Annotated in this window: 54 protein-coding genes (1 of these 54 running past the window's edge); 37 read left to right on the top strand and 17 right to left on the bottom strand. The window is 69.9% G+C overall.

The genetic code is table 11. From position 1 onward, the window contains the following. The 3 genes in view from ACFV15_RS15900 to ACFV15_RS15890 are tightly spaced (each overlapping or abutting the next) and all read left to right on the top strand, a layout consistent with a single transcriptional unit that may run on beyond the window. On the top strand, positions 1–458 hold the 3' portion of the coding sequence (locus tag ACFV15_RS15900) for a hypothetical protein (RefSeq protein WP_378351181.1). 349 nt of this gene lie to the left of the window's left edge; the window shows 458 of its 807 coding nt (coding positions 350–807); its start codon lies off the left edge, out of view; the stop codon is at positions 456–458. After that, on the top strand, positions 455–1,543 hold the full coding sequence (locus ACFV15_RS15895; RefSeq protein ID WP_378351180.1) for an NAD(P)-dependent alcohol dehydrogenase: 1,089 nt from the start codon (positions 455–457) through the stop codon (positions 1,541–1,543). The genes ACFV15_RS15900 and ACFV15_RS15895 overlap by 4 nt, the downstream gene beginning before the upstream one ends. Further along, complete coding sequence (locus tag ACFV15_RS15890; RefSeq protein WP_378351179.1) at positions 1,540–2,955, top strand: M14 family zinc carboxypeptidase; 1,416 nt, start codon at positions 1,540–1,542, stop codon at positions 2,953–2,955. Before ACFV15_RS15895 ends, ACFV15_RS15890 begins: the two co-directional genes overlap by 4 nt. A 54-nt stretch (positions 2,956–3,009) precedes the next feature. Here the strand turns inward: ACFV15_RS15890 and hpaB are convergent, their stop codons facing one another. Both hpaB and ACFV15_RS15880 read right to left on the bottom strand, forming a co-directional pair. Beyond that, positions 3,010–4,470 (bottom strand): 4-hydroxyphenylacetate 3-monooxygenase, oxygenase component, encoded by a 1,461-nt coding sequence (gene hpaB, locus ACFV15_RS15885; RefSeq protein ID WP_378351178.1) that lies wholly within the window; start codon positions 4,468–4,470, stop codon positions 3,010–3,012. 18 nt (positions 4,471–4,488) lie between these two features. After that, complete coding sequence (locus tag ACFV15_RS15880; protein ID WP_378351177.1) at positions 4,489–5,037, bottom strand: flavin reductase family protein; 549 nt, start codon at positions 5,035–5,037, stop codon at positions 4,489–4,491. A gap of 115 nt (positions 5,038–5,152) precedes the next feature. Between ACFV15_RS15880 and ACFV15_RS15875 the strand changes: the two genes are divergently transcribed. Beyond that, complete coding sequence (locus ACFV15_RS15875) at positions 5,153–5,830, top strand: IclR family transcriptional regulator (RefSeq protein ID WP_378351176.1); 678 nt, start codon at positions 5,153–5,155, stop codon at positions 5,828–5,830. Positions 5,831–5,872: 42 nt separating this feature from the next. Here ACFV15_RS15875 and ACFV15_RS15870 read toward each other — a convergent pair whose 3' ends face one another. Next, entirely contained in the window at positions 5,873–7,222 is a 1,350-nt protein-coding gene (locus ACFV15_RS15870) for an MFS transporter (protein ID WP_378351175.1), read from the bottom strand. A 143-nt stretch (positions 7,223–7,365) separates the two neighbouring features. Here ACFV15_RS15870 and ACFV15_RS15865 point away from each other — a divergent pair, with 143 nt between their 5' ends. From ACFV15_RS15865 to ACFV15_RS15840, 6 genes are read left to right on the top strand one after another with little or no spacing between them, the layout of a single operon-like run. Next, a complete protein-coding gene (locus ACFV15_RS15865; RefSeq protein WP_378351229.1) occupies positions 7,366–8,811 on the top strand; it encodes a fumarylacetoacetate hydrolase family protein in 1,446 nt (481 codons plus the stop codon). Further along, the gene (locus ACFV15_RS15860; RefSeq protein WP_378351174.1) at positions 8,793–9,479 is read left to right on the top strand and encodes a GntR family transcriptional regulator; all 687 of its coding nucleotides are present in this window, start codon (positions 8,793–8,795) and stop codon (positions 9,477–9,479) included. Before ACFV15_RS15865 ends, ACFV15_RS15860 begins: the two co-directional genes overlap by 19 nt. Further along, on the top strand, positions 9,476–10,981 hold the full coding sequence (gene hpaE, locus ACFV15_RS15855; RefSeq protein WP_378351173.1) for a 5-carboxymethyl-2-hydroxymuconate semialdehyde dehydrogenase: 1,506 nt from the start codon (positions 9,476–9,478) through the stop codon (positions 10,979–10,981). Before ACFV15_RS15860 ends, hpaE begins: the two co-directional genes overlap by 4 nt. A gap of 13 nt (positions 10,982–10,994) precedes the next feature. Continuing rightward, the gene (gene hpaD / locus ACFV15_RS15850) at positions 10,995–12,071 is read left to right on the top strand and encodes a 3,4-dihydroxyphenylacetate 2,3-dioxygenase (protein ID WP_378351172.1); all 1,077 of its coding nucleotides are present in this window, start codon (positions 10,995–10,997) and stop codon (positions 12,069–12,071) included. Next, positions 12,071–12,856, top strand: coding sequence for a 2-oxo-hept-4-ene-1,7-dioate hydratase (gene hpaH / locus ACFV15_RS15845; RefSeq protein ID WP_378351171.1), 786 nt, complete (start codon positions 12,071–12,073; stop codon positions 12,854–12,856). The genes hpaD and hpaH overlap by 1 nt, the downstream gene beginning before the upstream one ends. Continuing rightward, positions 12,841–13,617, top strand: a complete 777-nt coding sequence (locus ACFV15_RS15840; RefSeq protein ID WP_378351170.1) for an HpcH/HpaI aldolase/citrate lyase family protein — start codon at positions 12,841–12,843, stop codon at positions 13,615–13,617. The genes hpaH and ACFV15_RS15840 overlap by 16 nt, the downstream gene beginning before the upstream one ends. Positions 13,618–13,624: 7 nt before the next feature. On the opposite strand, the gene ACFV15_RS15835 is transcribed toward ACFV15_RS15840, so the two are convergent. Continuing rightward, positions 13,625–15,313: a BTAD domain-containing putative transcriptional regulator gene (locus tag ACFV15_RS15835; RefSeq protein ID WP_378351169.1), complete on the bottom strand. Its 1,689-nt coding sequence runs from the start codon at positions 15,311–15,313 to the stop codon at positions 13,625–13,627. Beyond that, on the bottom strand, positions 15,306–16,877 hold the full coding sequence (locus ACFV15_RS15830; RefSeq protein ID WP_378351168.1) for a BTAD domain-containing putative transcriptional regulator: 1,572 nt from the start codon (positions 16,875–16,877) through the stop codon (positions 15,306–15,308). The genes ACFV15_RS15835 and ACFV15_RS15830 overlap by 8 nt, the downstream gene beginning before the upstream one ends. Before the next feature lie 213 nt (positions 16,878–17,090). On the opposite strand from ACFV15_RS15830, the gene ACFV15_RS15825 reads away from it, so the two are divergent. The 10 genes from ACFV15_RS15825 to ACFV15_RS15780 all read left to right on the top strand — a co-directional run bounded on the left by ACFV15_RS15825 (position 17,091) and on the right by ACFV15_RS15780 (position 25,141). After that, entirely contained in the window at positions 17,091–17,885 is a 795-nt protein-coding gene (locus ACFV15_RS15825) for a DUF4142 domain-containing protein (RefSeq protein ID WP_378351167.1), read from the top strand. 17 nt (positions 17,886–17,902) lie between these two features. Further along, on the top strand, positions 17,903–18,730 hold the full coding sequence (locus tag ACFV15_RS15820; RefSeq protein WP_378351166.1) for a ferredoxin: 828 nt from the start codon (positions 17,903–17,905) through the stop codon (positions 18,728–18,730). Beyond that, positions 18,727–19,950 carry an NAD(P)/FAD-dependent oxidoreductase gene (locus ACFV15_RS15815; protein ID WP_378351165.1) on the top strand — a complete coding sequence of 408 codons (1,224 nt, stop codon included), beginning with the start codon at positions 18,727–18,729 and terminating at the stop codon, positions 19,948–19,950. Before ACFV15_RS15820 ends, ACFV15_RS15815 begins: the two co-directional genes overlap by 4 nt. 12 nt (positions 19,951–19,962) lie before the next feature. Next, the gene (locus ACFV15_RS15810) at positions 19,963–20,136 is read left to right on the top strand and encodes a hypothetical protein (protein WP_378351164.1); all 174 of its coding nucleotides are present in this window, start codon (positions 19,963–19,965) and stop codon (positions 20,134–20,136) included. A gap of 9 nt (positions 20,137–20,145) precedes the next feature. Continuing rightward, positions 20,146–20,727: a DUF742 domain-containing protein gene (locus ACFV15_RS15805; RefSeq protein ID WP_378351163.1), complete on the top strand. Its 582-nt coding sequence runs from the start codon at positions 20,146–20,148 to the stop codon at positions 20,725–20,727. A 12-nt stretch (positions 20,728–20,739) separates the two neighbouring features. Next, a complete protein-coding gene (locus ACFV15_RS15800) occupies positions 20,740–22,770 on the top strand; it encodes a sensor histidine kinase (protein ID WP_378351162.1) in 2,031 nt (676 codons plus the stop codon). Between the two features lie 2 nt (positions 22,771–22,772). Continuing rightward, complete coding sequence (locus ACFV15_RS15795) at positions 22,773–23,219, top strand: roadblock/LC7 domain-containing protein (RefSeq protein ID WP_378351161.1); 447 nt, start codon at positions 22,773–22,775, stop codon at positions 23,217–23,219. Position 23,220: 1 nt separating this feature from the next. Beyond that, complete coding sequence (locus tag ACFV15_RS15790; RefSeq protein WP_378351228.1) at positions 23,221–23,823, top strand: ATP/GTP-binding protein; 603 nt, start codon at positions 23,221–23,223, stop codon at positions 23,821–23,823. Positions 23,824–23,913: 90 nt separating this feature from the next. Beyond that, complete coding sequence (locus ACFV15_RS15785) at positions 23,914–24,519, top strand: response regulator transcription factor (RefSeq protein WP_378351160.1); 606 nt, start codon at positions 23,914–23,916, stop codon at positions 24,517–24,519. Positions 24,520–24,529: 10 nt separating this feature from the next. Beyond that, on the top strand, positions 24,530–25,141 hold the full coding sequence (locus tag ACFV15_RS15780; RefSeq protein WP_378351159.1) for a response regulator transcription factor: 612 nt from the start codon (positions 24,530–24,532) through the stop codon (positions 25,139–25,141). Here the strand turns inward: ACFV15_RS15780 and ACFV15_RS15775 are convergent. The 4 genes from ACFV15_RS15775 to ACFV15_RS15760 all read right to left on the bottom strand — a co-directional run bounded on the left by ACFV15_RS15775 (position 25,134) and on the right by ACFV15_RS15760 (position 29,913). Beyond that, positions 25,134–26,855 carry a BTAD domain-containing putative transcriptional regulator gene (locus ACFV15_RS15775; protein WP_378351158.1) on the bottom strand — a complete coding sequence of 574 codons (1,722 nt, stop codon included), beginning with the start codon at positions 26,853–26,855 and terminating at the stop codon, positions 25,134–25,136. The genes ACFV15_RS15780 and ACFV15_RS15775 overlap by 8 nt on opposite strands. A gap of 9 nt (positions 26,856–26,864) precedes the next feature. Beyond that, on the bottom strand, positions 26,865–28,295 hold the full coding sequence (locus ACFV15_RS15770) for an MFS transporter (RefSeq protein WP_378351157.1): 1,431 nt from the start codon (positions 28,293–28,295) through the stop codon (positions 26,865–26,867). Then, the gene (locus ACFV15_RS15765) at positions 28,292–29,017 is read right to left on the bottom strand and encodes a response regulator transcription factor (protein ID WP_378351156.1); all 726 of its coding nucleotides are present in this window, start codon (positions 29,015–29,017) and stop codon (positions 28,292–28,294) included. The genes ACFV15_RS15770 and ACFV15_RS15765 overlap by 4 nt, the downstream gene beginning before the upstream one ends. Before the next feature lie 131 nt (positions 29,018–29,148). Next, complete coding sequence (locus ACFV15_RS15760) at positions 29,149–29,913, bottom strand: DUF1932 domain-containing protein (protein WP_378351155.1); 765 nt, start codon at positions 29,911–29,913, stop codon at positions 29,149–29,151. Between the two features lie 75 nt (positions 29,914–29,988). Here ACFV15_RS15760 and ACFV15_RS15755 point away from each other — a divergent pair, with 75 nt between their 5' ends. The 7 genes from ACFV15_RS15755 to ACFV15_RS15725 all read left to right on the top strand — a co-directional run bounded on the left by ACFV15_RS15755 (position 29,989) and on the right by ACFV15_RS15725 (position 36,452). After that, the gene (locus tag ACFV15_RS15755; RefSeq protein WP_378351154.1) at positions 29,989–30,639 is read left to right on the top strand and encodes a GntR family transcriptional regulator; all 651 of its coding nucleotides are present in this window, start codon (positions 29,989–29,991) and stop codon (positions 30,637–30,639) included. A gap of 81 nt (positions 30,640–30,720) precedes the next feature. After that, positions 30,721–31,443, top strand: a complete 723-nt coding sequence (locus ACFV15_RS15750; protein WP_378351153.1) for a PIG-L deacetylase family protein — start codon at positions 30,721–30,723, stop codon at positions 31,441–31,443. Further along, positions 31,440–32,135: a 4-carboxy-4-hydroxy-2-oxoadipate aldolase/oxaloacetate decarboxylase gene (locus ACFV15_RS15745; RefSeq protein ID WP_378351152.1), complete on the top strand. Its 696-nt coding sequence runs from the start codon at positions 31,440–31,442 to the stop codon at positions 32,133–32,135. Before ACFV15_RS15750 ends, ACFV15_RS15745 begins: the two co-directional genes overlap by 4 nt. After that, entirely contained in the window at positions 32,132–33,196 is a 1,065-nt protein-coding gene (locus ACFV15_RS15740) for a 4-oxalomesaconate tautomerase (protein WP_378351151.1), read from the top strand. Before ACFV15_RS15745 ends, ACFV15_RS15740 begins: the two co-directional genes overlap by 4 nt. Before the next feature lie 16 nt (positions 33,197–33,212). After that, the gene (locus ACFV15_RS15735; RefSeq protein WP_378351150.1) at positions 33,213–34,172 is read left to right on the top strand and encodes a catechol 2,3-dioxygenase; all 960 of its coding nucleotides are present in this window, start codon (positions 33,213–33,215) and stop codon (positions 34,170–34,172) included. A 567-nt stretch (positions 34,173–34,739) separates the two neighbouring features. Further along, complete coding sequence (locus tag ACFV15_RS15730) at positions 34,740–35,876, top strand: agmatine/peptidylarginine deiminase (RefSeq protein ID WP_378351149.1); 1,137 nt, start codon at positions 34,740–34,742, stop codon at positions 35,874–35,876. A 9-nt stretch (positions 35,877–35,885) separates the two neighbouring features. Next, entirely contained in the window at positions 35,886–36,452 is a 567-nt protein-coding gene (locus ACFV15_RS15725; RefSeq protein WP_378351148.1) for a TetR/AcrR family transcriptional regulator, read from the top strand. Between the two features lie 5 nt (positions 36,453–36,457). On the opposite strand, the gene ACFV15_RS15720 is transcribed toward ACFV15_RS15725, so the two are convergent. Together ACFV15_RS15720 and ACFV15_RS15715 are read right to left on the bottom strand one after the other, a co-directional pair. Then, complete coding sequence (locus ACFV15_RS15720) at positions 36,458–38,023, bottom strand: PQQ-binding-like beta-propeller repeat protein (protein WP_378351147.1); 1,566 nt, start codon at positions 38,021–38,023, stop codon at positions 36,458–36,460. A 37-nt stretch (positions 38,024–38,060) separates the two neighbouring features. Continuing rightward, positions 38,061–38,225, bottom strand: coding sequence for a hypothetical protein (locus tag ACFV15_RS15715; RefSeq protein ID WP_378351146.1), 165 nt, complete (start codon positions 38,223–38,225; stop codon positions 38,061–38,063). Positions 38,226–38,439: 214 nt separating this feature from the next. Between ACFV15_RS15715 and ACFV15_RS15710 the strand changes: the two genes are divergently transcribed. Continuing rightward, positions 38,440–39,537 (top strand): calcium:proton antiporter, encoded by a 1,098-nt coding sequence (locus ACFV15_RS15710; RefSeq protein WP_378351145.1) that lies wholly within the window; start codon positions 38,440–38,442, stop codon positions 39,535–39,537. On the opposite strand, the gene ACFV15_RS15705 is transcribed toward ACFV15_RS15710, so the two are convergent. Further along, entirely contained in the window at positions 39,527–40,180 is a 654-nt protein-coding gene (locus ACFV15_RS15705) for a DUF998 domain-containing protein (RefSeq protein WP_378351144.1), read from the bottom strand. The genes ACFV15_RS15710 and ACFV15_RS15705 overlap by 11 nt on opposite strands. A 146-nt stretch (positions 40,181–40,326) precedes the next feature. Between ACFV15_RS15705 and ACFV15_RS15700 the strand changes: the two genes are divergently transcribed. Further along, positions 40,327–40,749, top strand: coding sequence for a PPOX class F420-dependent oxidoreductase (locus ACFV15_RS15700; RefSeq protein ID WP_378351143.1), 423 nt, complete (start codon positions 40,327–40,329; stop codon positions 40,747–40,749). Between the two features lie 4 nt (positions 40,750–40,753). On the opposite strand, the gene ligA is transcribed toward ACFV15_RS15700, so the two are convergent. After that, a complete protein-coding gene (gene ligA / locus ACFV15_RS15695) occupies positions 40,754–42,745 on the bottom strand; it encodes an NAD-dependent DNA ligase LigA (protein WP_378351142.1) in 1,992 nt (663 codons plus the stop codon). A gap of 251 nt (positions 42,746–42,996) precedes the next feature. Here ligA and ACFV15_RS15690 point away from each other — a divergent pair, with 251 nt between their 5' ends. Continuing rightward, complete coding sequence (locus tag ACFV15_RS15690) at positions 42,997–43,461, top strand: SgcJ/EcaC family oxidoreductase (protein ID WP_378351141.1); 465 nt, start codon at positions 42,997–42,999, stop codon at positions 43,459–43,461. On the opposite strand, the gene ACFV15_RS15685 is transcribed toward ACFV15_RS15690, so the two are convergent. Together ACFV15_RS15685 and ACFV15_RS15680 are read right to left on the bottom strand one after the other, a co-directional pair. Continuing rightward, positions 43,458–44,819 (bottom strand): ATP-binding protein, encoded by a 1,362-nt coding sequence (locus ACFV15_RS15685; RefSeq protein ID WP_378351140.1) that lies wholly within the window; start codon positions 44,817–44,819, stop codon positions 43,458–43,460. The genes ACFV15_RS15690 and ACFV15_RS15685 overlap by 4 nt on opposite strands. Next, positions 44,819–45,499, bottom strand: coding sequence for a response regulator transcription factor (locus ACFV15_RS15680; RefSeq protein ID WP_378351139.1), 681 nt, complete (start codon positions 45,497–45,499; stop codon positions 44,819–44,821). The genes ACFV15_RS15685 and ACFV15_RS15680 overlap by 1 nt, the downstream gene beginning before the upstream one ends. Positions 45,500–45,642: 143 nt before the next feature. Between ACFV15_RS15680 and ACFV15_RS15675 the strand changes: the two genes are divergently transcribed. Both ACFV15_RS15675 and ACFV15_RS15670 read left to right on the top strand, forming a co-directional pair. Next, a complete protein-coding gene (locus tag ACFV15_RS15675) occupies positions 45,643–46,533 on the top strand; it encodes a hypothetical protein (protein ID WP_378351138.1) in 891 nt (296 codons plus the stop codon). Beyond that, entirely contained in the window at positions 46,530–48,752 is a 2,223-nt protein-coding gene (locus ACFV15_RS15670) for a heavy metal translocating P-type ATPase (protein ID WP_378351137.1), read from the top strand. Before ACFV15_RS15675 ends, ACFV15_RS15670 begins: the two co-directional genes overlap by 4 nt. Positions 48,753–48,759: 7 nt before the next feature. On the opposite strand, the gene ACFV15_RS15665 is transcribed toward ACFV15_RS15670, so the two are convergent. After that, positions 48,760–49,362, bottom strand: a complete 603-nt coding sequence (locus ACFV15_RS15665) for a hypothetical protein (protein ID WP_378351136.1) — start codon at positions 49,360–49,362, stop codon at positions 48,760–48,762. 152 nt (positions 49,363–49,514) lie between these two features. On the opposite strand from ACFV15_RS15665, the gene ACFV15_RS15660 reads away from it, so the two are divergent. The 3 genes from ACFV15_RS15660 to ACFV15_RS15650 are packed head-to-tail and all read left to right on the top strand — an operon-like array spanning position 49,515 to position 51,817. After that, complete coding sequence (locus ACFV15_RS15660) at positions 49,515–50,066, top strand: DUF1453 domain-containing protein (protein ID WP_378351135.1); 552 nt, start codon at positions 49,515–49,517, stop codon at positions 50,064–50,066. 6 nt (positions 50,067–50,072) lie between these two features. Further along, a complete protein-coding gene (locus ACFV15_RS15655; RefSeq protein ID WP_378351134.1) occupies positions 50,073–51,197 on the top strand; it encodes a sensor histidine kinase in 1,125 nt (374 codons plus the stop codon). Beyond that, the gene (locus ACFV15_RS15650; RefSeq protein ID WP_378351133.1) at positions 51,194–51,817 is read left to right on the top strand and encodes a response regulator; all 624 of its coding nucleotides are present in this window, start codon (positions 51,194–51,196) and stop codon (positions 51,815–51,817) included. The genes ACFV15_RS15655 and ACFV15_RS15650 overlap by 4 nt, the downstream gene beginning before the upstream one ends. A gap of 1 nt (position 51,818) precedes the next feature. On the opposite strand, the gene ACFV15_RS15645 is transcribed toward ACFV15_RS15650, so the two are convergent. Continuing rightward, positions 51,819–52,214, bottom strand: a complete 396-nt coding sequence (locus ACFV15_RS15645) for a hypothetical protein (protein WP_378351132.1) — start codon at positions 52,212–52,214, stop codon at positions 51,819–51,821. 249 nt (positions 52,215–52,463) lie between these two features. On the opposite strand from ACFV15_RS15645, the gene ACFV15_RS15640 reads away from it, so the two are divergent. Together ACFV15_RS15640 and ACFV15_RS15635 are read left to right on the top strand one after the other, a co-directional pair. After that, entirely contained in the window at positions 52,464–53,948 is a 1,485-nt protein-coding gene (locus tag ACFV15_RS15640; RefSeq protein ID WP_378351131.1) for a PKD domain-containing protein, read from the top strand. Positions 53,949–53,970: 22 nt separating this feature from the next. Next, positions 53,971–55,395 (top strand): PKD domain-containing protein, encoded by a 1,425-nt coding sequence (locus tag ACFV15_RS15635; protein ID WP_378351130.1) that lies wholly within the window; start codon positions 53,971–53,973, stop codon positions 55,393–55,395. Positions 55,396–55,499 lie beyond the last annotated feature (104 nt).

Genomic DNA, 55,499 nt, shown 5'->3' with positions numbered 1-55,499 from the left:
CGCGGGTCTGGACTCCGCAGGGCGACTACGCCCGGTACCAATGCGAAACACCATGTACCCGGGAAACGTGGCCCAGCAAGCCGATCATCGACGCGGCGCTGTCCACTTACGACCCCGAGCGTGGGACGGTCAGCGCGATCCCGGCCTGCCCGCGCTGCGGCGGTCCGGTGTTCCTCAACGTCCACAAAGGACCTGAATACATCGGCGACCCGTACGAGGAACACGGGCGGCGGATCGCGCGCTGGCGGCGTGACCTGCCGCCGGACGCCCGTTTGGTGGTGCTGGAGATCGGCGCCGGGCTCAGCACGCCGTCGGTGATCAGGTGGCCGGCCGAGAGCGTCACCCGTAGCACACCCGGCGCCCGGCTGGTGCGGGTCAATCCCGCTCATCCCGAAGTGCCCGCCGACTTGGCCGACCGGGCGCTGGCGATCCCCGAGCTGTGGAAGGCGAGCGCATGAAGATCACCGCGGCGGTGGTGGACGAGCTGCACGGCCCGTTCGTCACCCGTGAGGTCGACCTCGCCGAGCCCGCGCCGGGCGAGGTGCTGGTGCGGGTCGTCGCGACCGGGATCTGCCACACCGACTCGATCACCCGGCACGGTGACCTGCCGTTCCCGCTGCCCGGCGTGCTCGGGCACGAGGGCGCCGGTGTCGTCGAGGCGCTCGGGTCCGGTGTGGACACCGTGCGCGAGGGTGATCACGTCGTGCTCGGCTGGCCTTGGTGCGGCACCTGCCGCAACTGCCTCGACGGGCAGCCCCGGTACTGCGCGAAGCTCGCGGAGCTGCTGGTCGGTGGCGGTAGCGCGCTGCGGAACCTGGACGGGACGCCGCTGTCGAGCCACTTCTTCGGGCAGTCGTCGTTCGCGACGCACGCCGTCGTGCCGCATCGCGGGCTGGTCCCGGTGGACCGCGACCTCCCGCTGGACCTGCTCGGCCCGCTCGCGTGCGGGCTGTCGACCGGCGCGGGCGCGGTGCTGAACGTGCTGCGCCCGCACGCCGGGTCCTCGCTCGTGGTCTACGGCGCGGGTTCGGTGGGGCTGGCGGCGGTGATGGCCGCGCGGTGTTCCGGCGCGACGCGGATCATCGCGGTCGACCGGCACGCCTCCAGGCTCGCGCTGGCCGAGCGGTTCGGCGCGACCGACACGATCGACGCCGCCACGACCGATCCCGTCGCCGCGGTGCACGAGATCTGCGGTGGCCCGGCGGACTTCAGCCTGGAGTGCACGGGCATCGTCTCGGTGTGCCGTCAGGCGGCCGACTCCGTCGGCATGCGCGGGGTCTGCGCGTTGATCGGCGGCGCGCCCGCGGACGCGCGCGTCGAGCTGGACCACCTGAGCACGCTGTGGGGCAAGCGGGTGATCGGCATCCTCGGTGGTGAGGGGAGGAGTATTCCCTTGATCACCACACTGATCGAGTTGTACAAGCAGGGCCGGTTCCCGTTCGACGAACTCGTCGAGTACTTCCCGTTGGAAAAGATCGAGGACGCCTTCGCCGCCGCGCACGGTGGCGAAGTGCTCAAGCCAGTGCTGAGGATGCCACGATGATGCGCCGTTGCACGCCGGTCCTGCTCGCCGCTTTGGTGGCGTGTTCCGCTCCGGTGGCTTCACCCCCGCCCCCGCCGCCGCCGCCGACGAGCACGGTCCCGGCCGTCGCCGACCCCGCGGCGGCCGCCGCCGCGTTCGAACGGGTGACGCATCCCGGCGGGGCTTCGAAACTGCCGAGCGGGCGCGCCGGCTACCGGACGTACGCGGAGGTCGGGACGGACCTGGGTTCGCTGGTGACCGCGCGGCCGGACATCGTCAAGCCGGTGAAACTGCCGTTCAAGTCGGTGCTCGGGGCCGAGGTCAACGGCGTGGAGATCACGCACGGGGTCGCCGCCGCCGACGGCAAGCCGGTTTTCCTGCTGCTGGGCGCCCATCACGCGGGGGAGTGGCCGACCGCGGACGTGAGTGTCGAGTTCGCCTACGACCTCGCGCAGCAGGACGCCCGCGACCCGAGGGTGACGGCGTTGCTGGATCGAGTGCGGGTGATCGTCGTGCCGGTGGTCAACCCCGATGGCTACGACATTTCCCGCTCCGGCGACGTCGAAGCCAAACGCCGCAACTGCGCCGGGTTCACCACGCGCGCCGCCTGTGTGGCCGCTCCCGACGGTGGCGTCGACCTCAACCGCAACTACGGCGTCAACTGGGGCGGCGTCGGGTCCGGTTCGGACACTCACGCCGATGATTTCCGAGGCTCTGCCCCGTTTTCCGAGCCGGAGACCCGCAACGTCCGTGATCTGGTCTCGTCGCGTCAGGTCACGGTGCTGGTCAGCCTGCACACCTTCGCCGCGATGAACCTGCGCCCGCCGGGCCAGCGCACGACCCGTGACACACCTGACGAGGCGGTGTACGCGAAGCTGGGGGAGGCGATGGCTTCGGCCAACGGCTACCGCAGTGTCCGCAGCCGCGAGCTGTACGAGACCAGTGGCAGCACGAGCGAGTGGTCGTACTACACGACCGGCGGCCTCGGCTTCGAGACCGAACTCGGCGGCGACGACAACCACGACCCGTTCCAGCGCGCGGTGATCGACCAGTACCTCGGCACCGACCCCTTCCTGCGCGCCGACGGCGGAACCCGCGAATCCCTGCTGCGCGACGCCGAAGCCGCCGGTGACCGCACGCTGCACGCGGTCGTGACCGGCACCGCGCCCGCGGGCGCGGTGCTGACGCTGACCAAGTCGTTCACGGCACCGACGGCGGATCCCTCGGTCTCCTTTCCGTCCTCGCTGACCTCGACGATGACCGCCCCGGGCGCCTTCACGTGGGACGTCAACCCCTCGGTCCGTCCCGGCCGCGACGGCAAGGTCGTGCCCGAGGACTGGACGCTGCGCTGCACCCGCCCCGACGGAACCCTCGCCCTGGAAAAGCCGGTCCGTCTGGCCCGCGGCGAACAGGTCGCGGTCGACTGCGCATGACTTGGTCGTGAGTGTTTTCGCCGGTTAGAACCGGCCGTACCACTCACGACTCCTTTAGTGGGCCTCGCGGGCGAGGAAGTCGCGGACCCGGGCCTGGAGGGGTTCGCGGTCGTAGGCGTTGACGTGGGCGGCGGCCATGCGGACGGGGTCTCCGAAGAAGAAGTACTCGTACAAGGCTTCCCGTCCCGCGAAGCTCGAGACCGAGGCGTCGAGCGCCAGCTTGAACAACCGCGCCCGATCCCGCGCGGGCAGGGTGGCCGACTGCAGGTAGGTGTCGATGTCCGCGCGGCCGTCGGTGTCGAAGTCGGCTTCGCTCGGCAGCGCCATGAGCCCCGATGCCGAGAACTTGCGGATGATCTCCGGCAGGCGCTGGGAAACCTTGGTGGGGTACCAGTTGCGGGCCGCGTTGAGGGTCTCCCATTTCGGCAGGAACACGCCGTCGGCGCTGAGGGAGCCGTCGGCCTCGGCCGCGCGCAGTACCGCTTTTTCCAGCTCCACATAGGAGATCAGCTCGGCCAGGTCCTGCTGGATGTGCTGGAAGCCGCCGATGCCGATGGCCGCGGCGATCTCGCTGGCGAGGCCGAGGTAGAACTCCGTCTTGGCCAGCGTGCGGGTGACGACCTGGTGGGTCATGAGCGCGCCCGCGCCGGTCTCGGCGTACCAGGCGTTGCAGAGTTCGGGGTGGCCCAGCAGGAACACGCGGTCGTTGGGGACGAAGACGTCGTCGAACACGACGACCGCGTCCATCTCCTCGTAGCGGGACGCGAGTGGCTCGTCGAAGTGGGAGTTGCCGTGGTCCAGGCGTGAACGGCAGTAGTACTTGAGGCCGGGTGCGTCGTTCGGGATCGCGAAGGCGTAGGAGTACGGCGCGTCCTCGGGGGTGCCGCGCAGTACCGTCGACGGGAACACCAGCAGCTCGTCCGCGATCGGGGCGATGGTGGCGAGCATGCGGGCGCCGCGGACGACGATGCCGTCGGGGCGCTCCTCGACGATCTTCGCGGCGAGGTTGCCGCCGCCCTGCTGGCTGCCCGAGACCGCGCGGTTGACCTGCGGCGGGATCAGCGTGTGCGTGGCGAGCCAGTCGTTCTCGCGGGCGAGTTCGTAGTAGGCCTCGATGCGCTCGCCGAAAACGGGGTCCGCCTTGGCGAAGAACGTCTTCGCGGTCGCCAGCGCGGTGAGCGAGGAGTTCATGTAGTCCCCGGAGCGGCCGAGGAAGCCGTTCGATTCCTGGGCCCACACGGAGAACGCGGCGCGGCGGCGCTTGAGGTCCTCCTCGCCGCGCGGCACCAGGAACGAGGTGCCGACGCGGTCACCCGTCGTGGGGGACTCATAGGTGAGGATGTCGCGATGCGCCGGGTGGTGCTGCAGGTCGAACAGCTTCGCGTAGGTCAGTGCGTTGTTGCGGAACGCCGGGTGCTCGGCGACCTTCGAGGTCACCTTGTCGCCGTCGACGTACAGCTCGGGCGTCATCGCGTTGAGCTTGTCGAGATACTGCGCTCCGGTGCGTGCTCCCATTGCGGTGGCTCCTAGCGGTCAGAACAGGGATTCGTGGCCCTGGGTGGATTCGTGGATGGTGGAGAACGCCCCGTTGACGAAGCCGAGCGCGTCACCGGTGCGGTAGTCGTAGTCGGCGACCCGGCCGAGGAACAGCGTGTGGTCGCCGCCGTCGTAGCCGGCCCACGGCGTGCATTCGAACCAGCTCAGCACACCGGCGAGCCGGGGCGCGTGCTCGCCTTCTTCCCAGACCGGCGCGCCTTCCGGGGTCGGCTTTCCCGCGAAGTTCATGGCCAGCGCCTGCTGTTCCGCGCCGAGGATGTTCACCGAAAAGGCGCAGTCCTTGAGAAAGTCGTGGCTTTTCACGGTGCGCTGGATGGAAACCAGCACCAGCGGCGGGTCCATGGACACGGCGGTGAACGAGTTCACCGTGAGCCCGTGGCGTTTCACCGACCCGTCCGCGGTGGTCGCGTCGAACGTCACCACGGCGACGCCGGTGACGAACCGGCCGAGGCTGCCGCGGAAGAAGTGCGCGGCGGGCCGGTACAGCTTGGAGCCCGGGGAAAAACCGGTTTCACGGGCGATCATCGTTGATTCCTCCTCGAAGGGGGAGGTGCAGTTCTATAATAGAACACTTAATTCAACTATCGAATCAGATCGTATACGATGGTGTCGCGCCCGCGCAACCACGAGGAGACATGAGATGACCGCATCCCAGACGCTCAGCCGCGGCATCCGCGTGCTCGAAGTGCTTGCGGACGCCCAGGAATCGCTGACCGTCGACCAGATCGCCGAGCGGCTGGCCGTGCATCGCTCGATCGCCTACCGGCTCATCCGCACGCTGGAGGATCACGGCCTGCTCGTCCGTGACGCGTCGGGAAAGTTCGAACTGGGCGCGCGCCTGGCCGCGCTCGCGGCCGGCGTCGCGCATGACTTGCAGGCGGCCGCGCTCCCTGAACTGACAACGGCCGCGAACGAGCTCGGCATGACGTGTTTCGTCGCCGTGCTCGACCACGACGAGTGCGTGACCCTGGTCAGCGTGGAACCCCGGCACGCCATCGCGTCCGTCGCGCAGCGTCCGGGGTCGCGGCATCCGATCACGGCGGGCGCGCCGGGCCGGGCGGTACTCGCGCAACTGCCGCCGGAGGACTGGCCCGTGGCCGCGCGCGCGGCCGTGGGGGAGGTGACCACCCGCGGCTACGCGGACAGTCACGGCGAGGTGATCGAGAACCTGAGCGCGGTCGCGGTGCCACTTCCCTTGCGCGGCAACGGTCCCGCCGCGCTCGCCGCCGTCTACCTGTCGAGCCCGCATGCGCCGTCGGACATCGCGGCCCGGCTCGCCCGGGCGGCCAAGGCCGTCCGCGACGCACTGGGGTCGTGAGTGGTACGGCCGGTTAGAACCGGCCGTACCACTCACGAGCCCTCAAAACCGCAGTGGACTGGCCGCCTGCTCGGCTTCGTTGTCCGGCCCCAGCGGGATGCCCGAACGGTCACGCAGCAGCAGCGTCGCGATCAACCCCACGACCGTCATGCCGGCCAGGTAGATCGCCACCGAAGTCGACGTGCCCGTCGCGCTCACCAGCGCCGTCGCGATGGTGGGCGCGAACGCGCCGCCGATGATCGCGCCCAGCGCGTACGAGATCGACACGCCGGAGAACCGGATCGAGGCGGGGAAAAGCTCCGTGTAGAACGCCGCCTGCGGCCCGTAGGTGAAGCCGGTCCCGGCGCTGAGGATGATCAGGGCGAGCGCGAGCAGCCCGATGCTGCCGGTGTCGACGAGCGGGAACAACGCGAACACGCCCACGAGCTGCGCGCCCCAGCCGATCAGATAGGTGTTCCGGCGGCCGATCCGGTCGGACACCGCGCCGGCGGCCCAGGTCGACAGCAGCCAGGTGGCCGCGGAGGCCGTCACCGCCCACAGCACCGGTCCGCGGTCGAGTGCGAGCCCGCCGGGTTTGGTCGCGTAGTTCTGGATGTAGCCGCCGGTCGTCATGTAGCCCACCGCGCTGTTGCCCGCGAACACGAGCGCGGCGACCAGCACGAGCGGGGTGTGCTTGCGGAACAACCGCACGATCGGCGTCTTCGTCCGCTCACGGCGTTCGGCGATCTCCTTGAACACCGGGCTTTCCTCGACGCGGCGGCGGACCCAGTGTCCAATGAGGATCAGCCCGATGCTGAGCAGGAACGGGATTCGCCAGCCCCAGTCCAAGAACGCCTGGCCTGGCGCGAGCAGGTTGACCAGCGCCAGCACACCCGAAGCGAGCAGAAGACCCAGCGGGACACCGATCTGCGGGGACGCGCCGAAGAGGCCTCGGCGGTTCGCCGGCGCGTGTTCGACGGCCATGAGCACCGCGCCGCCCCACTCGCCGCCCGCCGAAATGCCCTGCAGGATCCTGAGCACTATCAACAGGATCGGCGCCGCGACGCCGATCTGCGCGAACGTGGGCAGCACGCCGATGAGCGCGGTCGCCGCGCCCATCAGTACCAGGGTGAACACCAGCACCCCGCGCCTGCCGTACTTGTCGCCGAAATGCCCGGCCAGGAACGCGCCGAGCGGCCGGAACAGGAAGCTCACGCCGACCGTCGCGAACGCGATGAGCGTGCTGTTCGCGCCGAGACCGGCGAAGAACAGCTTGGTGAAGACGAGCCCGGCCGCGGAGGCGTATACGAAGAAGTCGTACCACTCGACGGTGGTGCCGACGACCGTGGCGAAAGCCACCCGCCGCCGGTCAGGGGGAGCCGCTACCGGCCTGGTCTGCGCTGGATGAGACATGTGGACTCCTTTGTCTTCGGCCGAGCGGCCCGCACGGATCGAATCGATCCCCCAGAGGCGGCAAGCACGACTTGCCACTGTGCCGCAGGATCATATACGTTATGAAATACGATGCAAGGCCGAAGCGAGCGGAACCGGGAGCGATGGAGACCTTCGAAGCACTGGACCGGCCAGGCAAGATCATCGCCGTCCACCTCAGCTACGCCTCGCGTGCCGGGCAGCGTGGACGTCGTCCGCAGGCGCCGTCGTACTTCTTCAAGCCGTCCAGCTCGGTCGCGCCGAGCGGCGGCTCGGTCGAACGCCCGGCAGGCACCGAACTGCTGGCGTTCGAAGGCGAGATCGCGCTGGTCATCGGCGCCCCGGCGCGCTGGGTCCCGCTGGAAAACGCCTGGGACCACGTCGCCGCCGTCACCGCGGCCAACGACTTCGGCCTCTACGATCTGCGCGGCGCCGACAAGGGCTCCAACGTCCGCTCGAAGGGTGGCGACGGGTTCACCCCGCTCGGCCCCGGCCTGATCGACGCCAGGGAAACCGACCCGGCCGGGCTGCGGGTACGCACCTGGGTCAACGGCGACCTGCGGCAGGACGACACCACCGCCGGGCTCATCTTTCCGCTGGCTCAGCTCGTTTCCGATCTCTCACAGCACTTCACCCTCGAAACCGGGGACGTCATCCTCACGGGCACGCCGGCGGGCTCGACCGTGGTCGTGCCGGGTGACGTCGTCGAAGTCGAGGTCGACGTCCCTGGCGGGCCGAGCACCGGGCGCCTGGTCACCACGGTCACCCAGGGCGAGACGCCGTTCTCGGACGTCGGGTCCAGGCCAGCCGTCGACGACGCGCAGCGGGCCGAAGCCTGGGGGTCACGGGCGGAGGCCGGCCTGCCCGACGAGAACCCGTTCACCGACGAGCTGCGCGAGCTGCTGCGGCGCACGCCGGTCGCGGGCCTGTCCGCGCAGCTGCGCAAGCGCGGGCTGAACAACGTGATCATCGACGGGGTGCGCGCCAACCAGCCCGGCGCCAAGATCGTCGGCCGCGCGCGGACACTGCGCTACCTGCCCAACCGCGAAGACCTCTTCAAGTCGCACGGTGGTGGCTACAACGCCCAGAAGCGGCTGTTCGACTCCGTCGAAAGCGGCGAGGTGATCGTCATCGAGGCACGCGGCGAGCGGGACGCGGGCACGCTCGGCGACGTGCTGGCGCTGCGGGCCCGTTCCAGGGGAGTGGCCGGGGTGGTCACCGACGGCGGGGTGCGCGACTTCGACACGGTCGCCGAAACGGGGCTGCCGGTCTTCTCGGCAGGGCCGCACCCGGCCGTGCTCGGCCGCAAGCACGTGCCGTGGGACACCGACGTCGCCATCGCCTGCGGTGGCGCTGCCGTGCTGCCGGGCGACATCATCGTCGGTGACTCGGACGGGGTGATCGTGATCCCGCCACACCTGGCACAAGAGGTCGCCGAGGCCGCGTTCGCCCAGGAGGAAGAGGACGCCTGGATCGCCGAGCAGGTCGCGCAGGGTCAGCCGATCGAGGGCCTCTTCCCGCCGGACGCGGCCTGGCGTGAAAGGTATACGGCATGGCGGAAGACACAGTGAACAGCGTCGTCGGCGAACGGGTCAGCAAGTCCGAGCTCGCCTACGACTGGCTCCGGCGCAAGATCCAGCGGCGCGAGTACGGCCCCGGCTACCGGCTCGTGCTCGCCGAGATCGCCGCGGAGCTCAAGATGAGCGTGGTCCCGGTGCGCGAGGCGATCCGGCGGCTCGAGGCCGAGCGGCTGGTGACCTTCGAGCGCAACGTCGGCGCGCGCGTCGCGATGGTCGACGAGAACGAGTACCTGCACTCGATGCAGACGCTCGGCGTGATCGAGGGCATCGCGACCTCGCTCTCGGCGCCCGCGCTGACCGAGGCGGACCTCGACCGGGCCCGCGCGATCAACGACCGGATGGTGACGCTGCTCGACAGCTTCGACGCGCACACCTTCACCACGCTGAACCAGCAGTTCCACTCGCAGCTGTTCGAATGCTGCCCCAACCCGCAGATCCTGGAGCTCGTCCGGCAGGGCTGGACCCGGCTGTCCGGGCTGCGCGACTCGACGTTCACCTTCGTGCCGGGCCGCGCCAGGGCGTCGGTCGAAGAGCACAAGCACATCCTGAGCCTGATCGCGGACAAGGCCGATCCGCTGGAGATCGAACTCGCCGCGCGCAATCACCGCTGGGCCACCATGCAGGCCTTCTTAGACAAGCGAACCGAGGAGATACCTTGAGTGAGAGCACGCCCCGGCAGGTCCCCGACGGCCTGCCGGACCGGATCCGGCACTACATCGACGGCGAGTTCGCGGACTCGGCGGACGGCGCGACGTTCGGTGTGCTGGACCCGGTCACCAACAAGGACTACCTGCTGGCGGCGGCCGGGAAGAAGGCCGACATCGACCGCGCCGTCGCCGCCGCGCGCCGCGCGTTCACCGAGGGACCTTGGCCGAAGCTGCTGCCGCGTGAGCGTTCCCGCGTGCTGCACCGCGTCGCCGACCTCGTCGAGTCACGCGACGCCCGCCTGGCCGAGCTGGAGAGTTTCGACTCGGGCCTGCCGATCTCGCAGGCGCTCGGCCAGGCGCGCCGCGCCGCCGAGAACTTCCGGTTCTTCGCCGACCTGATCGTCGCGCAGGCCGATGACGTCTACAAGGTGCCCGGCCGCCAGGTCAACTACGTCAACCGCAAGCCGATCGGTGTCGCGGGCCTGATCACGCCGTGGAACACGCCGTTCATGCTGGAGTCGTGGAAGCTCGCGCCCGCGCTCGCGACCGGCAACACCGTGGTTCTCAAGCCCGCCGAGTTCACACCGCTGTCCGCGTCGCTGTGGGCCGGGATCTTCGAAGAAGCCGGTCTGCCGCAAGGGGTTTTCAACCTGGTCAACGGGTTCGGCGAGGACGCGGGCGACGCGCTGGTGAAGCACCCCGACGTCCCGCTGATCTCGTTCACCGGCGAGAGCGGGACCGGCAGCCTGATCTTCGCCAACGCCGCGCCGTTCCTCAAAGGACTGTCGATGGAGCTGGGCGGCAAGTCGCCTGCCATCGTCTTCGCCGACGCCGACCTCGAAGCCGCGATCAACGCGACGATCTTCGGTGTCTTCTCCCTGAACGGGGAGCGCTGCACCGCGGGCAGCCGGATTCTGGTCGAGCGCGCGGTCTACGACGAGTTCGTCGAGCGCTACGCCGCGCAGGCCGAGCGGGTGGTCGTCGGCGACCCGCGTGACCCGAAGACCGAGGTCGGCGCGCTCGTGCACCCCGAGCACTACGCGAAGGTCATGAGTTACGTCGAACTCGGCAAGACCGAGGGCAGGCTCGTCGCGGGCGGTGGCCGTCCCGAAGGCTTCCCGACCGGAAACTACGTCGCGCCGACCGTGTTCGCCGACGTCAAACCGGACGCCAGGATCTTCCAGGAGGAGATCTTCGGCCCGGTCGTCGCGATCACCCCGTTCGACAGCGAGGAAGAGGCGCTGGAACTCGCGAACAACACCAAATACGGGCTCGCCGCGTATGTCTGGACGAACGACCTGAAGCGGGCGCACACGTTCGCGCAGTCGGTCGAGGCAGGCATGGTGTGGCTCAACTCCAACAACGTCCGCGACCTGCGCACCCCGTTCGGCGGAGTGAAGGCCTCCGGGCTGGGGCATGAGGGCGGCTACCGCTCGATCGACTTCTACACCGACCAGCAGGCGGTGCACATCAATCTGGGCGAGGCCCACAACCCGATCTTCGGCGCGCGCTGAGAGGACGTCTGTCATGAGTCTTGACCCGATCCCGACCCCGTCGTGCCCGCCGCCGGACATCCTGCGCTGCGCGTACATGGAACTCGTGGTGACCGATTTGGCGCGCTCGCGTGCTTTCTACGCCGACGTGCTCGGACTGGCGGTGACCGAAGAGGACGACCAGGCTGTTTATTTGCGCAGCATGGACGAGTTCATCCACCACAATCTCGTGCTGCGGCAAGGCCCCGTCGCGGCGGTGGCCGCGTTCTCGTACCGCGTCCGCTCACCTGAAGACCTTGACAAGGCCGTCGCGTTCTATACGGAACTGGGGTGCCGCGTCGAGCGTCGGCCTGAAGGCTTTAACAAGGGCATCGGCGACTCTGTGCGCGTCGAGGACCCGCTCGGGTTCCCGCAGGAGTTCTTCCACGACGTGGAGCATGTCGAACGGCTCGGCTGGCGCTATGACCTGCACGTGCCCGGCGCGCTGGTCCGGCTGGACCACTTCAACCAGGTGACCCCGGACGTGCCGCGCGCGGTCAAGCACATGGAGGACCTCGCTTTCCGTGTCACCGAAGACATCCAGGACGAGCACGGCACGACCTACGCGGCATGGATGCGCCGCAAGCCGACCGTGCACGACACCGCGATGACCGGCGGCGACGGCCCGCGCATGCACCACGTCGCGTTCGCCACGCACGAGAAGCACAACATCCTGTCCATTTGCGACAAACTCGGCGCGCTGCGGCTGTCCGACCAGATCGAACGCGGCCCCGGCCGCCACGGCGTTTCGAACGCGTTCTACCTCTACCTGCGCGACCCCGACGGGCACCGGGTGGAGATCTACACGCAGGACTACTACACCGGCGATCCCGACAACCCGGTGGTGACCTGGGATGTCCACGACAACCAGCGCCGCGACTGGTGGGGCACCCCGGTCGTGCCGTCCTGGTACACCGACGCCTCGCTCGTGCTCGATCTCGACGGCAAGCCCAAGCCGGTCATCGCGCGCACCGACTCCAGCGAAATGGCGGTCACCATCGGCGCCGACGGCTTCTCCTACACCCGCAAGGGCGAGGACATGCCGGAGTACAAGCTCGGGAACCAGCTCTGATGCTCCCCGCGACCACCATCACCGCGATCGCCGACGAACTCGCGGCCGCCGAGCGGGCGCGATCCGTCGTCCCGCTGCTGACCGGCCGGTATCCGGACATGACCATCGAGGACTCGTACGCGGTCCAGAACGAATGGCGACGGCGTGGCATCGAGGCCGGACGGCGTCCGGTCGGCCGCAAGATCGGGCTCACCTCGAAGGTCATGCAGGTCGCCACCGGCATCACCGAGCCGGACTACGGCGCGATCTTCGCCGACATGGTGTTCGAGAACGGCTCGGTCATCGAGCACTCGCGGTTCTCGAACGTGCGCGTCGAAGTCGAGCTGGCGTTCGTGCTGCGCTCTCCGCTGAAAGGCCCGGACGTCACGGTCTTCGACGTGCTCCGCGCGACCGAATACGTGGTGCCCGCGCTGGAGATCCTGTCCTCGCGCATCGAGCTGGCCGGCCGGACCATCGTCGACACGATCAGCGACAACGCGGCCATGGGCGGCATGGTCTACGGCGGCAACCCGATCGCGGCCGACGCGGTCGACCTGCGCTGGGTGTCCGCGTTGCTGTACCGCAACGAGACGATCGAGGAGACCGGCGTCGCCGCGGCGGTGCTGAATCACCCGGCGACCGGGGTGGCCTGGCTGGCGAACAAGCTCGCCCAGCACGGCGACGGCCTCTCGGCGGGCGAGATCGTGCTCGCCGGCTCGTTCACCCGGCCGATGTGGGTGCATCCGGGTGACACCGTGCAGGCCGACTACCGAGACCTGGGAGCGATCACATGCCGGTTCGTGTAGCGCCGACCTTTCGTGCCGACCTCGCCTCGTCGTCGCGGGCGCTGGTCGGGATGTGGGTTTCGTCGGGCAGCCCGCTGGTCGCGGAGATCTGCGCCGGCGCCGGGCTCGACTGGCTGCTGATCGACGGCGAGCATTCGCCGATCGGCCTCGAGTCCGTCGTCTCACTGTTGCAGGCGGTCGCGGGGTATCCGGTGACGCCGATGGTGCGGGCCCCGTCCGACGACAGCGTTGTTTTGAAACAGCTTCTGGACGCCGGTGCGCAGAATCTGCTGATACCCATGGTGGATTCGGCCGAGCAGGCGCTGGCCGCGGTCCGCTCGGTGCGGTATCCGCCGGACGGCATTCGCGGAGTGGGCAGCGCGCTGGCCCGCGCCGCGCGGTGGAACCGGATCGATGGCTATCTCGCGCGTGCCAACGAGTTCGTGTCGTTGTTCGTGCAGATCGAGTCGGCGACGGGCGTCGAAGCGGCGGCCTCGATCGCGGCGGTCGACGGGGTGGACGGCGTCTTCGTCGGCCCGTCGGACCTGGCGGCCTCGATGGGCCTGCTCGGTCAGCAGACCCACCCGGACGTCACGGCCGCCGTCCTGCGTGCCTTCAAGGCGGTCCTGGGCGCGGGGAAACCCGTGGGTGTCAACGCCTTCGACCCCGCCCAAGCCCAGCTCTACCTCGACGCGGGCGCGACCTTCGTGCTGGTCGGGGCTGACGTGGCCATCCTCGCGCGTGGCTCCGAAGCCTTGGCGGACCATTACCTTCAGGGGTAGTTGCCGGTCATTGATCAGGAACGCCAAGGCTTCTTTCGCGGGCTTGGTCACGGAGAGCCTGCCGGAACGCCGGAGGGATCGCGGCATAGCAAGCCTTTCGCAGCAAAGGATGCGCGAAAGCGAGGTACGCGCCGTGGTCAGCCAAGACGCAGGCGGTGAGCGTTTCCTCGAAGGCCGCGAGGAGGTCGGACGGGCGCTTACCGGTCAGTGCCGAGATCTCGGCGACCGTGAAACGACGGTCGAGCAAAGCCGCCCAACGCAGGATTTCACGGGCATCGCCGGACAGGGACACGAGCTTGCGCGAGAGAGCCTCGAGAAGCGAGCGCGGCGGAGTGAAAGGCCGCGCGAGTTCGGCGGTTCCCGAAGCGACGTCCAGCGCGTTCTCGGCGACGAGGCCGCGGGTCAGCTCGGTGAGGTAGCGCGGATTGCCGCAAGCCAAGGCGCGCACGTCGGGGGAGGCCGGTACGCCCAGTAGCGTCTCCTGGAGTTGGTGGGACTCGGTGGTGGAAAGCGGGCCCAGTGAGATGACGGTGTCGACGGACTGGCGTAGCCGGGCCAGCTGGCGTGAGCGCGGCAGCGGGCGGGCGCTGGCCACGAGGAGCAACGGGAGGCGTCGGGTCGCGTCGAGGAGGCGGTGCCACGAGCGGATGGTGGCGTCGTCGGCCCACTGCATGTCGTCGAGCACGAGGATGAGCGGCGCTGTCGCGCAGAGGCGGGACACCCGCGCGGCCGGGTCGTCGGAGGTGCCGAGGCAGGACGCGAGCGCCGGCGACGGCATCGGCAGCTCGGTCGCGTGTGCCCAGCCGAGATGGCGGCGGCCGATGCCGGACAGGGCCTTGGCGAGGAGTGTGGATTTGCCGATGCCGAAGTCGCCCTCCAGCCAGGCGGAACCGCTGCCGCCGTCGATCATCGTGCGCAGGCGGGACAGTTCCGCGGTGCGGCCGACGAAGACGGGATCGGCTCGGACCGGCGTGACGCGATGCAGGTCCGGCGCCGGGTCGCGGACGCCGGTGAGCAGGCGCTGGTGCAGGCGCCGCAAGGCCGGGCCCGGTTCGACGCCGAGTTCCGCGATCAGCGTCGTGCGGGTGTCGCGGAAGACCGCCAGGGCTTCCGCGTGGCGGCCGCCGTGGTCGAGCGCGAGCATCAGCAGCTCGCGCAGGCGTTCGCGGAGTGGGTGTTCGCGGGTGAGGGCGGTCAGCTCGGTCGCGAGTTCGCGGTGCTCGCCCCGCGCCAGCAGTCGTTCCGCGCGGAGCTCGACGGCCTTGAGACGCAGCTCGGCGAGGCGTGCGCGTCGCTGGTCGGCGAACGCGCCTCGCATGCCCGAAAGCGGTTCGCCGTGCCACAGCGCGAGTGCCTCGTCCGGCGAGCCCAGGTTCACCAGGTGCTCGAAAGCGATCGAGTCGACACTGCCGGGCGGGACCCGCAGGGTGTAGCCGCCTCGGCCGCCGGTCAGGATCGAGCGGTCGAGGATCCGGCGGAGGCCGGAGATGTAGGTGTGGACGTTGCCGCTCGCGCTCGCGGGGGCCTCGTCGCTGCCCCACACCGCGCAGATCAGCTGCTCCCGGCTGACCGTGTGCCCGGCGCGTAAGGCGAGCGTGGCGAGCACGGCGCGTTGGCGTGCCGGGCCGAGTGGCAGCTCCGAGGTCCCACGCCACGCCCGGATCGGGCCCAGCAGCTCGATCCGCAGCTCAGCCATGGGCGCGGGTGAGCTGACGGGTGACGCGGTCCGGGGGAGCACCGGCGCGAGCGAGTGCTGCCGCGAACTGGATGTGCAGTGCGGCCCGCAGCGAACCGGGAAGCCCTTCGCGCAGTGCGGCTTGGACCACGGGGTGCCGGAAGCGCAGTGTCATGCCCTCGGCGGCGAGGACGCCCATCGCCACCGCCTCCGCGACGTGACCTGCGAGCGGAGGCCTCCCGACCGTGGTGGCCAGGTCCGCGAACGTGAACGTCTCGCCGAGCAACGCGGCGCGCTGCAGCACGGACCGGGTCGACGGCGTGAGGAACGTGAGGTGCTCATCGATGCGCTTGACCAGTTCCGGTGGGCGGGAGGCGGCGATTTCCCGGATATAGCGCGGGTTTCCGCTTGCCTGTGCCAGTCGCTCGTATGGCACGGACGGTCCGGCGAGAGCGCGTGTCTCGTACTCCGTGAACGGGCTGAGCGGGACCGGTCGCCCGATCACCTCCCGCCCGGACCGCGTCGCGCTGATCAGGAGCAGACCGGGCATCCGCGTGAACCGCCGCCAGCGGGCCCTGGTGACCTCATCGGCCTCGTCGAAGTCGTCGGCGACGAGGACGGCGGGGGCTTCAGGGGTGTCCACAGTGGCCGGCTGGACGGGCACGTCCGCCAGCGCCTCCGCGAGCAACGCCGTCTTCCCGATGCCCGGTTCTCCGACCACGGACAGGACGCTGCCGCGTCCTGCGAGTACGTCGGCCACCGCGTCGCGCAGGACCTTCAGCTCGGGTTCGCGTCCCACGAACAGCGCGGGCCTCGGTGCGGACACGGAAGCGGCCCGTACCCCGCCCCCGAGCAGCTCCTGATGGAGTTTCCGCAGCTCCGGGCCCGGCTCGAGGCCGGACGCCGCGACGAGCGCCGACCGCGCGGAGGCGAAAACCTCGAGTGCCTCCGCCGTACGGCCACCGCGATGCAGCGCGCGCATGAGCAGCTCATGTGGTCTTTCCCGCAGCGGATGTTCGCGGCACAGCGCGGACAGTCCCGGTACCGCTTCGCCGTGCCTGCCCAGTTCCAGCAGGATCTCCGCTCGGCCTTCCGCGGTGGCGAGCCGCAGTTCTTCGAGGTCGGCGCGTTCGGCCGCCGCGAAGGGGCCAGGCAGCCCGGCGAGCGCTTCGCCTCGCCAGAGGTCCATTGCGGACTCGAGGTCGGCGAGCGCCGCCTCATGCCGACCGGCTTCGCGAAACCGCGCGGCGCCGGCACGCAGCGCGCGAAAGCGATGGACGTCGCAGTCGATTTCCAGTGAGTACCCGGTACCGGAAGACCGGATGAGCCCGTCGGTGGCGCGGGGGAGCCGACCGGGTTCCAAAGCCTGGCGAAGCCCGGAGATATACGTATAGACGTTGCTCGCGGCGCTCGGCGGCCGATTCCCGCCCCACACCGCGTCGACGAGTTCCTGCCGCGAAACCGCACCGGCCAACGCGAGTACGGCCAGTATGACCCGCTGGGGCGTGGAGCGGAGTCCGACCTCCGCCGAGCCGTGGCTGAGCGACAACGGGCCGAGCAGCCGGATATGCCAGTCAGTGTCCATGGACATATTCTCAGAATTGATATTCGATATCCGAAAATCGGACAATACCCGCAGCCGGACTGTCCGGCAATATCGGGAAACTGTTTTCTGAGAATCGGTTCGTTCGGGCAGTCTCGGTCATCCGATTTCCCCCAGGCCTTTCAGCGGCGTGCGCCACAGGGTTTAACTACGCCTTGCCCGCCCCGAAGAAGTGGTGAAAGGGGTGCTCCACCCATGTCATTCCGTCACTCCGCACGCCGGATCTGCGCGACGGCAGGGACCGTGTTCTTCCTCATGAGCGTCGCAGGCACCGCGTCGGCCGAGGCACTGGAATCCACAGTGGACAAGGTGCTCCGGCTCGGCACCGTCGTCGACGACAAGAACGAGCACGGTGACCAGGACCCGTCCGACTGGAACACGCCGTGGGGGCCGCTGTCCCAGTACGACCGCAACCTCCTGATCAACGTCCGCTGGGCGAACCTGTGGGAGGCGCCGTCCAGCGGGCAGGTCGCGGACCGCTCGGTGGACCCGAAGGTGCGCGCGGTCGGCGGCGCGCTCATGCACGACCACCACATGCTCGAAGCCACCGTCGCCGAGGCGGCGGCGAAGCTCGACGTGGCGTTGCCGTCCAGCCCGACCCCGATCCAGCGGTCCTGGCAGCGGGAGATCGCGGGCAAGACCGGCGGCGCCGCCGACGACGCCTGGGCCAACGTGACCAGGCAGGCGCACGGCAGCATCTTCATGCTGATCGGCCAGGTCCGGGCGATGACCCGCAACGACGTGATCCGCGCGTTCGCGCAGTCGGCCGACGCGGTCGTCATCCGGCACATGACCCTGCTGGAGAGCACCGGACTGGTCAGGGCCTCCTCGATGGTCGTCGGCTCACTCGATCCCGCGCCGTTCCAGGTGGTACCGAGCTGGAACAAGGTGCTGCTCGGCATCGTGCTCGCCGGCTTCGCCCTCATCGGCACGTTCGCCGTGGTGCGGGTCTGCGCCCGCTACGGCCCGAAGACGACCGCGAACGACTGAGCAGAACGGAGCCTGAAATGTTCGCGTCCGCTGATGTGGTGCTGGCGGCGGCCATCGACGCGCACGACACGGGTGTGCGCAAGATGGCCGCGGTCTCCGGCAGGCTCGCCTACTTCTTCCTGTGCCTGACCCTCTGCTGGGGCGTGCTGACCGCGACCGGCTGGGTCCGCAGGGTCACCGGCCATCAGGCGTTGCGCGGCGGGCATGTGATGCTCGCGGCCGCCACGCTCACCGCGGCGGGCACCCACGCGATGGCCTTCCTGTTCCTCGACGAGCGCGTGCTCGGCGGGCTGCAGATCGTCGTCCCGTTCCTCGGCGGCGAGTTCCGGCACGCGCTCGGCATCATCGCCTTCGACCTGCTGGCGGTGATCTTCGTGACCGCCGGGATGCACCGCTTCTTCCGCTACCGCAACTGGTTGCGCCTGCACCAGAGCGCCTACGCCGCGATCGTGCTCGGTGTCGCCCACTCCTGGTTCGGCGCATGGGCCAACAGCGACATCGACGTGATGTGGCTGGCCGGGATCACCGTCGCCATGCCACCGCTGGCGCTGACCTTCCTGCGGGTGGCGCCGCCCAGGCTGCTGGTGCGGCTGGGGCTCATCGACGGCGAGACCGTCCCGGCGAAGCGGCTCGACAAGGCCGCGCCGATGCGGGTGAGCGTCGACAACCAGCGCTGCCATCGGTACGGGTTCTGCCAGACCGAGGCGCCGGAGGTGTTCAAGCTGCGTGAGGACGGCCGCCTGCAGTACCGCCAGCTGCCCGAGGTCGCGGTCAACCAGGCCGTCCGCTCGGCGGCGCGTGCCTGCCCCATGCGGGCGATCCAGTTGCAGGGGACGGAAAAGTGAACCGGATCGTCATCGTGGGCGCGGGACTGGCCGGAATGCGCGCCGCCGAGCGGTTGCGTGAACTCGGCTACGACGGCGAGGTCGTCATCGTCGGCGCGGAGACGGTCATGCCGTATCACCGGCCCGCGTTGTCCAAGCAGTTCCTCACCGGTGAGCTCACCGTCCCGGACCTGGAAATCGAGCCACTCGATGACCTTGACGCGATTTGGCGGCTCGGCACCCCCGTGTCGCAGCTGGATCCGCAACGCCGCGTCCTGCACCTGCCCGGCGCCGAACAGCTCGGCTACGACGGGCTGATCCTCGCGACGGGCGTCGAGGCCAGGCGTGCGCCCGACGGCCACAGTGGACACCCGAGGGTCGTCTCGCTGCGGACCATCGCCGACGCGAAACGCCTCCAGCGCGCGCTCGCGGGCAACCGGCTGCCGGTGGTGATCCTCGGGAGTGGCTTCACCGGCTGCGAGATCGCGTCGAGCCTGCGGTCGATGGCCAGGGAGGTCACGATCATCGGCCGCTCCAAGAGCCTGATGGCGAACCTGCTCGGCCCTGACCTGGGCAGGCAGCTCGCCGAGCTGCACGAGGACCACGACGTCGACCTCCAGCTCGGCGCCGGCATCGACGACTGGGACCTGGGCCGCGCGGGCAGTGTCGGGATCAGGCTGTCCAGCGGCAAGCAGATCGACGCCGCCTGCGTCGTCGTGGCGGTCGGCACCGTGCCGGCCGTGAGCTGGCTGCGCGACGCCGGGATCGAGCTCGACGACGGCGTGGTCTGCGAGGCGACCTGCCACGTCGCCGGGGTCGACGACGTGGTCGCCGCAGGCGACGTCGCGCGGTGGCCGAACCTGCGTTTCGACGAGCGGCCCCGGCGCACCGAGCACTGGACCAACGCCGTCGAAATGGGCCGTGCCGCCGCGGAAAGCCTGCTGGCGGGCCGCGCGTCGGCCGCCCCGTTCATGCCGATCCCGCGATTCTGGTCCGAACAGCACGGCCTGCGGATCCAGGCGGCGGGCGTGCCAGCGCTCGGCACCGAACGGGTCGCGCTGCGGCCCCGCTCGGCAGGCGGCCGGTCCGTGACCGGGTACGTACGCGGGAACCGGCTGATGGGCATCGTCGGGTTCAACAGTTCGGCCGCCGTCGTGTCCTACGCCGACGAGCTGCTCGAAAGACAGGAGCCGACGCGGGGCCGCCGGGTCTCGTTCATGCAGGCCGTGCGCAACAGCTGAAAGGAGCTTGTGGTGAAAGGGAAAGTCGTACTGTCCACTGTGGTCGCGGCGCTGGCGGTGACGGCGCTGGTCGCGTCGGGTGGGCCGGTCGATCCGGCCACCGCCGCGTCGTCGGCCCGCATCGTGCAGGCGCCCGCGACGGCCAAGCCGTCCGCCTGCGTGCCCACCACCGACGACGGCCGCTGAGGAGCACGCGTGAACCCATCCGACAAGCAACCGGCGCGGCCCCGGTGCGGTGGCTGGCCCACCTACCGGGAATGGGCCGAGCACGACTTCCGCCGCCACACCGCCGCCGACGACCGGCCGCGCGGCCGCACCGTGATCCCGCTCGGCCAGGTGCTGACCGAGCTGACGCCGATCACGATCGCCGAGGAGATCGAAACGCGCGTCGCGTGCGCCGTCTTCCCCGCGCCCGCCGAGCCGCCGGTCATCGAGGAGCTCGCCACGCTCGTCCGGCCGTATGTGCGCGCGGGCGGCCGGGTCTCCGCCGGGCACGCGCTGGAGATCGAGACCGTGCTGACCGCGACCGGCCTGCACCAGACGGCACTGGAGCTCAGCGACGACCAGCTGGTCATCTGCGTGAACTGCGAGAAGCCCCGCTCGGTCGCCGAGATCGCGTCGGCCGTCAACGCGCCGATCGGGGTCGCGAAGGTGCTCATCGGCGACGCCATCGACCAGGGCCTGCTGATGCTGCACGAAATGACGCCGTGCCTGGAGGGGCGCCCGCCGCTCGACCTGCTCAGGCGCGTGCACGCCGGGATCGCCAAGCTCGCCTAGGGGGTGGGGACCATGCGGAACGTGGCGGATCGGGCGCTCGCGTGGATGCGCGGGGCGGCCGACTGGCGCAAGTGGACGGTGAGCGGGCTGCTTGCCGCGATGCTCGCCGTGCCGGTCATCGTGGCGGTGGCCGCGGGAGTGACGCTGGTGCGGCAGTCGGTGTCGGACCGCGCCGAGGCGCAGCGCGTCGAACGCCTCGCGCTGCTGCGTCAAGGTGTCGTCAGCGCACTCGCCGCGGTGCGGGCCGAACGTGCCGGTTCCGAGAACGCGGGCGCCGAGGCGAACTCGGCGGCGGCGCAGCTCAACAGTCTTCTCGCGACGGTGGACGACCTCGGCGATCCGGCGCGCAAGGCCACGAGCCAGCTCGCCCGTCTCGACGAGGTGCGCGCGGTGCCGGATCCCGACCAGCGCGCCGCCGAGTACTCGGTCGTGACCTCGTCGCTGCTCGACCTGGACGCGGCCGTGCAGCGGGGAACGGCGCTCCCGCAACTGACCGACGCGACGGCCGCGGCCGCCGAGTCCGCCACCTACGCCAGGAACCTGCTCATCGCGCTGGCCGCCGCGGCACTGGCCGCGGGCGCGGTGATCACCGCGGTGCTGCGACGGCTGCGCACGTCGGTGAAGACCTTGCGCACCGCCGCGCTCGACATCGCGGACAGCAAGCTGCCCGGAATACTGGGCGAGGTCCGCGAAGGCCACGCCGACGGCCTCGAACGGCCGAAGCTGCCACCGGTCACCGGCGGCGAGCTGAGCGGTGTCGCGGCGGCGTTCGACTCCGTGTGCGGCGCGGCGATCGACGCGGCCGCGGAGCAGGCCCGGATCCGCTCCGGCTACTCCGAGGTCTTCGTGAACATGTTCCGCCGCGGCCAGACACTGATGCAGCGCCAGCTCGCCCTGATCGAAAAGCTGGAGCGGAACGAGAACTCCACCGAACAGCTGACGACGCTCTACCAGCTCGACCACCTGGTCACGCGCATGCGCCGCACCACGGAGAACGTGCTCGTGCTCTCCGGCACCGAACTCGTCCGCCGCCCGGCCAAGCCAGTGCCGCTCGCCGGTGTGATCCAGGCGGCGATCTCGGAGATCGAGCAGTACCAGCGGGTCGAAGTGCTCGACCCGCCCGCCGCCAAGGTCGGCGACGCGGCGGCCAACGACCTCATCCGGATGCTCGCCGAACTGCTCGACAACGCCACCTCGTTCTCCGCGCCGGAGACGAAGGTGACCGTGCAGGGCCAGGTGCTGCGGGACGGCAGCCTGTCGATCGCGGTCGTCGACAACGGCATCGGCATGACCGATCAGGAGGTGGTCGACATCAACGCGCGGCTCACCCGGCTGGGCTCGGCCGAGCTGGCCAAGTGCCGCCAGGTCGGCCTGCACGTGGTCGGCAGGCTCGCCGGCCGTCACGGTCTCGGCATCGAGCTGCTCGGTGGTGACCGCTCCAGTGGCGTCACGGCGGTCGTCTCGGTGCCCGCCGACCTGGTGCTCGACGCCGAACGGCCGGGCTGGGCGGACCGCCGGATCGCCATGCGGGCTGCGGAAACCCGCCGTGCGGAGGCGAAACCGGTGCGGCGGCTGGCCGTGGTCGGCGCCGACCCGGTCCGCGAGCTGGTCGAGCACGCGCATCAGGACGTGCCGGACGAGCTGCCGGTCCGGGTGCCCAACCGTCAGGTCGGCCGGGCGGGAGCCGACGGCAAGAGCCCGGCCGAGCGGGTGGCCTCCGGCTGGTTCAGCGCCAGGAACACCGCCGTCAAGCCACGCGAGGTGTCCGTGGCCGCCGAGCTGGACGGCACGCCGCGGCCGGAGAACTGGATCTCCGCCGCCGACGAAGGGTGGAGCGTTGTCGAGACGATTTCGCAGGCCAAACCGTTCGCCTACACCGAGGACGGCCTGCCGGTGCGCGAGCGCGGAGCCCACCTGATGCCGGGCAGCGCCGCCACGCGCGAACCCGCGGCGAAGGCGGGGCCGGATCCGAGCAGGGCCAGGAGCAGGTTGTCGAGCTTCCAGCTGGGCCTGCGCAAGGCCAAAGACCACAACCGGAGGTAACCGTGGAATCCACGCCTGAGCATGAGAACGAGTACGGCTGGCTGATCAACGACTTCGTCGAGCGGGTGCCGGGAGTGGCACACGGCGTCGCGGTGTCCGCCGACGGCCTGCTGCTCGCGGCGTCGAACCGCCTGCCCGAGGACAGGGCGGACCAGCTGGCCGCCGTCGCCTGCGGGCTGGTCAGCCTGACCGACGGCGCGGCGCAGTGCTTCGAAGCCGGCAACGTCAACGAGACCATCGTCGAGATGGACGCGGGCACCATGCTGCTGATGTCGATCAGCGACGGCTCGTGCCTGACCATCCTCGCCGACTCGGCGCACGACATCGGGCAGATCGCCTACGAGATGGCGCTGCTCGTCGACCGGGTCGGCCGGATGCTGACCCCGGACGCCAGGGACGACCACGACATCAGGGCGAGGGTGGCCGCCGGTGACCCCTCCGGGACGTGACATGACCACAGTGGACAAAGGAGCCAAGGTGAGCACCTCCGGCAAGGCGATCACGTCGGTGAAGATCGTGGTGGCAGGCGGTTTCGGCGTCGGCAAGACCACCTTCGTCGGCGCGGTCTCCGACATCCAGCCGCTCTCGACCGAGGCCGTGATGACCACGGCGAGCAACAGCCATGACGACATCGCGCGCGTGCCGCTGAAGTCGACGACCACGGTCGCGATGGACTTCGGGCGCGTCGAGCTCGAGGACGACCTGCTGCTCTACCTGTTCGGCACACCGGGCCAGGAGCGGTTCTGGTTCATGTGGGACAACCTGGTGCGCGGCGCGATCGGCGCGGTCGTGCTGGTCGACAGCCGCAGGCTCGCCGACTCGTTCACCCCCATCGACTTCTTCGAGAACCGGCGCATTCCCTATGTGGTCGCGGTGAACCTGTTCGACGGCATCCGCCACCATCCGCTGGAGAACGTCCGGCGGGCGCTGGCGCTCGACCGGTCGATCCCGATGTTCGCCTGCGACGCGCGCAACCGAGGCGAGGTCAAGCAGACACTGCTCAGCCTGCTCGAGTACGTCATGGCGCAGGTCTCGGAGCCCGCGCTCACCTGAGCGGGCAGAAGCTCTGCAGACGCGCTGGAGAGTGGGTGAAGAGTGCGCGCTCATGCTGACCTCCGCGACTGTACGAAGTGGAGGGACGAAGTGGACGAAGTTCGCGTTGCCGTCTGCGCGGTCGATCCGATCACGCGTGCCGGATTGGTCAACTGCCTCGAGACCCGGCCGGGGCTGACCGTGGTGGAGACCGGCGCCGACGTCGTCGTGGCCGGCTTCCACCGGTTCTGCTCCGGCGCGGTGGCCGCGTTGCGCGGGGTCACCGCCGACGTGCCGGTGGTGCTGCTGGTCAACGGGATCAAGGAGCCGGAGCTGCTCGCCGCCATCGAGTGCCGGGTGGTGGCGATCCTGCCCCGCGCCGCGGCGGCGGACGAGCGGCTCGGCGCGGCCGTCCACGCCGCGGCGGCCGACCGCGCGGAACTGCCGCCGAACCTGCTCGGTCCGCTGGTGACCCATCTGGAACGGCTGCACCGGGAGGTGCTCCGGCCGAACGGGCTGGTCGCCGGGCGGCTCACCGAACGCGAGATCGACGTGCTCCGGCTGATGGCGGACGGCCTCGACACCGACGAGATCGCCCGCAGCCTGCGGTACTCGGAACGCACGGTGAAGAACATCATCTACGCCGTCACCCGGCGGCTGAGCCTGCGCAACCGCTCGCACGCGGTGGCTTACGCCATGCGGGCAGGCGTGATCTGAGGAGGCTGGAGTGCGTCCGCTGAGCGTGTCGGTCCACGCGTCCGATCCCGTCACCCGCCGCGGCGTGGCGGCGATGCTGGCCGACGACCGCGTCGAGATCGTCGGTGACGAGGCGGCGCCCGCCGTCGTCGTGCTCGCCGAGCCCGAGGTGACCGGCAGGCATGTGGACGCCGTGCGCCGGGTGCGCGGCGCGAAATGCGTGGTCGTGACGGACGGTTTCGCGGCGGCCGACATTCTGTTCGCGGTCCAGAACGGGGTGGTCAGCGTGCTGCCGACCGCGGGCGTGTCGCCGAGACGGCTGGTCTCCGCCGTGCTCGGGGCGGCCGACGGCTCGGTCGCGGTGCTGCCGGGCGAGCTGCAGTCGGCGTTGCTGCGGCAGCTGCAGACGTTGCGGAGCCAGGTGCTCGAACCGTGCGGGATGACGTTGCAGGGGATGGGCCCGCGTGAGGTGGACGCGGTCCGGCTGGTGGCGGAGGGGTTCCGCACCAGTGAGATCGCGGCCGAGCTGGCGTGTTCGGAAGCGACGGTCAAGGCGATGTTGCGCGGGGTGATGACCCGGCTCGGGCTGACGAGCAAGACGCATACGGTCGCGTACGCGTTCCGGGCCGGGTTGATCAGCTGAGCTGCCGGATCAGCGCCTCGCGCGTCGCGGGCGGGATCCCGTCGTAACAGGCTTCCCTGAACAGAGGATGCGTGAAAGTGAGGTGGGAGCCCGAAGTGTCGATGACGGTGGCCGCCTCCTCGAACACGGGGACCAGCTCGGACGGCGGCTGCCCGGTGAGAGCGGCGATCTCGGAAAGGGTGAACTCGGGGCCGAGCAACGCGCCCCAGCGCAGTGCCTGATGAGACAGCACCTCGAACCCGTCGCGGATCGTTTCCAGCAGCGGTTTCGGCGTGGTGTGGCCGTCGCGGAGTTCGCGGACCCCGTATTCGGTCCGGAGGTCGAGCGATTCGCTCAGTACGGTGAGATAACGCGGATTGCCGGGGATGCGTTCGATGAGACGCTGGAGTTCCGGGCCCGCCGACGCGCCGAGCAGGTTTTGGCTCAGTGTCAACGCTTCCGACGGGGCGAGTGGTCCGAGCGGGAGAACGCGGTCGTGGAGTGCGCGGCGCAGTTTCGCGAGTGTTTCGCCGCGGGGGACCGGTCTCGACGCGCTGAGCAGGAGGAGTGGGCGGGTCGCGGTGGTGGCGGCGAGGCGGTGCCACAGCACGAGGCTGGCGTCGTCGGCCCACTGCAGGCCGTCGGCCACCAGGATCACCGGGGACCGCGCGCAGAGGGCGTCGACGAGAGCGAGCACCCGGCTTTCCTCGCTCTGGCCTGGACTTTCGATCCCGAGGCAGTCGAGCAGCACCCGCAACGGGGTCCGGCCCGTCAGCTCGTCCGTGACCGTCCAGCCGACCTGACAGCCATGCGACGACCCGAGCGCGCGGACGAGCAGCTCGGACTTGCCGATCCCGTAGTCGCCTTCGACCCAGGCGACGCCGCCACGCCCGCGCCGGACATCCGCGACCATGGCACTGAGGTGATCGAGTTCCGGGGTGCGGCCGACGAATGGTCTGTCCACTGTGGCCTGATAACGCGCCGCGACCCGGCTGGGGAGCACATCCAGGCGAGTCTTGGCGCGCTTCAGCACCACGTCGTTCGCGAGAATGCCCTCATACAGACGCCGCAGCGCGATACCGGGCTCGGCACCGAGCTCCTCCGCGAGCGTCGTGCGCGCGTCCCGGAACGCCGCGAGCGCGTCGGCCCGCCTTCCGCACTGGTAGAGCGCGAGCATCATCAGCTCGCGAAGCCGTTCCCGCAGCGGGAATTCACGGACCAGCGCGGCGAGTTCGGCGGGGAGACCGTGCGCTTCGCCGTCGTCCATCCGGGTCTCGGCGCGCAGCTCGGCCGCGGTCAGCCTGAGGTCGACGAGCCGCGCGCGCTCGGTCTCCGCGAACGGGCCCGGCACACCGGCGAGCGGTTCGCCGTGCCACATCCCGAGTGCCTTGTCGAGCCAGGCGACGCGCTCGCCAGGCTCGTCACGGGCACGGTGGATCAGCCGCTCGAAGACGGTCGCGTCGAGCCGCACCGGTGCGAGTTCGTACCCGGCCGGCCCGCTCGTCAGCAGGTCACGTCCCAGAACCCGTCTGAGGCCTGAGATGTAGCCGTGCACGCTCCCGGCCGCGCCCGCGGGCGCGCCGGGTCCCCAGACCGCCGCGACGAGTTCGCCGACGGCGACCGGCCGACCGGCCAGCGCGAGCGCGGCGAACACCGCGCGCCGGCGAGCGGGCCCGAGAACCAGCTCGCCGGCGTCACGGAAGGCCCGCAGCGGACCCAGCAGCTCGACGCGCATCTCACGCGGTCACGGGGAAACGTCTTCCAGCGCCCGGTTCCTGGTGCGCGGGGTGAACTGCGCGAGCACCGCCGCCACCACCAGGAACCCCGAGATCAGCAGCAGCGCGGCCAGCGGTGAAAGGTGCGGCACCAGCGGGGCGATGACCAGGATGCCCGCCGCGCCACCGAGCACGCCGACGCCGTCGACCAGGCCGAACCCGGCGGACCGCACCCGCGTCGGGAAGCTTTCGGCGGACAGCGCGAAGGTCGGCGGCACCCAGACGTTGAAGCCGAAGAACACCAGGAACGACCCGGCGAACGCCCAGCCGATGTCGTCGCCGAGCTGCGCGACGATCACCGAGCCCAGCACCGTCAGCCCCGCCCCGATCGGCAGCCAGTACCGCCGTTCCAGCTTCTCGGACCAGCGCGCCGAGAACAGGCCCTGCACGAAGAAGCCGATCCCGCCGACCGCGGTGATCATCCCCGCCACCGGCGGGCTGAAGTTCAGGCTGGTCAGCACCACGGTCGAGCCGGTCGAGTAGCCGAACACCGTGGCGTAGCCGGTGAACCAGACGGCGATCAGCAACAGCGTCCGCCTGCGGTAACGCGCGGTGCCGAGCAGTTCGCGGTAGGCCGCGCTCTCCGGAGTGTGCTCCGGGATGACGATGGTCGCGGCCGGTTCGGGCAGCGGACCGCGGCGCAGCGCCTTGCGCTCCAAAGTGGACACGATCGCGTCCGCCTCGCCGAGACGCCCGTGTTCGATGAGCCAGCGTGGCGACTCCGGCAGCCGGGTCGTCGCCGCGAGCGCCACCAGGCCCAGCAGCACGGCGACGCCGTACATCCAGCGCCAGCCCGAGTCGAAGCCGATCGCGAACGGGAGACCCGCCGGGAAGCCGGCGGGCGGGGTCGTCGCGATCAGGCCAGCCCAGATCCCGGCCATCGCGCCAGCGGCGCAGGCGACGAACGTGATCGCGGTGTACTTGGCGCGTGCCTTGGCGGGCGCGATCTCGCCGATGAACGTGTTCGCGATCGGCAGCGAGCCACCCAGCGCGACACCGGTGATCGCGCGGCCGATGACGAACACGGGGTAGCCCGTCGCGAGCGCGGTGACCACCGAGCCGACGACGCCGAACGCGACCGTGATCAGCAGTGCCTTCGGGCGGCCGACGCGATCGGAGATCGGCGCGATCACGAGTCCGCCGAACAGGTAGCCGAGCAGATAGAGCACCACCGGCAGGGTCAGCCACTGCTGCGCGGTCGCGGGAGTGCAGCCCGGCTGGATCTGCGCGCAGGTCTGGATGAACGACACGTTGATGTCGAAGTTGCCGTAGAAGACGAAGAACATCACCAGGCCGGTGCTCCCGGTCGCCGCCGACGCGACCGCGTGCCGGGGCAGCCGGTCGAGCCTGGCCAGTATCGCGGCGGCGGTGGCCGTCGCCGGTGGGGACACGTCGGTCATGCTGGCTCCCTCAAGGGTTCTGGGTCGCGGAACGGCACACTGCCGAGCCGGTAGCCGACGCTGCGTACGGTCTGCACCACGTCGCGCCCGAGCTTGCGCCGGAGGTAGTAGACGTAGGTGTCGACGATCGATTTGGCGTGGCGGTCGGGAAAGACGAGCGCGTTCAGCCGCGCCCGTGACACCACCTGGCTCCGTGCCGCGCCGAGCACCGACAGCAGCGCGGTCTCCTGGCGCGTGAGCTGGACATGCCTGCCGTCCACACAGGTCACGACGCGGCGGGTCAGGTCGACCTGGGCGGCGCCGAGCTGCATGACGCCGGCGCGGAACGGGCTGCGCCTGCACAGCGCGCGCACTCTCGCGCGTAGTTCTTCCGGCGCCGCGCGCTTGTCGTGGCAGGCGGCGGCGCCGAGCCGGAGGCAGGCGACCTGGTCGGCGGAGGAGCCGGGCGGCATGAGCATCACCACGGGCGTGGCCAGCTGGGCGCGGCGGAGCCTGCGCAGCAGGTGGAGCCCCGACTCCGGGGCGAGCTCGCGGTCGATGACCACGACGTCGTGCAGCCGGGTCAGCGCGCGGGCGAGTCCGTCACGGGAGTCATGGGCGCGCTCGGCCAGGTAGCCGCCGAGGCGCACGGTGTCCGCGAGTCTGCTCGCGGTGGCCGGGTCACCCGTGATCACGAGCACCCTGATGGTGGATTGGTCGAGCGGCGCCGGTCGTCCGGGCATGGTGGTTCTCCCGCGTCTTCGGGGGCGTGGGCGGGTCAGGCCTGTCAGTGGGGATCGAAACGGGCCGATGTTCGGCCACGTCTTAGTTCGTATCCAATAACGTATACGATCTGCGGATGGGGTGCAACGGTCTATTCGGCCAAACGGGCGAGCTGGTCCCGTGCGGCGCGGGCCACCTCGGCGGGAACGCCCAGCTCGGCCAGCATTTCGGCGGCGGCGGACATTTCGGCCGTGCGGCGTGCCGCGTGCCGATGTGAGCCGTCGAGCAGCCTGTCTACAGTGGACGCTCCGGCGCCGGTCAGTTCGGCGGCGATGACCCGGTGGAGCCAGTCCTCGCAGCCCGCCGCGGCGGCGGCTCTCAGTGCTTCGACGACAGCCGCCGACATGCCCTTGAAGAACACGCTGCGCAGGAGTTTGCGCTCCGCGGCGGACCCGGCCTCGCCGCCGGTGACCTCGACGGCGGCGCCGAAGGAGTTGAGCAGCCCGGCGGCCGGAATCGCGGCCTTGCCGCTGGCGAGCATCGGCACCCGCAGGCCGCGGCCTGGCACCGGGGCCATGATCGCGACGTCGGTGAACCAGAGGCCGTGCTTCGCCGCTCGCGCGGCCAGGTCGCGTTTCGCGCCGGGGGAGGCGGTGTTGAGGTCGGCCCAGATCGTGTCCGCGCCCGCGCCGCGCAGGCCGGCGATGAGCGCGCCTTCCGCCGCCGACGCGCTGGTCACGCTGAGCACGAGGTCCGCGCCGGTGACGGCGTCGGCTTCCGAGTGCGCTTCGATGATCCCGGCGGCCGGCGTGACGGCCGGGTCATAGCCGCGGACGACCGCGCCCGCCGCGACGAGATCCCGCGCCAGCGCACCGCCCGCTTCGCCGAGGCCGAGTACCGCGATGGTTTCGGTCATAGGACAATCCCTTCGAAGCTGTACAATTAAGTAGACGATCACGTCGCCAAAATTGTCAACAAAGTGGAGCTGTCGATGACAGAGAGCGTGGGGGAGGGCTCGGTGGTGGCCGCGATCCGCGACGCCATCGTGCGCGGTGAGTTCGTGCCCAACCAGCGGCTGGTCGAGGCCGACCTGTCGGCGGGGTTCGGCGCCAGCCGTGCCAGTGTGCGCTCGGCGCTGATCGAACTCGCGAACGAGGGACTCGTCGAGCGGGTGCAGAACCGTGGCGCGCGAGTGCGGGCGGTTTCGCTCGAGGAAGCCATCGAAATCTCCGAGGTGCGGATGGCGCTCGAGGCGCTGTGTGCGGCGAAGGCGGCGGAGCGCATCACCGACGAAGAGGTCGCTGAGCTGCGCGAAGTCGGCGAAATGATGCAGCGAGCAGTCAGCGGGATGGACCCGGTCGGCTACTCGGCGCTCAACGAGCGGCTGCATCGCCGGGTTCGTGAGATCAGTGGGCAGCGCACCGCCGCGCAGGTGCTCCAGCGGCTGCGCGGGCAGAACGTGCGGCACCAGTTCCGCCTCGCCATGCGGCCGGGCAGGCCGCAGGTGTCATTGCCGGAGCATCTGGCGATCATCGACGCCATCTGCTCGCACCATCCCGTCGAGGCCTCGGCCGCCATGGAAAAGCACCTCTGCAGCGTCATCGACGCGCTCCGCGAGGCTGATGCGGCAAGGGTTCTCTGAGCAGATTCACGCCAAAATTGTTGACAATCGCGTCGACGAACCTTACTTTGGGAAGTGTTCGACGACGAGGGGAGTGCGGCCATGGGGTCGTTGCTGGTGATCAGTGCCCACGCTGGTGACTTCGTGTGGCGTGCCGCGGGCGCGCTGGCGCTGGCCACGTCGCGCGGCGACCGCGCGAAGGTGCTGTGCCTGACCTACGGCGAGCGCGGCGAGTCGGCCAAGGCGTGGCGTGCGGGCAAAACACTCGCCCAGGTCAAGGAAATCCGCCGCGCCGAGGCCGCCGACGCGGCCGCGGTGCTGGGTGCGGAGATCGAATTCCTCGACGCGGGAGACTACCCGCTGGTCGAGTCGCCCGAGCTGGTCGACCGGATCGTCCGGGTCTACCGCGAGACCGAGCCGTCGGTCGTGCTGACCCATCCGCAGGCCGACCCGTACAACGGTGACCATCCCGCGGCGGCGCGGATGGCTTTGCAGGCAAGGGTTCTGGCGCAGGCCGTCGGCTATGACGCGCCCGGCGAGCCGCTCGGCGCGCCGCCGGTGTTCTTCTTCGAGCCGCATCAGCCCGAGCAGTGCGACTTCAAGCCCGACGTGCTGCTGGACATCACGCCGGTCTTCGAGATCAAGCGCAAGGCGATGGAGTGCCTGCCCGCGCAGCAGCACATGTGGGAGTACTACACCGATCTCGCCAAGCGTCGCGGCGTGCAGCTCAAGCGCAACGCCGGACCGAATCTCGGCCTGCCGCACGCCACCATGGGCGAGGCGTACGTGCGGTTCTACCCGCAGGTCACGGACGTACTGGCATGAAACCCGTGATCGTCACCGGTCCGGCGCGCGCCGATTTGTCCATAGTGGACGATTTGGCCGGCTACGGCGTGGCCACCGTGCACGAAGCGTTGGGGCGCAGCGGCCTGCTGGGGCCGCGGTTGCGGCCGATCCAGCACGGCACCCGGATCGGCGGCACCGCGGTCACGGCGCTGTGCTGGCCTGGCGACAACCTGATGATCCACGCCGCGGTCGAGCAATGCGGTGAGGGCGACATCCTGGTCGTGACCACGACTTCGCCGTCAACGGACGGGCTGTTCGGCGAACTGTTCGCCACCGCGTTGCGCTATCGGGGGGTGCGCGGCCTGGTGATCAACGCCGGTGTCCGCGACGTCGCCGACCTGCGCGCGCTCGGCTTCCCGGTCTGGTCGGCGGCCATCAGTGCGCAGGGCAGCGTCAAGGCGACAGCAGGCGCGGTCAACGTCCCCGTGGTGCTGGGCGGCCACATCGTCAGGCCGGGCGACGCGATATTGGCCGACGACGACGGTGTCCTTTGTGTACCCCGCGATTCCGTCGATGTCGCGCTGTCGGCTTCGAAAGCGCGGCTGGACAAGGAAGCCGCGTCGCGCGAGGCCTTCGCGAACGGGGAACTCGGGCTCGACCGGTACGGGCTGCGCCGCAAGCTGGAGGAACTCGGCGTGCGGTACGTGACCGCCGAGGAGTACGCGCGATGACCGGCGTGCGCTGCATGCTCATGCGCGGCGGAACGTCCAAAGGCGCCTACTTCCTCGCCTCCGACCTGCCCGCCGATCCCGCCGAGCGCGACGACCTGCTGCTGCGGATCATGGGCACCCCCGATCCACGCCAGATCGACGGCATCGGCGGCGCGCACCCGGTCACCAGCAAGGTGGCGATCATCGCGCGCGCCGACGGGCCGGGCCGGGACGTCGACTACCTGTTCCTGCAACTCGGCGTCGGCGATGCGACGATCTCGGACCGCCAGACCTGCGGCAACCTGCTCGCCGGCGTCGGCCAGTTCGCCGTCGAGCGTGGGCTGGTGCCCGCGGGCTGGGAGGACACCAGCGTCCGGGTCCTGCTCCTCAACACCGGATCGATCGCGGTCACGACGTTCCCGACACCCGGCGGCCGCGTCGACTACCGCGGCACGACCGCCGTTTCCGGGGTGCCGGGCACGGCGGCCGCGGTCGAGCTGGAGTTCACCGGCACGGCGGGATCGGTCTGCGACAGCCTGCTGCCCACCGGTGCCGTGTCCGACGACATCGACGGCATCCAGGTGTCCTGTGTGGACAATGGCATGCCCGTGGTCGTCGCCCGCGCCGCCGACTTCGGCATCACCGGCTACGAGCCCGTCGACGACCTGGCCGCCGACACCGCTCTCGCCGCGCGGATCAACGCGGTGCGTACCGAAGCGGGCAAGCTCATGGGCCTCGGCGACGTCACCGCGCTCTCGGTACCCAAGACCACGCTCGTGGCGGCGCCCCGCGACGGCGGCGCGATCTGCACGCGGACGTTCATCCCGGTGCGCCCGCACCCGTCGATCGGCGTGCTCGGCGGGGTCAGCGTCGTCACGGCACTGCTACTCGAAGGCGCGGCCGGGAGTGAACTCTTCGTCGCCCCGCCCGATGGCGGCCCCGTCGAGATCGAGCACGCGAGCGGAAGCCTCGCCGTCGGCATCGACCTCGACACGACCGTCTCACCACCACGGGTGACCAGGTCGAGCGTGTTCCGCACCGCGCGGAAACTGTTCGACGGCACCGTCTTTCCCCGACCTTGAGCCGCAGGAGAAGTCCATGCCCCACCCCTCGCCCCGCCACGAGATCGCCCACCTGGGGCACGTCGAACTCTTCACCCCCGAGCCGGAGAAGAGCCTCGACTTCTTCGTCCGCGTACTCGGCCTGACCGAGAACGGCACGGACGGCGACTCCGTTTATCTGCGCACCTGGGACGACTACGAGCACCACAGCCTGAAACTCACCGCATCCACGACCTCGGGCGTCGGCCGCACCGCTCTGCGCGCGTCCAGCGAGGAAGCGCTCAACCGCCGGGTGGCGGCACTGGAGGAACGCGGACTCGGCATCGGCTGGGTCGACGGCGACGAGGGCATCGGCCCGACCTACCTCTTCCGCGACCCGGACGGCCACGAACTCGAGATCTACTGGGAAACCGAGCGCTACGTCCCGCCCGCGGACCTGCGGCCCGCGCTCAAGAACCAGGCACAGGCCTACCCCGGGCGCGGAGTCGGCGTCCGCCGACTCGACCATGTCAACTACCTCGCGGCCGAGGCCGCGACCAACGGCGGCTTCATCTGCGACGCGCTCGGTGGCCGCGTCACCGAGCAGATCATGCTCGACACCGGCGTGATAGCGGGCCAGTGGACCCACTTCGCGCAGAAGTCCTACGACCTCGTCTACACCAACGACCGCACCGGTTCGCACGGCCGCCTCCACCACATCGCCTTCGCCACCGACACCCGCGAGGACATCCTCCGCGCCGCGGACATCGCACTCGACAACGGCGTCCACATCGAAACCGGCCCCCACAAGCACGCGATCCAGCAGACGTTCTTCCTCTACCTCTACGAGCCGGGCGGCAACCGCATCGAGCTCTGCAACCCCACCGGCAGGCTCATCTTCGCGCCGGACTGGCAGCCGATCACGTGGACCGAGGCCGAGCGAGCCAAGGGCCAAGCCTGGGGCCTGAAGACGATCGAGTCCTTCCACACCCACGGCACCCCGCCCCTGGCCTCGTAAGCGTTGCGGGCGGTTCTATTGACGGGAAAGCCGAACATGGCGTACCCGAGGGCGGCTTGGGTGAGGGCCTCCCTCACCCAGATATGCGCAATGCCGGGTAGTTATGGGGCGGGCAGGTTGGTCTAGCCCGCTGCTCGGTGGGTGCCGCGGGGGTGGTTGAACGTTGTGAACGGGGCGTTCGCAACGCTGAGCGACGCATACGCCCCGTTCGTTCCGTCCACCCCGCCCCGCAAAGAAGGCAAATGCGAAATTGCGGGGCGAAATTCGGCCGGTCGAATCCTTTGTGGACGTTAGGTGCTTGCGGCCGGGCCACCGACGACGGCCCGGCCGACTCGGCTTTCACGTGCTCGCGTGCCGATTGACAACGCTCACGACCCCAAGTCGCGGGCTCGCGCCCCAACCTGGCCGTATAACACCCTATACGGCGCCGCCAAGTGCGCCACGTCACCGAAGGCCGGCCAAAAAACGCCAAGGAACGGGGAGTGACCGCTTCGACGACTGGCTTGACTGAAAATTTAGTCAGGATTAGTGTCGGTGAGCGAGAACCCTGAGACTGAAGGAGACGTGGTGCGACGCCGACGCTTCATCCGATCGAGCGTGGTGACGATCGGTGGCCTGCTGCTGGCCGGGTGCGACGAACCCGCCGCGAGCACGAACGCGAGCCAGAACCCAGGTCAGAACCCGGGCCCGGGAACGAAAGCGCCGCGCACCGTGATCATGCCTGACGAGGGTGACCCGCATCGGCGCACCTGGATGGCCTTCGGGGCGAGCGAGCGAATCTGGGGTGCGCGGGCTTTGCCGCAGGTGCGCCGGGATCTCGTGACCATCGCGAACTCGATCGCGCGGTTCGAGCCGGTGTCGATGCTGGTGCGGCCCGGTGAGCTGGAGGTCGCGAAGACGCTGGTCGGCCCGAATGTCGAACTCGTGGCCGCCGAGATCGACGACCTGTGGATGCGCGATACCGGGCCGGTTTTCGTCAGGGGTGCCAAGGCGGGTGTGGACTTCAACTTCAACGGGTGGGGCGGGAAGCAGGAGCACCGGAAGGACGCGACGGTCGCCGAGTTCGTCACCGGCCGGGTGGGTGCCGAGACGCTGCACACCGAGCTGGTGCTCGAAGGCGGTGGGCTGGAGGTCGATGGTGAGGGCACCGCGATCATCACGGAATCCTGTGTGCTCAACGACAATCGCAACCGCGGGCGGTCGAAGGCCGAGGTGGAGGCCGAGCTCGGCAAGCTGCTGGGGATCAAGAAGGTGATCTGGCTGCCCGGTATCGCCGGAAAGGACATCACCGACGGCCACACCGACTTCTACGCGCGCTTCGCGGGGCCGGGTGTGGTGGTCGCCGGGTTCGACAACGACCCGGAATCCTTCGACTACGCGGTCACCCGGCGGCATTTGGAGATCCTGCGCGGCGCGACCGACGCACGAGGCCGCGCGCTGCGGGTCGAGACGCTCGACGGGCCGTCGGTGTTGCGCGCCAAGAACGCCGGGGATGACTTCGCTGCCGGCTATATAAATTTCTATGTCTGCAACGGCGCGGTCATCGCGCCCGAGTTCGGTGACGCGGAGACCGATTCGGCCGCCAAGGCCACGCTGACGAGGTTGTTCCCTGGCCGCGAGATCGTGCAGATCCCGATCGACGCGATCGCCGCGGGCGGTGGCGGGATCCACTGCACGACCCAGCAGGAACCCGCCGAACTATAGTGGGCTGCCGTGCCTGAGCGTCGAACCCAGATCCTGCAAGCCGCGGTCCGCGTCATCGCCCAAGACGGGGTTCGCGGGCTACGGGTCGAGAAGCTCGCCGCCGAGGCCGGCGTGTCGACCGCGCTGATCTACTACCACTTCAAGGATCGCGCCGGGATTCTGCACGCCGCGCTCGAGCACATCAACCATCGTGCCGAGAGCTACACCGACGCGGCGTTCACCAGCGGCGATCCGGTGACGCGGCTGGAACGGCTGCTGCTGCTCGAACTCCAGGACACCGACGAGGTCCGGGAGAACAGCATCGCCTGGGGTGAACTGCGCGCCAGCGCCGTGTTCAACGACGGCTTGCGCGAGGCCTTGAGCGCGACCACGCGCGCGTGGAACGCCGACGTCGAGAGCCTCATCCGCGAAGCTCAGGCCGCCAAGAAAGTCGCGGCGGACGTCGACGCCGGGCTTGCCGCCGAGCACCTCACCGCGCTCGTCGAAGGGCTCAGCGAACGCTGGCACAGCGGCTCGATCACGCTGGAACGTGCCCGTCGGGTCCTGACTTCCGCCCTCGCGGGCCGGCTTCGCTAGGACTGCTACGTCCCGATTGAGAACGCGTCGAGGTCGAACTTGTTGGACGGGCCGCGCACGCCCCACAGGCGCCCGTCGTGCCAGAAGTACTGGAAGTCCTGGGTCACCGGCGAGCCGCCGCTCTGCGTCTTGAGCGGGTGGGCGGTCACCGGGCCGGGTGAGCCGTCGGTGAGCGAGAATCGGGCGATCCGCTGGTCGCCGTCGGGGGTCGCGGGCGAGATGAGGGTGACCACAGAGCCGTTCTCGGCGGCGAGCGGCATGATCGCCCTGCCGTCGGGGATCGCCCGCTCCCACTTCTTTTCGCCGGATTTGATGTCGTGCGCGACGAGCTTGTTGGTGCCGTTGAGCGGAATCGTGGTGACACTGACCATGAGGCCGTCGCTGATCAGGAACCGGTGGCCTGGCTGGTGGTTGTTCGTGAACTCGAGGCCGACGCCGTCGGCGTGCAGCCCGTCGGGCTCGCCCAGCTTGCCCGCGTCGATCAGGCCGGTCTTCTCGAACTTCTCGTCCATGATGAGGTAGACCGAGTTCTTGCCGCCGCTGATCAGCGCCACCGGCGGATCGGCCGTGAGCAGGCGGGGGCTGCCGAACCGGTCGTCGCCGTCCTTGGTGCCGAAGTCCTTGCCCTGGCTCAGTTCACCGGTCGCGGGATTGAGGTAGGCGAAGGTGATCGCGGGGTCGCTGATGAAACCGGCGATCGAGACGATGAGCGACTCCTTGGCCGGGAGCATGCTGACGATGGCGCTGGTGCCCTGGTCGCCCCCGGTCGGCTTGACCACCGGCTTGGACCAGCGCTGCGAGCCGGTCGTGAGGTCGAGGCCGATGGTCCCGTAGTTCTGGGCGACCACCACGACGTCACCCATGATCTCCAGCGCCGCGCCGGTGCGAGCCTTCTCCGGCGAGACGCTCTGCGGCACCTCCATCGGCTGCTGCCAGCCGAACTGGCCGGTCTTGAGGTTCAGCAGGGTGGCGAACTTGCATTTCGCGTCGCCCTGCTCGTTGAGTTCCTTGCCGAAGGCGATGGCCATCTGGTCGTTGACCGGCCTGGTGCCGACCCCGCAGAACTTGCCGCCGTCGGCGGGCGGCTTCGCCTGCCAGACCTGCTTGCCGTCGGCTTTGGCGAACGCGGTGATCGTGCCCTGGTAGGCCGCGACCAGGGTGTCACCGACCTCCCACGCGCCGAACCCCTTCTCGTACTGGGGCCGGTCGAGGTGCACCTGCCAGTTCTGGGAACCCGCGGCCGGCACCGGCTGGCCCGAGGTGCTGCCGCTCTGTGGGGCGGGGTCGGCGGTGAGCATGATCGGCACCACGATCGCGGCGGCGACGACCAGCACCAGCACGGGCACGAGCCACAGCCAGAGCTTCTTGTTCGACTTGAGGTCCGGTGCTTCTGAGCTGACCCAGTCGTTGGGGCCGGGATTCCAGCCTGGCTGCTGCGGCTGCTGGTACCCCAGGTGGGGATGCTGCTGCTGCTGGGGATACTGGCCCTGCGGCGGCGGGTTCTGGCGTGGCGGTGGGTAGCCCTGCGGCTGGTTCTGGTTGTTCTGCCAGCCGGAATACTGCTGCCCCACGGTCACTGCCTCCCTGGATCTGCCCCCGGGAGACAGGCTAAGCGGAGGCGAACCGCGAGGCGACCGGGGGTGCCTGGCGGGCGATCTTGGCGTGGCGGGTGACGGGGAAGCGCTGGTCGAGGTCGAGCAGCAGCGGGGTCAGCGACATCAGTGCCAGCAGTGCCAGCCCGGCGTAGGCGCCCACGGTCGCGATGATCGTCATGATGGTCTCCCTTGCTCCCAGTCCGCCCGTTCCGGCGGCCTGCTACCAGCATCGCCCCCGGGCGGCACCCGGCGGATCGGTCAACCGGCGCGGCGGCATTGACCGAACGGCCCGTTCGCGCGGGCCGTTCGGCCGAGTCCACAAAGGACTGCCGGAACTGTGAGGTTCGCCTGACGGAGCGGCGAGGTGACGCACGGTATGCGAGGGTGGGGTCATGGCCGCCTCCCGGAGATCCGCATTGCTGTCCTGGACCGTGGTGGTTCCGCTGCTCAGCGTCGTCGTGCTGGCGCTGAGCTGGGGCCGTGACCTCGGGCCGGTGCCGGTGGCCGTGGTGGCGCTCGCGCTGGCGGGCACCGTGCTGTCCGCGGTGCACCACGCCGAGGTGGTCGCGCACCGCGTCGGCGAGCCGTTCGGCTCACTGGTGCTGGCGGTCGCGGTGACGGTGATCGAGGTCGCGCTGATCGTCACCATGATGGTCTCCGGTGGCCCCGAGACCGCCTCGCTGGCTCGTGACACCGTGTTCGCCGCGGTCATGATCACGATGAACGGCATCGCGGGCATCTCGCTGATGGTCGGCGCCCGCCGCTACGGAGAGACGCACTTCAATCCCGAGGGCAGCGGCGCCGCGCTGGCGACCGTGGCCACGCTGGCCACCCTCAGCCTGGTGCTGCCGACCTTCACCTCCAGCACGCCCGGCCCGGAGTTCAGCGGCACCCAGCTCACCTTCGCCGCGCTCGCGTCGCTGCTGCTCTACGGCCTGTTCGTGCTGACCCAGACCGTGCGTCACCGCGACTTCTTCCTGCCGGTGGAGACCGACGGCTCGGTCAAGCCGGAGGACCACGCCGAGCCGCCGACCGGCCGGGCCGCGCTGACCAGCCTCGGGTTGCTGGTCGTCGCGCTGGTCGCGGTGGTCGGGCTGGCCAAGGTCGAGTCACCCGCGATCGAGGCCGGGGTCCGCGCGGCCGGGTTCCCGCAGTCGTTCGTCGGTGTCGTGATCGCGCTGCTGGTGCTGCTGCCCGAGACCTTGGCCGCCGTGCGCGCCGCGCAGCGTGACCGGATGCAGACCAGCCTCAACCTCGCCTACGGCTCCGCGATCGCCAGCATCGGGCTGACGATTCCGGCGATCGCGCTGGCGTCGGTGTGGCTGAGCGGGCCGCTGCTGCTCGGCCTCGGCGCGACCCAGATCGTGCTGTTCGCGCTGACCGTGCTGGTGAGCGCGCTGACCGTGGTGCCAGGCCGTGCGACCCGCCTGCAGGGTGGCGTGCATCTGGTGCTGCTGGCGGGGTTCCTGGTGCTCGCGATCAACCCGTGAGCGCCTCGACGGCCGGTGCCTGCTTGTCGCGCAGCAGCGTGTGACCCTTGATCATCCAGGCGACACCGAAGGCGAACGTGGCAGCGGACTCGAGCCACAGTATCGGCCGCAGCGCCCGGATCTCCTCCTCGAAGATCCGTCCGGAAAGGACGATCAGCACCAAACACGCCAGAATGGTCCAGCCGCAGGTGCGGTAGACCCGGTTGCGTACCTCCTGGCGCGTGCCCGGCTCGACGGGCTCGGGGAACAGGCCGATGCAGAAGTACGCCAGCGTCAGGAAGAACACGGCCGCGCACACCACGTGCGCGATGCCGAGCGCCTGCTGGACCTCGGTCGGGTTCACCGGCCTGGTCGGGCACAGTGCGAGCCCGATCGCACCGGCGCCCGCGACGTAGCCCGCGAAGTTCTCGGTGCGGCTCTTGCCGTAGTAGCAGAGCAGGAACACGCCCGCGGCGCACATCCCGCCGACGAAGATGTCACGCAGGTCGCCGTAGTAGTAGCCGCTGATCGAGGTCAGCAGCTCGCCGGTGAGCAGTAACTGCCCGACGATGAGCACGAGCGGCAGCGCCATGCCGACGCCGCCGATGACGCGGCGCAGGAACAGGTACGAATGGACCATCGTCTGCTCTGGGGTGGGGATCATGACCGCCTCCGGTCGTCGAACGGGAGCTGCTTACCGGACCCATCGGCACACGGGTGGCCTGAGGTGACCCCATGCGGGATTCGAATTAGTCGCGTTTGGATGACGCCGCCGGGAATGAATGCGGCGCCCGGCTGGTAGAGCACGATATGAAACTTGACGACGCCGCTGCCGCGCTCATCGGCTCCGGAGCCGACGCGACACTGGTCACGCTGAATCCCGACGGCAGCCCGCAGGTCACTGTGGTCTGGGTGGCACTGCAATCGACGCCGGACGGCGACGAACTCGTGGTCGGTCACCTCAGCGAACACAAGAAGGTCCGCAATGTCCGCCGCGACGGCCGGGTGGCGGTGACCATCGTTTCCCCCGAGAAGGGCGAGGTGATGCGGCCGTACCTCGCGATCACCGGCACCGCCCGCGTCGTCGAAGGGGGAGCGCCTGAACTGCTCGCCGAGCTCGCCAAGACGCTGGCCAGCCCCGGGGTGAAGTTCCCGCCGGAGAACGCGCCGCCGGGCCTGCTGACCCGGATCCGGATCGAGAAGGTCGGCGGCGTCGGCCCCTGGGCGTCCTGAGCGGCTACACGACGCCCGCCTCGATCAGCTGCTGCCAGATCACGCCCTGATCGACGACCTCGACCTCGAGCTTCTCGGCCTTCGCGATCTTGCTGGCGCCGACATCGGCGCCGGTGATCAGCAGGTCGGTGCTCGCCGAAACCGAGGACGCGATGGTCGCGCCCGCCTTCTCGCACAGCCGCTGGAAGGTCGGGCGGGCCACCTTCTCGCCGGAGCGCGGGTCGCTGATCGAGCCGGTGATCACCACCGTCTTGTCCGCGAGCGGCGCGCCGGACACCACGACCGGCGGGAGGTCCTCGTCGCGCACGTCGAGCGAGACGCCACGCTCGCGCAGCCGTTCCAGTTCGGGGCGCAGGCGCGTGAGGTGCTCGATCAGCGAGGCGGCGACCTTCGGGCCGATGTCCTCGACGGCCACGAGCCCGTCGACACCCGCGTCGGCGACGTCTTCGAGCGAGCCGAACCCCGCGCGGCAGAGACGGGCCGCTGTGCCTTCGGAGGCCATGGGGATCGCGAGGCCGATCAAGGCCCGGCGCAGGCCGACCTGGCGGCTGGCATCGATGGACTCGACCATGCGCGTGGCCGAGATCTCGCCGATGCGGTCGAACTCCAGCAGCCGTTCCTTGGTCAGTGTGTAGAAGTCCGACGGGTGCTCGAGGATGCCCGCCTCGGCCAGCCGCTCGATCCAGACCCCGCCGATGGCGTCGATGTCCGCCGCCGCCCGCGACGCCCAGTGGATCAGCCGCCGGACGGTCTGCGCGGGGCAGGCGACGTTGGTGCAGAACAGTTCCCGGCTGTTGCCCTGCTCGGTCAGCGGCTGCTCGCAGGACGGGCACACGCTCGGCGGCACGATCTCTTTTTCTTCGCCGGTGCGCTTGGACGCGTCGAGCACACCCGCGACGAACGGGATCACATCGCCGGCGCGGCGCACCAGCACCGTGTCGCCGATCTTGATGCCGCGCGCGCGGATGACCTCCTGGTTGGCCAGCGTCGCGCGGGTGACGGTGGTGCCGCCGACGAACACCGGCTCCAGCCAGGCGACCGGGGCGATCTTGCCGGTTTTGCCGACGTCCCACACCACATCGGCCAGGATGGTGGTCTTCTCCTCGGCGGCGAACTTGAAGGCCAGCGCGCCACGCGGCGAGCTCGACCGGGTGCCGGCGGCGGCGTACGCGTCACGGTTCGCCAGCCGCAGCACGGCTCCGTCGAGGTCGTAGTCCAGCTCGTTGCGCTGCTGCTCGATCGTGGTGATCACGGCCTGCGCGGCCGCCGCGTCCTCGCAGTGGCGCATGTCGGCCGCGTCGAACCCGAGTGTCCTCAGTGCACCGTCCAGATCGGTCTCCGCGCTGTCCGGATCCGTGTGCAGGTCGAACGCGAAGAACTGCAGCCGCCGCTCGGCCACCGTGGCCGCGTCCTTGGCACGCAGCGTGCCCGCCGCCGCGTTGCGCGGGTTGATCAGCGGCTTGTCCGGATGCGCGACGTTGTACGCGGCGAAGGTGGAGCGCAGCATGACCGCCTCGCCGCGCACCTCGACCCGCCCTGGCGCGTCGACCTTGTCCGGCACACCATCGGTCAGCGCCCTGACCAGCGGCGTCACGTCGTCGCCCGTGGTGCCGTCGCCGCGGGTGACCGCACGCGCGAGCCTGCCGTTCTCGTAGACGAGCGCCAGCGACAGCCCGTCGAGCTTCGGCATCACCACCACCGGCTGGCCGGGGAACCGGTCGAAGAAGGCCGCGACCTGCTCCGGCTGGGTCGCCTTCTCCAGCGACAGCATCGGCCGCGAGTGCCGGATCGGCGCGTGCAGCACGGCGGGCGCGCCGACCTGCTCCAGCGGGTTAGGGTCGGGCGCCAGCTCCGGGTTCGCCGCGATCAGCCCGCGTAACTCGTCTTCGATCGCGTCGTACTCGGCGTCCGCCACGGTCGGCGAACCCCGGTAGTAGGTGTCGCGCAGCACGACGATCCGGTCGGCGAGTTCCTGTATGCGCTCTCGAGCTTCCACGCCGGAGACGCTACCCGCGAGCACCGACAAAACCGTGCGCAACCCGATCGGGGCGGCTCGCGCGACGTGAACGCCACTTCCACAACGTTCACCGTTGCGAAAGTGGCGTTCACGCGGAAGCCCGGTGCGCGCGGGCGGCCGAATCTTGGCGAGATCTTGGAGTTCCGCTGGACCTTTGCTGGGCCGGTCCTTCCCCGCCGGAAGACATAGTTGACGCATCAGATGAAACCCGATCAGGCAGGCGGAAAACGATGCGTAGCAAGACTTTCACCGTGACCGGCGTCCTCGGCACCGTCGCCGCGCTCGCGTTGGTGACCGGCTGTTCCACCACGCCGGCCAAGCTCGATGTCTCGACGCTGTTCAGCAACTGGAACGCCGCGCTGGCGACCGGCGACGCCGACAAGGTCGCCGACCTCTACGCGCCGGACGCGGTGCTGCTGCCGACCGTGTCCGACAAGGTGCGGACGAACAGAGCCGACATCGTCGACTATTTCAAGCATTTCCTGGAGAACAAGCCGTCCGGCACCATCGAGAACGAGGTGGTCAATGTGCTGGACGAGGACACCGCGGTCAACACCGGCGTCTACCGGTTCGCGCTCGCCACGGACGGGAAAACGCAGGAAGTCAGGGCCCGCTACACCTTCGTTTACGAGCTGAGGGACGGGAAGTGGCTGATCGTCAACCACCATTCCTCCGCCATGCCGGGGAAGGCCTAGCGAGCGGGGCGGAGGCTGATCCGGACGCACAGGCCGCCGCCCGCGTTCCCGATCAGGCCGACGAGGCCGCCGTCCTCGGTGACCAGCTGCTTGACGATCGCCAGGCCGAGTCCGGAACCCGACTGCCCGGTGGCGCCCGAGCCGCGCCAGAACCGGTCGAACGCGCGCTGGCGGTCGGCATCGGGCAGTCCGGGGCCCTCGTCGGTCACCTCGAGCAGGACGTGGTCGTCCAGCCTGCCGGTGCGGACGGTGACCGAGCCGCCGTCGGGGGAGACCTCGAGCGCGTTGGACAGCACGTTGTCCAGCACCTGCTCGAGGTGCCCTGGACTGGTGAGCACCTCCTGGCCCGCGTCCGCGTGCTCGGCCAGCAACCGGACTCCGCGGTCGGCGGCGACGGCCCGCCACACCTCGAACCGGTCGTCGACCACGGCCGCGATCCGGACGCGCTCCGGCGTGCTCACGGCGGCCTCGGCCCGCGCGAGGGTGAGCAGCCCGTTGACGAGCCTGCTCATCCGGACGACCTCGGCGGTGGCCAGGTCGATGTCTTCGCGCAGGATCGGATCCGAGGCACCGTCCGCGATGTTGTCCAGCGAGAGCCGCAACGCGGTGAGCGGGGTGCGCAGCTGATGTGAGGCGTCCGCGATGAACGCGCGCTGCGACTGGACCAGCGTGTCGATCGTCTCCGCCGCGTTGTTCAGCGTCCTGGCCAGTGTGCGTGTCTCGGTCGGCCCCGATTCCTGGGCCCTGGCGCTGAGATCGCCGTCCCGCAGCTGCCGCGCCATCCGGTTGAGCTCGCGGAAAGGCCTGGTCAGCCGTCTGGCCAGCAGTGCGCCCAGTATCGCTGCGGCGATCAGCACGGCCACGGCGAGTATCGCGCGGAAGCCCCAGATCTGGAGCTGGCGTTCGTTCAGCGGCGCCGACGGGTAGCTCACCCGGACGGCCCCGACGACGGCGCCGGTCGCGTCACGGGCGGGCACCGCGAGCACGAGTCCGGTCTCGCCCAGTGCCGGAGCCTCGCCCCAGCTCGTGCTCGCGCGGCCCGCCAATGCCTCGGTGAAGGCCGGATCGTCGGGGGCGAACGGCATGGGCATCGGCGAGGCCGCGATCCGGCCGGCGAGCAGGACGTCGAGCCTGCCCGGTGTCTCGTGGTCGTAGACGACGGCCAGCCGCGCGAGTGCCTGTCGTGACGGCGCGTCCGGGGCCGCGAGCAGCAACGCGGCGGTTTCAGCCTCTCGGCGCACGGAGGTCTCGGTGTCGCCGCGCAGCTGCCCGGTGAGCACGAACGCGACCGGCACGGTGAACGCGGCGATCGCGACCGCGACCAGCAGTACGTAGCTGACGACCAGTCTGCGGTTCATCAGGACGTGACCAGCCGGAAGCCGACACCGCGGACCGTCTCCAAGGTCACCGCGTCACCGAGCTTGCGCCGCAGCGCCCCGATGTGGACGTCGAGTGTCTTCGTCGGGCCGAACCAGTTGCTGTCCCAGACCGCTTCCATGATCTGTTCCCTGGTCAGCGCCGCGCCGGGCTCCTCGGTCAGGAACGCCAGCAGGTCGAACTCCTTCGGCGGCAGCTGGAGCTCCTCGCCGTCCAGATGGACCCGGCGGCCGCGCCGGTCGATGAGCAGCCGCCCGCCCGCGTAGCTGTCCGGCTTGGGGGCGGCGGCCTGCTCCGGCGCCGTGGCCGTCTGGCTCCGGCGCAGCACCGCGCGCATCCTGGCGACGACCTCCCTGACCCCGAACGGCTTCGAGACGTAGTCGTCCGCGCCGATCTCCAGGCCGACCACGCGGTCCACCTCGTCGGAGCGCGCGCTGATCACGATGATCGGCACGTCGTCGCCGCGTGCCCTGAGCTGACGGCAGATGTCCAGTCCATCGGTGTCCGGCAGCCCGAGGTCGAGCAGCACCAGCGCGGCAGGCTCGGCGGTGAGCGCCTCGGCACCCGTCTTGACCCATTCGACCTCGAAGCCATAGCGGCTGAGCCCGCGCCGCAACGACTCGGCGATCGGTTCGTCGTCTTCGACCAGCAGTACGCGCACGCGGCGATCATGCCATCACACCGGCGGGAAAACCCATTCGCCGTCCACTATGGATACATCGGGTCATACCGTACGGGGGTACAGCCCGCGTTGACACGGGTACCCCCTATGGGTATACCTTGGAGACGTCGAGAGGACATGGAATGCAGACAGCGGTGAAGCTCTCCGTGTACGGGGTGGCACTCGCGTTGATCGCCGGGGGCGCGTGGGCGGCGGGTTCCGCCGTCGGTCCCTTCGAAGGCGAAGCCGGGGCGCAGCACACCGAGGAAGCCGGGCACGGGGACGCCCATGGCGCGGAAGCGCCCAGTGACGATCTGCCCGGCGGGCTGGCGTCGTCGATCGGCGGCTACACCCTCACGCCCGCCGACACGACACTGACGCCAGGAGTGACCACTACTTTTTCGTTCCGCGTGACCGGTCCCGGCGGACAAGCGGTCACCGCGTACGACGTCAAGCATGAAAAGCGGATGCACCTCATCGTGGTGCGCCGTGATGGTTCGGGCTTCCAGCACGTGCACCCGGCGCTCGCCGCAGATGGCACCTGGACCGTTCCGCTGACCTTGCCGAAGGCGGGCAGCTACCGCGCGTTCGCCGACTTCGCGCCGACCGGCGGCAAGGCCACGACGCTCGGCGTCGACCTCGCCGCGCCCGGCGACTTCCAGCCGTCGACCTCTCCGCCGGAGCGAGTGTCCGATGTGGATGGTTACCAGGTTCGGCTCGCCGGGGATCTCGTGCCGGGCAAGTCGTCGAAGGTCACGCTGACCGTGGCCAAGAACGGCGGTCCCGTCACCGATCTGCAGCCGTATTTGGGCGCCTACGGGCACCTTGTCGCGCTGCGCGGCGGCGATCTCGCCTATCTCCACGTGCACCCGGACGGCATGCCGGGCGACGGCAAGACCGCGGCAGGGCCGTCGGTCACGTTCTACGCCGAGGTGCCGTCCGCGGGCACGTACCGGCTTTTCCTGGACTTCCAGCACGAGGGCAAGGTGCGGACGGCCGACTTCACCGTGGCCACGGAAGGGGTGACCGCATGACCGCGAACCTGGACCAGGCGGCGGCGACCGCCGAGATCGAACTCTCGATCACCGGGATGACCTGTGCCTCCTGCGCGATGCGCATCGAGAAGAAGCTGAACAAGCTCGACGGTGTCACCGCCACCGTCAACTACGCGACCGAGAAGGCGAAAGTCTTCTACGGCAACGGAATCGAGCCGCGGCAGCTGATCGAGCAGGTCGAGGCCGCCGGTTACTCGGCCGCGTTGCCTGCCAAGGAAGAAGAGCCCCGGCACGAGGAAGACGAGACCGCGCCGCTGCGGCAGCGGCTGATCGGGTCGGCGGTGCTGTCGGTGCCGGTGATCGTGCTGGCGATGGTGCCCGCGTTCCAGTTCACCTACTGGCAGTGGATCTCGCTGACACTCGCCGCGCCCGTGCTCGTGTGGGCGGCATGGTCGTTCCACCAAGCGGCTTGGACGAACCTGCGGCACGGCGCCGCCACCATGGACACGCTGATCTCGATGGGCACGCTGGCCGCGTTCCTGTGGTCGCTGTACGCGCTGCTCTTCGGGAGCGCGGGCGTGCCGGGGATGACGCATCCGTTCGAGCTGACCGTCCAGCGGATGTCCGGCGACGGCAACATCTACCTGGAGGTGGCCGCCGGCGTCACCACGTTCATCCTCGCCGGGCGGTACTTCGAGGCCCGGTCGAAGCGACGGGCAGGCGCCGCGTTGCGCGCGCTGCTCGAACTCGGCGCGAAGGACGTCGCCGTGCTCCGCGACGGGCGCGAGCACCGCGTCCCGACCGACCAGCTCGTCGTCGGCGACCTGTTCGTGGTGCGGCCTGGCGAGAAGATCGCGACCGACGGCGTCGTCGCCGAAGGAAGCTCCGCGGTGGACGCGAGCATGCTGACCGGCGAGAGCGTGCCGGTCGAGGTCGGCCCCGGCGACGCGGTGGCGGGCGCGACGGTGAACGCGGGCGGCAGGCTGATCGTCCGCGCGACCCGGATCGGCGCCGACACCCAGCTCGCCGTGATGGCCAAGCTGGTCGAGGACGCCCAGACCGGGAAAGCCCAGGTCCAGCGGCTCGCGGACCGGATCTCGGCGGTGTTCGTGCCGATCGTCATCGCGCTCGCCACCGGTACGCTGATGTTCTGGCTCGGCGCGGGCGCGCCGGCCTCGGCCGCCTTCACCGCGGCCGTCGCCGTCCTGATCATCGCCTGCCCGTGCGCGCTCGGGCTCGCGACGCCGACCGCGCTGCTCGTGGGGACCGGGCGCGGCGCGCAGCTCGGCATCCTGATCAAGGGCCCGGAGGTGCTGGAGTCCACCCGTCGCGTCGACACGGTCGTGCTGGACAAGACCGGCACGGTCACCACCGGCCAGATGGCGCTCGTCGAGGTCCACGTCGCCGAGGGTGCCGACGCCGATGAGGCGCTCCGGCTGGCTGGTGCGCTGGAGACCGCTTCGGAACACCCGATCGCCCGCGCGATCGCCCGTGCGGCGGGCGACGATCTCCCGAAGGCCGAGGAGTTCACCAACCTCGAAGGCCTTGGCGTGCAAGGGATCGTGGCAGGAAAGGCGGTGCTCGTCGGCCGTGCCTCACTGCTGGAGCAGTGGAGTCACCGGCTGCCGGAGGCACTCGCCGAGGCGAAGGCGGCCGAGGAGAAACTCGGCCGGACCGCGGTGGTCGTCGGCTGGGACGGGCAGGCTCGCGCGGTGCTGGTCGTCGCGGACACCGTGAAGCCGACGTCCGCGGACGCCGTCAAGCGGCTGCGCGAGCTCGGGCTCACCCCGGTGCTGCTCACCGGCGACAACGAGGCCGCGGCCCGTGCCGTCGCCGCCGAGGTCGGCATCGACCAGGTGATCGCCGAGGTGCTGCCCAAGGACAAGGTCGACGTGGTCACCCGGCTGCAGGCCGAAGGCAAGGTCGTCGCCATGGTCGGCGACGGCGTCAACGACGCGGCCGCACTGGCGCAGGCCGACCTCGGCCTCGCGATGGGCACGGGCACCGACGTCGCGATCGAGGCCAGCGACCTCACGCTGGTGAGTGGTGACCTGCGCGCGGCGGCGGACGCGATCCGGTTGTCGCGGCGGACGCTGCGCACGATCAAGGGCAACCTGTTCTGGGCCTTCGCCTACAACATCGCGGCGCTGCCGCTGGCGGCCGCTGGCCTGCTCAACCCGATGATCGCGGGCGCGGCGATGGCGTTCAGCTCGGTGTTCGTGGTCAGCAACAGCCTGCGGCTGCGGGGGTTCCGCTGACGGACGCTCAGAGGCACGGTGGCCGGTGGCCGTCGACACGCAGACCCCGGAAGTCGAGCCGGTTCGGGGTCTTGCCGACGAAGACGAAGCCCCGTGCCTCGCTCAGCGCCGAGGCGAAGGTGTGCGACGGCTTGCCCAATTCGGGCAGCCACGTCCACTTGCCGGGGGAGAAGCTGAAGAACCTGGTCACGCGCTTCCCGCCGGTCGACGGGACGAGGGTGAGCCACTTGTCGCCGCCGCTCCAGTGCGAGGCGGGCCGCAGCTGCACGTAGAGGTCGTCGGTCGCGCTGTAGGTCATCCAGAAGCCCGAGGACTGGGACAGATCCGCCTGCGCCTCGAACTGGTTGCCGAGCCAGACGACGACCACGTGCCACTCGGCGTTGAGGAAGGTCACCTTGGCGGCGTACCGGTCGTGGTCGCGGACGAGCAGGCTCCCGGTGGCCGGGACGGTGGTTCCCTCGCCGCTGGCGAGCCACTGCTGCAGCCGGTCGATCGACGGGGTCGAGCACTCGCAGGCCGGGCTCGCCGTCGCGGGGATGGGCAGCGAAAACGCCGCCACACAAGCGAAAGCGGTGACCGTCGCACGACCGAAAACCGATCCCAGGCGCATTCCAGGAAATGTAGAGGCACCCGCCGGGGTTGTCTAGACCATGCGTCCGGGTGGAGGAAATCTCCACCCGCGGATACGGCGTGCGCCTCAAGACCGCGGGGGTGGTCCGGACCTAACTTCGGGGTACATCGAAAGCCCTCGGAGGGGAACACATGAGTGGCGTCACGCAGATCGTGCTGATCATCGCGGTCATCGGGTACGTGCTGGTCAGGCGGATGACAGGGCAGCCGGCGGAGGCCAAGCGGATGCTGGTGCTGCCCGCGATCCTGGTGGTCGTCGGGCTGTCGGACCTCGGCTCGGCCACCCGGTCGGGTATCGCGCTGACGTTCCTGGTCGTGACCACCGCGATCGGCGTGGCACTCGGCGCGCTGCGCGGGCTGACCATCCGGCTGTATCACCAGGACGACATCGTCTTCATGCGCTACACCTGGGTGACCGTGCTGCTGTGGGTGGCCAACATCGGCGTCAAGCTCGGCGCGGGCGCGTTGCTCGCCGCACTCGACAAGGGGACGGATTCGAACAACGCGATGTTCGTGTCACTGGGCTTCGGGCTGCTCGCCGAAGGTCTGGTCGTGCTGGCGAAGGCCCTGCGCTCGGGCAAGCAGGTCGTGTGGAAGACCGGCAAGGACGGCAGGCCGCACGAGCGCTCCCAGCTCCTGGATGACCTTCAACGGCGCGTGGGCGGCCGTGGCTGGCTACGCTGAGCGATGATGTCGGACGACGCGAGGGAACCGGGGACGCGCAGGCCCCGGTTCACCGACGAGCTGCTGCGCCCGTTCATCATGGGCACGCTGGTGCTGGTCACGGCGGTGCAGTTCACCACGCGCCCGCTGCTCGTCCCGCCACTCGCGATCGCGTTGCTGGTCGTTGTCTCGGCCATGACCATTGGCGCGCTCTTCCCGTGGCCGCAGCGCGCGACACTGCCGATCGTGCTGTCGTACGTGGTGCTCTCGGCGGTGCTGCTCGCGGTCGCGCAGTCGACGCTGGCGCCCGCGTTCGCGTTCGTCGCCAGCGGCATCGCCGGTAGACGGTTGCGCCCGCGCGTGGCGATCGGTGTCACGGTCATCGGCGCGCTCACCGCGGTCGGCGCCGTGCTCGTGGTCGAGGGGCTCCATCCGCTCGGCTCGGAATTGCCGTGGTGGCTCGGTTTCGCCGTCGCCGCGCCGGTCTACATGGGAATCGCCCGCCGCGAACGGCGTGACGCGCTGCTCAGCGCCGAGCGCGCGGCCGTGTCCGAATCCCGCGAGGCCGCGCTGCTGGAACGCGGGCGGATCGCGCGGGAGATCCACGACGTGCTCGGGCATTCGCTCTCCGGCATCGCGATGCAGCTCGACATGGCGGATGCCTTGTACGGCAAGGGACGCGGCGACGAGGCCACGCAAGCCGTGCGCCGCGCCAGGGCACTCGCGGTCGACAGCATCACCGAAACCCGGCACGCGATCCACGCGCTGCGCGAGGACACCCTGCCGCTGGAACGGACACTGGAGCTGATGGCGACGGGGGAGTCCGTCACCTTCGAGATCGACGGCACGCCGTCGCCGGTGCCGAGCGAGATCGCGCACGCGGTGATCCGCGCCGCGCAGGAGGCGCTGACCAACGCGGCCAAGCACGCGCCCGGCGCCGACCGCTCGATGAAACTGGGTTTCACGGGCGAAACCGTCTCGCTCACCATCGAAAACGGCCCGGCGCGCAAGCCTGCGGACCCCGCTCTCACCGCGGGCGGCGGGATGGGCCTGCCCGGCATGCGCGAGCGCGTCGCGCTGCTCGGTGGCACACTGCGAGCCGGACCGTCCTCTGTGGACGGCTGGAAGGTCGAACTGGAGGTGCCCCGATGACGATCGCGCTGCTCGTCGTCGACGACCAGGCCTCCGTCCGCGAGGCGCTCGCGGTGATGCTCGACCTCGCCGACGGCATCCACGTGGTCGCCACGGCCACCAACGGCAAGGAAGCCGTCGCCGCGGTCGCCGAGCATCACCCCGACGTGGTCCTGATGGACCTGCACATGCCGGTCATGGGCGGCGCCGAGGCCACCGGCCACATCCGCGCGGCCAGCCCGGACACCCAGGTCGTCGTGCTGACCACCTTCGACGACGACGATTCGATCCTCGCCGCGCTGCACGCGGGAGCGAGCGGCTACCTGACCAAGGAAGCCGACCGCGCCAAGATCGAGCAGGCCGTGCGCAGCGCCGCTTCGGGCCAGTCGGTGCTCGCTCCGGAAGTCCAACGCCGCTTGCTGTCGCTCGCGAGCCGTCCCGCCCGCGTCGAGGAGACGTTCACGCTGACCGCGCGGGAACGCGAGATCCTCGGCCTGATCGGCGAAGGCCTGCGCAACCCGGAGATCGCCTCGCGTCTGGTGATCAGCGAGGCGACCGTCAAGACGCACATCAACAACCTCTTCGCGAAAGCCGGTTTCCACTCGCGCGCCGACGCGGTCAGATACGCGCTCGGGCGTTAGCTCACCAGACCTTGCGGGGAACCTTGGCCACGAAGGTCTCGTTGCCGTCGTAGGCCAGGTAGATCTCCACGGCGCTGATCCCGCCTGCCGGGCCCGGCTCGGCCCAGCCGAACTTCCTCGGCCCGTTCGACGCGGTACGCGTCTGGATGTCCTGCAACCGGCTACCCGAGTAGAACTTGAAGATCACCGTGGTGCTGCCTGCCGGTTCGCGGTCGAACACCACCCCGCTGACCCCGACCGAGCGCTCGTACCAGGTGAACGTGCCGTCGACGAACCCGCCCTTCGAGCTGGCGGTGTCGCCGTTGAAGTCCGACGTGGGGTAGCCGGCCGCGGTCGCCGTCCCGGCGGTCGCGGCGAGCAGTGCGAGCGTGGTGATGCCTGCGGCCGTGCGCCTCATAGGTGGTTCTCCCTTTTGATCTTCCTTGCTGACGCCCGAATGTTAACCGGGCGCCGAGTCGCGGATGGGCGCTTTTCCACGATCACGGCCTGGGCGGAATCTGGGCGGGACTTGTGATAGCGGCCGAAACCGCTACGCCACGCGGCCCAATTCGCGCCGGATCGGTTACGTTCGGCCGGAATGCGGCGATGCTGTGGTCAGTGGCCTCCGCAGCGAGGTTGGGGGCAGAAGGTCCATGGGGGGACAACAGTGCTGCTGTCTTTACGTTCGCGCGGCCGGATCGCCGCGCTCACCTCGATCAGCGCCTTACTGGCGGTCATGACCACGGGCGTCGCGCAGGCGGCGCCGCCGTCCAACGACGACTTCGACAACTCGACGGCGATCACCGCGCTGCCGTTCAGCGCCCAGCAGGACACCGGTGAGGCCACCGAGGGCAGCGACGACCCGTTCTGGTGCCAGGGCTACCACGCGCAAGGCAGCGTGTGGTTCGACTACACCGCGACTGAGAACGGTCTGCTCCGCGCCACGACAGCGGGCAGCGACCATGCGACGGTGCTGGCGGCGCACGTCGGATTGCGCCATGAGCTGAGGGGCGTCACCAACGCCTGCGACAGCGGGGAAAACGCCCAGATCACCTTCCCGGCGACCGCGGGAACGACGTATCACTTCATGGTCTCCGGCTACGACGTCGCAGGCGGCGCGCTGAAGTTCGCCGTGGACACCATCGCGCCCGCCGCCAACGACGCCTTCGCGAAGGCCGAGCCCGTTTCCGGCCTGCCTGCCACGAAGACGCCGGATCTTTCGACAGCCTCGTTCGAGGCCGACGAGCCGGATTCGACCTGCGTCTACAACGAGGCGCAGCCGTCGGTCTGGTACGCCTACACCACCGCGGGACCCGCGCACTCGGTCACCGCGCGGACCGAGTCGTACGACACGGCCGTCACCGTCTACACCGGGAACAGCCTGCCCGAACTGCGGCAGGTCGCCTGCAAGTCGTACTCGTACGGAGACCGCGCGGTGTTCCGCGCGAATCCCGGCACGACCTACTACCTCCGCGTCACCGGCGACCACGGCAAGCCCGTCAAGCTGGACCTGGCCGAGGCGCCCCCGCTCCAAGCGCAGATCGACCGATCGCCGTCGGACGCGACCGTGTTCGACGAGATCCGGTTCGAGGCGAGATCCTGGGCCGAGATCGACAACCCGCTGACCGCCGAGTGGGACTTCGGCGACGGCACCAAGGCGCCCGCGAGCACCGAGGCGGTCAAGCACCACTACGCGGCCGACGGCGTCTACCCGGTCACCATGCGCGCCACCTCGCCCGACGGCCGCACCGCGACCATGACCAACCAGGTCACCGTGAACACGCACGACGTCGGCATCACCCGGTTCGACACGCCGTCGGCCGCCCGAGCAGGCCAGAGCAAGCCGATCACGGTGTCCGTCGCGAACGCGCGCTACGGCGAGACGGTGACCGTGGTCGTGACCAAGCACGACGGGACGTGGTGGAAGGAGGTCGGCAGGCTGACACTGGCCGTGCCCGCCCGCCCGGACCGCAAGGTGCAGTTCCCGTTCTCTTATACGTTCACGAACGAGGACGCGCTCAAGGGCAAGGCCACGTTCCGCGCGGAGGCCGAGCTGCCCTACCCGGTCCGGGACGCACTGCCGGCCGACAACGAGGTGATCGCCATCGCGACGACCGTGAAACCGCGTGCCGCCAGCTTGGTCATGGACTGACTTTCCGAGGGGGAACGAAATGATGCTGTCCACCAGAACGGCGGTCATCGGCTTCATCGCCGCCGCGGTTTCTGTCCTGCTGCCCGGTTTCGCACACGCCGATCCACCGTCCAACGATGATTTCGACACCGCCACCACCATCGCCGCGCTGCCGTTCCGCACGACCGCGGCCACGACGGGGACCACCGCTGCCGCCGATGACCCGACCTCGTGCAGCGGTCAGATCACGGGGAGCGTGTGGTACCGCTATACCGCGCCGGCGGACGGTATTGTCCGCACCTCGCGCGGCGGCGGCCGGTTCGGCCCGTTCATCGCGGTGTACACCGGTGCGCGGGGTGACCTGACCCAGGTGCCGGGTGCCTGCCAGAATCCGCTCAACGGCATACCGTCGGCCACGTTCCACGTCACCGCGGGCACGACGTACCACGTGCTGCTGTTCGAAATCCTCGGCGGCTCCGGCAAGGTCGACTTCGATTTCATGGCCGTTCCGCCGGAACCCAACGACGCCGTCGCGGCCGCGACGGTGGCCGGGCTGCCCGCGGAGTACACGGGCGACCTGGCGCGTGCGTCGGCCGAGCCCAGCGAGCCGACGGCGAGCTGCGATCCAGAGGCGGTCCAGTCGGTTTGGTACCGCTACACACCTGAGCGCACGAGATCGGTGAGCTTGGACAAGCTCTACGGCAAGGCGCCCGCGATCAGCGTGCACTCCGGCGGTGTCGAACTGGACTGTGTGCCGGCGGGGAACTATCTGGAGTCGGTGTTCACCGCCGTCGCCGGGCAGACCTACTACATCAGGGTGGCCGACTCCGCCGAGCGCGCGGCGTGGTTCGACCTGCGCATCGCGACCGCGCCCGCGTTGCAGCCCAGGGTGAATCCCTACCCGGACCGCCCGTCCGTCTACACCGATGTCGAGTTCAATCCGACCTCGGGCGACCAGCTCGGCCGCAAGCTCGTCAGCGGTGAAATCCGCTTCGGCGACGGGACCTCCGCACCGATCACCGGCACGCCGATCCGACACAAGTACACGGTGGACGGTACGTACCAGGTCGAGGTGACGGGGTCGACCAACGACGGCCGCACGGGGACCGGCAGCACTTCTTTGAAGGTCGAGACACATGATGTGAGCCTGACCGGCTTCTCCGCGCCCGCGACCGCCCGCGTCGACCAGACGAAGTCGCTCAAGGTCTCGGTCGTCAACGCCCGCTACGGCGAGACGGTGAAGGTGAGGCTGCTTAGGCAGACACCGGAGGGCTACTTCAACGAGGTCGGTTCGCTCACCCAAGCGGTGGCGGCGCCGGGGAAGGTCGACTTCCCGTTCGCGTACACCTACACCGGGGCCGACGCGGCGGCGGGCAAGGTGACGTTCAAGGTGGTGGCCACCCTGGAGGACAACCACGACGACGCCCGGCCCGCGGACAACGAGCTGGTCGCCGTGACCAAGCTCTGAGTCGTGGGGGGGGGGGGGGGGGTGGTGCGCCCCCCCCCCCCCCCACCCCCCCGCAGCCGCGGGGGGAGGCGAACAGAGCACGGGGCCGGGGGGAGTGGGTGCCA

The sequence above is a fragment of the Amycolatopsis sp. NPDC059657 genome, from assembly GCF_042734395.1.
In the GTDB taxonomy this organism is placed as follows: Bacteria; Actinomycetota; Actinomycetes; order Mycobacteriales; family Pseudonocardiaceae; genus Amycolatopsis.
The sequence above is the reverse complement of the archived record's forward strand: the minus strand, read 5'-3'. Positions and strand labels throughout refer to the sequence as shown.

Excerpts from the sequence above, each read along its gene's own strand:
- ACFV15_RS15895 (WP_378351180.1), top strand. The coding sequence starts at position 455 with ATGAAGATCACCGCGGCGGTGGTGGACGAGCTGCACGGCCCGTTCGTC.
- ACFV15_RS15890 (WP_378351179.1), top strand. The coding sequence starts at position 1,540 with ATGATGCGCCGTTGCACGCCGGTCCTGCTCGCCGCTTTGGTGGCGTGT.
- hpaB (WP_378351178.1), bottom strand. The coding sequence starts at position 4,470 with ATGGGAGCACGCACCGGAGCGCAGTATCTCGACAAGCTCAACGCGATG.
- ACFV15_RS15880 (WP_378351177.1), bottom strand. The coding sequence starts at position 5,037 with ATGATCGCCCGTGAAACCGGTTTTTCCCCGGGCTCCAAGCTGTACCGG.
- ACFV15_RS15875 (WP_378351176.1), top strand. The coding sequence starts at position 5,153 with ATGACCGCATCCCAGACGCTCAGCCGCGGCATCCGCGTGCTCGAAGTG.
- ACFV15_RS15870 (WP_378351175.1), bottom strand. The coding sequence starts at position 7,222 with ATGTCTCATCCAGCGCAGACCAGGCCGGTAGCGGCTCCCCCTGACCGG.
- ACFV15_RS15865 (WP_378351229.1), top strand. The coding sequence starts at position 7,366 with ATGGAGACCTTCGAAGCACTGGACCGGCCAGGCAAGATCATCGCCGTC.
- ACFV15_RS15860 (WP_378351174.1), top strand. The coding sequence starts at position 8,793 with ATGGCGGAAGACACAGTGAACAGCGTCGTCGGCGAACGGGTCAGCAAG.
- hpaD (WP_378351172.1), top strand. The coding sequence starts at position 10,995 with ATGAGTCTTGACCCGATCCCGACCCCGTCGTGCCCGCCGCCGGACATC.
- hpaH (WP_378351171.1), top strand. The coding sequence starts at position 12,071 with ATGCTCCCCGCGACCACCATCACCGCGATCGCCGACGAACTCGCGGCC.
- ACFV15_RS15840 (WP_378351170.1), top strand. The coding sequence starts at position 12,841 with ATGCCGGTTCGTGTAGCGCCGACCTTTCGTGCCGACCTCGCCTCGTCG.
- ACFV15_RS15835 (WP_378351169.1), bottom strand. The coding sequence starts at position 15,313 with ATGGCTGAGCTGCGGATCGAGCTGCTGGGCCCGATCCGGGCGTGGCGT.
- ACFV15_RS15830 (WP_378351168.1), bottom strand. The coding sequence starts at position 16,877 with ATGGACACTGACTGGCATATCCGGCTGCTCGGCCCGTTGTCGCTCAGC.
- ACFV15_RS15825 (WP_378351167.1), top strand. The coding sequence starts at position 17,091 with ATGTCATTCCGTCACTCCGCACGCCGGATCTGCGCGACGGCAGGGACC.
- ACFV15_RS15820 (WP_378351166.1), top strand. The coding sequence starts at position 17,903 with ATGTTCGCGTCCGCTGATGTGGTGCTGGCGGCGGCCATCGACGCGCAC.
- ACFV15_RS15800 (WP_378351162.1), top strand. The coding sequence starts at position 20,740 with ATGCGGAACGTGGCGGATCGGGCGCTCGCGTGGATGCGCGGGGCGGCC.
- ACFV15_RS15790 (WP_378351228.1), top strand. The coding sequence starts at position 23,221 with ATGACCACAGTGGACAAAGGAGCCAAGGTGAGCACCTCCGGCAAGGCG.
- ACFV15_RS15775 (WP_378351158.1), bottom strand. The coding sequence starts at position 26,855 with ATGCGCGTCGAGCTGCTGGGTCCGCTGCGGGCCTTCCGTGACGCCGGC.
- ACFV15_RS15770 (WP_378351157.1), bottom strand. The coding sequence starts at position 28,295 with ATGACCGACGTGTCCCCACCGGCGACGGCCACCGCCGCCGCGATACTG.
- ACFV15_RS15765 (WP_378351156.1), bottom strand. The coding sequence starts at position 29,017 with ATGCCCGGACGACCGGCGCCGCTCGACCAATCCACCATCAGGGTGCTC.
- ACFV15_RS15760 (WP_378351155.1), bottom strand. The coding sequence starts at position 29,913 with ATGACCGAAACCATCGCGGTACTCGGCCTCGGCGAAGCGGGCGGTGCG.
- ACFV15_RS15755 (WP_378351154.1), top strand. The coding sequence starts at position 29,989 with ATGACAGAGAGCGTGGGGGAGGGCTCGGTGGTGGCCGCGATCCGCGAC.
- ACFV15_RS15750 (WP_378351153.1), top strand. The coding sequence starts at position 30,721 with ATGGGGTCGTTGCTGGTGATCAGTGCCCACGCTGGTGACTTCGTGTGG.
- ACFV15_RS15745 (WP_378351152.1), top strand. The coding sequence starts at position 31,440 with ATGAAACCCGTGATCGTCACCGGTCCGGCGCGCGCCGATTTGTCCATA.
- ACFV15_RS15740 (WP_378351151.1), top strand. The coding sequence starts at position 32,132 with ATGACCGGCGTGCGCTGCATGCTCATGCGCGGCGGAACGTCCAAAGGC.
- ACFV15_RS15735 (WP_378351150.1), top strand. The coding sequence starts at position 33,213 with ATGCCCCACCCCTCGCCCCGCCACGAGATCGCCCACCTGGGGCACGTC.
- ACFV15_RS15715 (WP_378351146.1), bottom strand. The coding sequence starts at position 38,225 with ATGACGATCATCGCGACCGTGGGCGCCTACGCCGGGCTGGCACTGCTG.
- ACFV15_RS15710 (WP_378351145.1), top strand. The coding sequence starts at position 38,440 with ATGGCCGCCTCCCGGAGATCCGCATTGCTGTCCTGGACCGTGGTGGTT.
- ACFV15_RS15705 (WP_378351144.1), bottom strand. The coding sequence starts at position 40,180 with ATGATCCCCACCCCAGAGCAGACGATGGTCCATTCGTACCTGTTCCTG.
- ACFV15_RS15700 (WP_378351143.1), top strand. The coding sequence starts at position 40,327 with ATGAAACTTGACGACGCCGCTGCCGCGCTCATCGGCTCCGGAGCCGAC.
- ACFV15_RS15690 (WP_378351141.1), top strand. The coding sequence starts at position 42,997 with ATGCGTAGCAAGACTTTCACCGTGACCGGCGTCCTCGGCACCGTCGCC.
- ACFV15_RS15685 (WP_378351140.1), bottom strand. The coding sequence starts at position 44,819 with ATGAACCGCAGACTGGTCGTCAGCTACGTACTGCTGGTCGCGGTCGCG.
- ACFV15_RS15675 (WP_378351138.1), top strand. The coding sequence starts at position 45,643 with ATGCAGACAGCGGTGAAGCTCTCCGTGTACGGGGTGGCACTCGCGTTG.
- ACFV15_RS15670 (WP_378351137.1), top strand. The coding sequence starts at position 46,530 with ATGACCGCGAACCTGGACCAGGCGGCGGCGACCGCCGAGATCGAACTC.
- ACFV15_RS15665 (WP_378351136.1), bottom strand. The coding sequence starts at position 49,362 with ATGCGCCTGGGATCGGTTTTCGGTCGTGCGACGGTCACCGCTTTCGCT.
- ACFV15_RS15660 (WP_378351135.1), top strand. The coding sequence starts at position 49,515 with ATGAGTGGCGTCACGCAGATCGTGCTGATCATCGCGGTCATCGGGTAC.
- ACFV15_RS15655 (WP_378351134.1), top strand. The coding sequence starts at position 50,073 with ATGTCGGACGACGCGAGGGAACCGGGGACGCGCAGGCCCCGGTTCACC.
- ACFV15_RS15650 (WP_378351133.1), top strand. The coding sequence starts at position 51,194 with ATGACGATCGCGCTGCTCGTCGTCGACGACCAGGCCTCCGTCCGCGAG.
- ACFV15_RS15645 (WP_378351132.1), bottom strand. The coding sequence starts at position 52,214 with ATGAGGCGCACGGCCGCAGGCATCACCACGCTCGCACTGCTCGCCGCG.
- ACFV15_RS15635 (WP_378351130.1), top strand. The coding sequence starts at position 53,971 with ATGCTGTCCACCAGAACGGCGGTCATCGGCTTCATCGCCGCCGCGGTT.